The sequence below is a fragment of the Rhodococcus sp. IEGM 1409 genome, assembly GCF_030056735.1.
Lineage (GTDB): Bacteria > Actinomycetota > Actinomycetes > Mycobacteriales > Mycobacteriaceae > Rhodococcus_F.
The window spans coordinates 1-56908 of sequence record NZ_JASHKN010000004.1 but is presented as its reverse complement, the minus strand read 5'-3'; the positions used below and the strand labels follow the sequence as shown (position 1 = coordinate 56908).

55 protein-coding genes are annotated in these 56908 nt (G+C 63.1%); 30 read left to right on the top strand and 25 right to left on the bottom strand.

Going from position 1 to position 56908, the window contains the following annotated elements:
* Window positions 1-199 precede the first annotated feature (199 nt).
* Window positions 200-1642 carry a sugar porter family MFS transporter gene (locus tag QM716_RS12995; RefSeq protein ID WP_283304523.1) on the top strand — a complete coding sequence of 481 codons (1443 nt, stop codon included), beginning with the start codon at window positions 200-202 and terminating at the stop codon, window positions 1640-1642.
* 89 nt (window positions 1643-1731) lie between these two features.
* Here the strand turns inward: QM716_RS12995 and dxs are convergent, their stop codons facing one another.
* Window positions 1732-3678, bottom strand: coding sequence for a 1-deoxy-D-xylulose-5-phosphate synthase (gene dxs, locus QM716_RS12990; RefSeq protein ID WP_283304522.1), 1947 nt, complete (start codon window positions 3676-3678; stop codon window positions 1732-1734).
* A gap of 252 nt (window positions 3679-3930) precedes the next feature.
* On the opposite strand from dxs, the gene glsA reads away from it, so the two are divergent.
* Window positions 3931-5757 (top strand): glutaminase A, encoded by a 1827-nt coding sequence (glsA, locus tag QM716_RS12985; RefSeq protein ID WP_283304521.1) that lies wholly within the window; start codon window positions 3931-3933, stop codon window positions 5755-5757.
* A gap of 9 nt (window positions 5758-5766) precedes the next feature.
* A complete protein-coding gene (locus tag QM716_RS12980; RefSeq protein WP_283304520.1) occupies window positions 5767-6432 on the top strand; it encodes an SIMPL domain-containing protein in 666 nt (221 codons plus the stop codon).
* Between the two features lie 50 nt (window positions 6433-6482).
* Here the strand turns inward: QM716_RS12980 and QM716_RS12975 are convergent, their stop codons facing one another.
* The 4 genes from QM716_RS12975 to QM716_RS12960 form a co-directional block, all read right to left on the bottom strand.
* Entirely contained in the window at window positions 6483-8117 is a 1635-nt protein-coding gene (locus QM716_RS12975; RefSeq protein ID WP_283304519.1) for an MDR family MFS transporter, read from the bottom strand.
* 5 nt (window positions 8118-8122) lie between these two features.
* A complete protein-coding gene (locus QM716_RS12970) occupies window positions 8123-8611 on the bottom strand; it encodes a MarR family winged helix-turn-helix transcriptional regulator (RefSeq protein WP_283304518.1) in 489 nt (162 codons plus the stop codon).
* A gap of 154 nt (window positions 8612-8765) precedes the next feature.
* Window positions 8766-10034: a class I SAM-dependent RNA methyltransferase gene (locus tag QM716_RS12965; RefSeq protein WP_283304517.1), complete on the bottom strand. Its 1269-nt coding sequence runs from the start codon at window positions 10032-10034 to the stop codon at window positions 8766-8768.
* A 48-nt stretch (window positions 10035-10082) separates the two neighbouring features.
* The gene (locus QM716_RS12960) at window positions 10083-12077 is read right to left on the bottom strand and encodes an APC family permease (RefSeq protein ID WP_283304516.1); all 1995 of its coding nucleotides are present in this window, start codon (window positions 12075-12077) and stop codon (window positions 10083-10085) included.
* Window positions 12078-12248: 171 nt separating this feature from the next.
* Here QM716_RS12960 and QM716_RS12955 point away from each other — a divergent pair, with 171 nt between their 5' ends.
* The 3 genes from QM716_RS12955 to QM716_RS12945 all read left to right on the top strand — a co-directional run bounded on the left by QM716_RS12955 (window position 12249) and on the right by QM716_RS12945 (window position 13990).
* Window positions 12249-12914 carry a potassium channel family protein gene (locus QM716_RS12955; RefSeq protein ID WP_283304515.1) on the top strand — a complete coding sequence of 222 codons (666 nt, stop codon included), beginning with the start codon at window positions 12249-12251 and terminating at the stop codon, window positions 12912-12914.
* Between the two features lie 86 nt (window positions 12915-13000).
* The gene (locus QM716_RS12950) at window positions 13001-13663 is read left to right on the top strand and encodes a potassium channel family protein (protein ID WP_003942632.1); all 663 of its coding nucleotides are present in this window, start codon (window positions 13001-13003) and stop codon (window positions 13661-13663) included.
* A gap of 33 nt (window positions 13664-13696) precedes the next feature.
* The gene (locus tag QM716_RS12945; protein ID WP_283304514.1) at window positions 13697-13990 is read left to right on the top strand and encodes a GNAT family N-acetyltransferase; all 294 of its coding nucleotides are present in this window, start codon (window positions 13697-13699) and stop codon (window positions 13988-13990) included.
* On the opposite strand, the gene QM716_RS12940 is transcribed toward QM716_RS12945, so the two are convergent.
* Together QM716_RS12940 and QM716_RS12935 are read right to left on the bottom strand one after the other, a co-directional pair.
* Window positions 13983-14696 carry a DUF3159 domain-containing protein gene (locus QM716_RS12940; protein WP_283304513.1) on the bottom strand — a complete coding sequence of 238 codons (714 nt, stop codon included), beginning with the start codon at window positions 14694-14696 and terminating at the stop codon, window positions 13983-13985. The genes QM716_RS12945 and QM716_RS12940 overlap by 8 nt on opposite strands.
* 52 nt (window positions 14697-14748) lie before the next feature.
* Window positions 14749-15123, bottom strand: coding sequence for an OB-fold nucleic acid binding domain-containing protein (locus QM716_RS12935; protein WP_003942613.1), 375 nt, complete (start codon window positions 15121-15123; stop codon window positions 14749-14751).
* 138 nt (window positions 15124-15261) lie between these two features.
* Between QM716_RS12935 and QM716_RS12930 the strand changes: the two genes are divergently transcribed.
* Window positions 15262-15987 carry an alpha/beta fold hydrolase gene (locus QM716_RS12930; protein ID WP_283304512.1) on the top strand — a complete coding sequence of 242 codons (726 nt, stop codon included), beginning with the start codon at window positions 15262-15264 and terminating at the stop codon, window positions 15985-15987.
* A 22-nt stretch (window positions 15988-16009) separates the two neighbouring features.
* On the opposite strand, the gene QM716_RS12925 is transcribed toward QM716_RS12930, so the two are convergent.
* Entirely contained in the window at window positions 16010-16840 is an 831-nt protein-coding gene (locus QM716_RS12925; protein WP_283304511.1) for a DUF3710 domain-containing protein, read from the bottom strand.
* A 3-nt stretch (window positions 16841-16843) separates the two neighbouring features.
* Entirely contained in the window at window positions 16844-17338 is a 495-nt protein-coding gene (gene dut / locus QM716_RS12920) for a dUTP diphosphatase (protein WP_283304510.1), read from the bottom strand.
* A gap of 41 nt (window positions 17339-17379) precedes the next feature.
* On the opposite strand from dut, the gene QM716_RS12915 reads away from it, so the two are divergent.
* Window positions 17380-17877: a DUF3093 domain-containing protein gene (locus QM716_RS12915; protein WP_283304509.1), complete on the top strand. Its 498-nt coding sequence runs from the start codon at window positions 17380-17382 to the stop codon at window positions 17875-17877.
* Between the two features lie 80 nt (window positions 17878-17957).
* Here QM716_RS12915 and QM716_RS12910 read toward each other — a convergent pair whose 3' ends face one another.
* Window positions 17958-18260 (bottom strand): DUF4193 domain-containing protein, encoded by a 303-nt coding sequence (locus tag QM716_RS12910; RefSeq protein WP_003942593.1) that lies wholly within the window; start codon window positions 18258-18260, stop codon window positions 17958-17960.
* Between the two features lie 533 nt (window positions 18261-18793).
* Here QM716_RS12910 and cei point away from each other — a divergent pair.
* Entirely contained in the window at window positions 18794-19477 is a 684-nt protein-coding gene (gene cei, locus QM716_RS12905) for an envelope integrity protein Cei (protein ID WP_283304508.1), read from the top strand.
* Window positions 19478-19483: 6 nt separating this feature from the next.
* Here cei and QM716_RS12900 read toward each other — a convergent pair whose 3' ends face one another.
* Window positions 19484-20362, bottom strand: a complete 879-nt coding sequence (locus QM716_RS12900; protein ID WP_283304507.1) for an inositol monophosphatase family protein — start codon at window positions 20360-20362, stop codon at window positions 19484-19486.
* A gap of 170 nt (window positions 20363-20532) precedes the next feature.
* Between QM716_RS12900 and ppgK the strand changes: the two genes are divergently transcribed.
* Together ppgK and QM716_RS12890 are read left to right on the top strand one after the other, a co-directional pair.
* Window positions 20533-21300, top strand: a complete 768-nt coding sequence (gene ppgK / locus QM716_RS12895; RefSeq protein WP_283304506.1) for a polyphosphate--glucose phosphotransferase — start codon at window positions 20533-20535, stop codon at window positions 21298-21300.
* A 178-nt stretch (window positions 21301-21478) separates the two neighbouring features.
* Window positions 21479-22837, top strand: coding sequence for an RNA polymerase sigma factor (locus QM716_RS12890; protein WP_283304505.1), 1359 nt, complete (start codon window positions 21479-21481; stop codon window positions 22835-22837).
* A gap of 66 nt (window positions 22838-22903) precedes the next feature.
* Here the strand turns inward: QM716_RS12890 and QM716_RS12885 are convergent, their stop codons facing one another.
* The 4 genes from QM716_RS12885 to QM716_RS12870 form a co-directional block, all read right to left on the bottom strand.
* Complete coding sequence (locus QM716_RS12885) at window positions 22904-23713, bottom strand: tyrosine-protein phosphatase (protein ID WP_283304504.1); 810 nt, start codon at window positions 23711-23713, stop codon at window positions 22904-22906.
* A gap of 21 nt (window positions 23714-23734) precedes the next feature.
* Window positions 23735-24907, bottom strand: a complete 1173-nt coding sequence (locus QM716_RS12880; RefSeq protein WP_283304503.1) for a cation:proton antiporter — start codon at window positions 24905-24907, stop codon at window positions 23735-23737.
* 7 nt (window positions 24908-24914) lie between these two features.
* Window positions 24915-25397 carry a cation:proton antiporter regulatory subunit gene (locus QM716_RS12875; RefSeq protein ID WP_021344116.1) on the bottom strand — a complete coding sequence of 161 codons (483 nt, stop codon included), beginning with the start codon at window positions 25395-25397 and terminating at the stop codon, window positions 24915-24917.
* A gap of 86 nt (window positions 25398-25483) precedes the next feature.
* Window positions 25484-25861 carry a DUF952 domain-containing protein gene (locus tag QM716_RS12870; protein WP_283304502.1) on the bottom strand — a complete coding sequence of 126 codons (378 nt, stop codon included), beginning with the start codon at window positions 25859-25861 and terminating at the stop codon, window positions 25484-25486.
* A 234-nt stretch (window positions 25862-26095) separates the two neighbouring features.
* Here QM716_RS12870 and QM716_RS12865 point away from each other — a divergent pair, with 234 nt between their 5' ends.
* Window positions 26096-26287 carry a DUF7455 domain-containing protein gene (locus QM716_RS12865; protein WP_230817185.1) on the top strand — a complete coding sequence of 64 codons (192 nt, stop codon included), beginning with the start codon at window positions 26096-26098 and terminating at the stop codon, window positions 26285-26287.
* A gap of 109 nt (window positions 26288-26396) precedes the next feature.
* Here the strand turns inward: QM716_RS12865 and QM716_RS12860 are convergent, their stop codons facing one another.
* Window positions 26397-28175, bottom strand: coding sequence for a DEAD/DEAH box helicase (locus QM716_RS12860; protein ID WP_230817184.1), 1779 nt, complete (start codon window positions 28173-28175; stop codon window positions 26397-26399).
* A 256-nt stretch (window positions 28176-28431) separates the two neighbouring features.
* Between QM716_RS12860 and QM716_RS12855 the strand changes: the two genes are divergently transcribed.
* The gene (locus tag QM716_RS12855; RefSeq protein ID WP_283304501.1) at window positions 28432-29694 is read left to right on the top strand and encodes a YihY/virulence factor BrkB family protein; all 1263 of its coding nucleotides are present in this window, start codon (window positions 28432-28434) and stop codon (window positions 29692-29694) included.
* Here the strand turns inward: QM716_RS12855 and QM716_RS12850 are convergent.
* Window positions 29667-29903 carry a DUF3039 domain-containing protein gene (locus QM716_RS12850; protein WP_138868197.1) on the bottom strand — a complete coding sequence of 79 codons (237 nt, stop codon included), beginning with the start codon at window positions 29901-29903 and terminating at the stop codon, window positions 29667-29669. The genes QM716_RS12855 and QM716_RS12850 overlap by 28 nt on opposite strands.
* 83 nt (window positions 29904-29986) lie before the next feature.
* Between QM716_RS12850 and QM716_RS12845 the strand changes: the two genes are divergently transcribed.
* The 3 genes from QM716_RS12845 to QM716_RS12835 all read left to right on the top strand — a co-directional run bounded on the left by QM716_RS12845 (window position 29987) and on the right by QM716_RS12835 (window position 33003).
* Window positions 29987-30346, top strand: a complete 360-nt coding sequence (locus QM716_RS12845) for a DUF3099 domain-containing protein (RefSeq protein WP_019748237.1) — start codon at window positions 29987-29989, stop codon at window positions 30344-30346.
* Window positions 30347-30372: 26 nt separating this feature from the next.
* A complete protein-coding gene (locus QM716_RS12840) occupies window positions 30373-31872 on the top strand; it encodes a DUF7782 domain-containing protein (RefSeq protein WP_283304500.1) in 1500 nt (499 codons plus the stop codon).
* Window positions 31873-32031: 159 nt separating this feature from the next.
* Entirely contained in the window at window positions 32032-33003 is a 972-nt protein-coding gene (locus QM716_RS12835; protein ID WP_283304499.1) for a sigma-70 family RNA polymerase sigma factor, read from the top strand.
* Between the two features lie 157 nt (window positions 33004-33160).
* Here QM716_RS12835 and QM716_RS12830 read toward each other — a convergent pair whose 3' ends face one another.
* Window positions 33161-35872 carry a bifunctional acetate--CoA ligase family protein/GNAT family N-acetyltransferase gene (locus QM716_RS12830; protein WP_283304498.1) on the bottom strand — a complete coding sequence of 904 codons (2712 nt, stop codon included), beginning with the start codon at window positions 35870-35872 and terminating at the stop codon, window positions 33161-33163.
* Complete coding sequence (locus QM716_RS12825; RefSeq protein ID WP_283304497.1) at window positions 35865-37136, bottom strand: acetoin utilization protein AcuC; 1272 nt, start codon at window positions 37134-37136, stop codon at window positions 35865-35867. Before QM716_RS12825 ends, QM716_RS12830 begins: the two co-directional genes overlap by 8 nt.
* Before the next feature lie 175 nt (window positions 37137-37311).
* Between QM716_RS12825 and QM716_RS12820 the strand changes: the two genes are divergently transcribed.
* Window positions 37312-37998, top strand: a complete 687-nt coding sequence (locus tag QM716_RS12820; protein ID WP_283304496.1) for an iron-dependent transcriptional repressor DtxR — start codon at window positions 37312-37314, stop codon at window positions 37996-37998.
* Window positions 37999-38006: 8 nt separating this feature from the next.
* Entirely contained in the window at window positions 38007-38996 is a 990-nt protein-coding gene (gene galE / locus QM716_RS12815; protein WP_283304495.1) for a UDP-glucose 4-epimerase GalE, read from the top strand.
* On the opposite strand, the gene QM716_RS12810 is transcribed toward galE, so the two are convergent.
* Window positions 38993-40123 carry a DUF4192 domain-containing protein gene (locus QM716_RS12810; RefSeq protein WP_283304494.1) on the bottom strand — a complete coding sequence of 377 codons (1131 nt, stop codon included), beginning with the start codon at window positions 40121-40123 and terminating at the stop codon, window positions 38993-38995. The two genes, galE and QM716_RS12810, sit on opposite strands and share 4 nt — an antisense overlap.
* A 155-nt stretch (window positions 40124-40278) precedes the next feature.
* Window positions 40279-41028 (bottom strand): sensor domain-containing protein, encoded by a 750-nt coding sequence (locus tag QM716_RS12805; RefSeq protein WP_283304493.1) that lies wholly within the window; start codon window positions 41026-41028, stop codon window positions 40279-40281.
* A 360-nt stretch (window positions 41029-41388) separates the two neighbouring features.
* On the opposite strand from QM716_RS12805, the gene QM716_RS12800 reads away from it, so the two are divergent.
* The 3 genes from QM716_RS12800 to QM716_RS12790 all read left to right on the top strand — a co-directional run bounded on the left by QM716_RS12800 (window position 41389) and on the right by QM716_RS12790 (window position 46098).
* The gene (locus QM716_RS12800; RefSeq protein WP_283304492.1) at window positions 41389-42348 is read left to right on the top strand and encodes a proteasome assembly chaperone family protein; all 960 of its coding nucleotides are present in this window, start codon (window positions 41389-41391) and stop codon (window positions 42346-42348) included.
* A gap of 181 nt (window positions 42349-42529) precedes the next feature.
* A complete protein-coding gene (locus QM716_RS12795; RefSeq protein WP_283304491.1) occupies window positions 42530-43567 on the top strand; it encodes an alpha/beta fold hydrolase in 1038 nt (345 codons plus the stop codon).
* A gap of 26 nt (window positions 43568-43593) precedes the next feature.
* Window positions 43594-46098 carry a DEAD/DEAH box helicase gene (locus QM716_RS12790; protein WP_283304490.1) on the top strand — a complete coding sequence of 835 codons (2505 nt, stop codon included), beginning with the start codon at window positions 43594-43596 and terminating at the stop codon, window positions 46096-46098.
* 52 nt (window positions 46099-46150) lie between these two features.
* On the opposite strand, the gene QM716_RS12785 is transcribed toward QM716_RS12790, so the two are convergent.
* Complete coding sequence (locus QM716_RS12785; protein WP_283304489.1) at window positions 46151-46558, bottom strand: DUF5997 family protein; 408 nt, start codon at window positions 46556-46558, stop codon at window positions 46151-46153.
* A 56-nt stretch (window positions 46559-46614) separates the two neighbouring features.
* On the opposite strand from QM716_RS12785, the gene QM716_RS12780 reads away from it, so the two are divergent.
* The 5 genes from QM716_RS12780 (at window position 46615) to QM716_RS12760 (ending at window position 52526) form a co-directional block, all read left to right on the top strand.
* Window positions 46615-47463, top strand: a complete 849-nt coding sequence (locus QM716_RS12780; RefSeq protein ID WP_283304488.1) for a LysR substrate-binding domain-containing protein — start codon at window positions 46615-46617, stop codon at window positions 47461-47463.
* 120 nt (window positions 47464-47583) lie between these two features.
* Entirely contained in the window at window positions 47584-47892 is a 309-nt protein-coding gene (locus tag QM716_RS12775) for a hypothetical protein (RefSeq protein WP_283304487.1), read from the top strand.
* Window positions 47889-50240, top strand: a complete 2352-nt coding sequence (locus QM716_RS12770) for a TPR repeat domain-containing protein (protein WP_283304486.1) — start codon at window positions 47889-47891, stop codon at window positions 50238-50240. Before QM716_RS12775 ends, QM716_RS12770 begins: the two co-directional genes overlap by 4 nt.
* A 163-nt stretch (window positions 50241-50403) precedes the next feature.
* Complete coding sequence (locus tag QM716_RS12765) at window positions 50404-51048, top strand: hypothetical protein (protein WP_283304485.1); 645 nt, start codon at window positions 50404-50406, stop codon at window positions 51046-51048.
* A gap of 77 nt (window positions 51049-51125) precedes the next feature.
* Complete coding sequence (locus tag QM716_RS12760; RefSeq protein WP_283304484.1) at window positions 51126-52526, top strand: FAD-binding oxidoreductase; 1401 nt, start codon at window positions 51126-51128, stop codon at window positions 52524-52526.
* A gap of 28 nt (window positions 52527-52554) precedes the next feature.
* Here QM716_RS12760 and QM716_RS12755 read toward each other — a convergent pair whose 3' ends face one another.
* Window positions 52555-53475, bottom strand: a complete 921-nt coding sequence (locus QM716_RS12755) for a hydrogen peroxide-inducible genes activator (RefSeq protein ID WP_283304483.1) — start codon at window positions 53473-53475, stop codon at window positions 52555-52557.
* Window positions 53476-53704: 229 nt separating this feature from the next.
* Between QM716_RS12755 and QM716_RS12750 the strand changes: the two genes are divergently transcribed.
* The 3 genes from QM716_RS12750 (at window position 53705) to QM716_RS12740 (ending at window position 55594) form a co-directional block, all read left to right on the top strand.
* Window positions 53705-54292, top strand: coding sequence for a peroxiredoxin (locus QM716_RS12750; RefSeq protein WP_003942119.1), 588 nt, complete (start codon window positions 53705-53707; stop codon window positions 54290-54292).
* A 2-nt stretch (window positions 54293-54294) separates the two neighbouring features.
* A complete protein-coding gene (gene ahpD, locus QM716_RS12745) occupies window positions 54295-54834 on the top strand; it encodes an alkylhydroperoxidase, AhpD family (protein WP_283304482.1) in 540 nt (179 codons plus the stop codon).
* Between the two features lie 79 nt (window positions 54835-54913).
* Complete coding sequence (locus QM716_RS12740) at window positions 54914-55594, top strand: PhzF family phenazine biosynthesis protein (protein WP_283304481.1); 681 nt, start codon at window positions 54914-54916, stop codon at window positions 55592-55594.
* On the opposite strand, the gene QM716_RS12735 is transcribed toward QM716_RS12740, so the two are convergent.
* On the bottom strand, window positions 55580-56278 hold the full coding sequence (locus QM716_RS12735) for a hypothetical protein (protein ID WP_283304480.1): 699 nt from the start codon (window positions 56276-56278) through the stop codon (window positions 55580-55582). The genes QM716_RS12740 and QM716_RS12735 overlap by 15 nt on opposite strands.
* 17 nt (window positions 56279-56295) lie before the next feature.
* On the opposite strand from QM716_RS12735, the gene QM716_RS12730 reads away from it, so the two are divergent.
* On the top strand, window positions 56296-56562 hold the full coding sequence (locus QM716_RS12730; RefSeq protein ID WP_283304479.1) for a hypothetical protein: 267 nt from the start codon (window positions 56296-56298) through the stop codon (window positions 56560-56562).
* A gap of 2 nt (window positions 56563-56564) precedes the next feature.
* Here the strand turns inward: QM716_RS12730 and QM716_RS12725 are convergent.
* Window positions 56565-56908: aminotransferase class III-fold pyridoxal phosphate-dependent enzyme (locus QM716_RS12725; RefSeq protein ID WP_283304478.1), on the bottom strand; the 344-nt coding region annotated here is incomplete at its 5' end.

Genomic DNA, 56908 nt, shown 5'->3' with positions numbered 1-56908 from the left:
CATCGATCTTATTGTTTGCGTGATCACTGTAATCAATACTCTAGCTCTGCGACCGGTTGATTCGACCTCGGAAAGGACTCAGCTGGATAACGGCGCGTGAGTCCCCGCCAAATCTGCCCCGGTGGGCGTAGCGTGCAGAGTGCTCGCGGATGGATCGACGCATCGGGGTGTCGACCGTAGGGCCTTTGAGGGGGCAGGAATGGCATTCAGCGGAACCGCCGCCGGCGGTGGATCCGGCGCTACTCGCGCCGACGTCGGACATGCAGTGCTCTTCGCCGGCGCCGCCGCGCTCGGCGGTTTTCTGTTCGGATACGACACCGCCGTCATCAACGGGGCAGTCGGTGCGATCCGAGACAAGTACGACATCGGCGCCTCGGGCACCGGGCTCACGGTGTCACTGACTCTGCTCGGCGCAGCGCTCGGCGCCTGGATCGCAGGCACACTCGCAGATCGCCTCGGCCGCATCCGCGTCATGCAGATAGCCGCGGTGTTGTTCATCATCGGCGCCGTCGGTTCCGCAATTCCGTTCAGCGTCTACGACCTCACCTTCTGGCGAGTGGTCGGCGGCCTGGCAGTGGGCTTCGCGTCCGTCATCGCCCCGGCGTACATCGCGGAGATCTCCCCCGCCGCGATACGCGGTCGCCTCGGTTCGATGTACCAGCTGGCGATCGTTCTCGGAATCGCTGTATCGCAGTTGGTCAACTACGCACTCCAAGCCGCGGCCGGTGGCGATCGCAATCAGATCGCGGGTCTCGAAGCCTGGCAGTGGATGCTGATGCTCGAGGCCGTTCCCGCAGTCCTCTACCTGATCATGACAACCACGATTCCGGAGTCCCCACGATTCCTGGTAGCGCAGGGCAAGGACGATCGTGCGCGCAAGATCATCTCCGATCTCGAAGGCGGAGATCACGACGCCGTCACCGTGCGCATGAACGAGATCCGCGATTCACTCAGCGAGAAACAAGCCAAAACCACGGTGCGTCAGCTCTTCTCGAAGCGGCTCGGTGTATCCCATCTGGTCTGGGTCGGCATCGCGCTCGCCGCACTGCAGCAGCTGGTCGGCATCAACGTGATCTTCTACTACTCGAGCACCCTGTGGCAGGCAGTTGGTTTCGGAGCCGATCGCTCGCTGCTCATCAGCGTCGTGAGCGCCTTGGTCAACATCGTCGGTACGTTTGTCGCCATCGCCGTCATCGATCGCGTCGGACGAAAGCCGCTGCTCCTTGTCGGCTCTGTCGGCATGGCCATCTCGCTGGGCACCGCAGCGTTCTGTTTCCATTCGGCAACAGTGACGAAGAACGAGATCGGTGAATCCGTGGCGACGCTTTCCGGCGCCAACGCCACGATCGCACTCGTCGGCGCCAACGCGTTCGTCTTCTTCTTCGCTTTGTCCTGGGGTCCCGTGGTTTGGGTACTGATCTCCGAGATGTTCCCGAACCGGGTACGCGCCGCTGCAGTCGGAATCGCCACCGCCACCAACTGGGTCGCGAACTTCCTGGTGTCCTGGACGTTCCCGGCACTCGCCGATTGGAATCTGTCGTACACCTACGCCGGATACGCAGTCATGGCGCTACTGTCGCTGTTCGTCGTCCTGAGGTTCGTGAAGGAAACCCGGGGCAGCACACTCGAATCCGTCCAGTAACGCGTTCTCACGGTTTCGCACCGAAAAGCGGTGGCCCTCGGATCAATCCGAGGACCACCGCTTTTCGAGATTTGTCGGGAGACGAACTGTCAGCCTTGTGCGACTTCACCCTGAGCCGAAGCCGAAGACGCGTCCTCCTGGACGTGGACGCCGACGCTGCCCATTCCTGCCACCCAGCCGGTGATCTTGCGGGAGAGGTCCTGGGCCGTGAGCCCAAGCTCCTTGTGGATGGCCTCCCGGCTGGCATGATCGAGGAACTGCTGGGGAACGCCCATGTCGCGGCAGGAAGTGTGAACTCCGGCGGCACGCATCGCTGCGGAGACCGTCGAACCGATACCGCCGTGTAGGCCGCCGTCCTCAATGGTGACAACGAGCGCATACTTGTCCGCCATCTTCACCAGCGAATCCGCGACCGGCAGAACCCAACGCGGATCAACGACGGCAACTGAGATGCCCTGCTTGTCGAGTCGATCGGCGATCTCGAGCGCCAAGGATGCAAACGGACCCACCGCGACGAGCAGCACGTCGCCCCGCTCGCCCTCGCTGACCTTGAGAACGTCAACCATTCCGTCGAGTCGCTTTACTGCCGGAATAGCTTCCGGTACAGCGCCCTTCGGGAAGCGTACGACAGTTGGGCCGTCGTCGACGAGGAGTGCCTCGTCCAGTTCTTCACGCAGTGTGTCGGCGTCACGCGGTGCCGCGACGCGAATCCCAGGGATGATTCCGAGCAGCGAAAGATCCCAGACGCCGTTGTGGCTGGCGCCGTCCACTCCGGTGACACCGGCGCGGTCGAGCACGATTGTCACCGGTTGCTTGAGCAGTGCGACGTCCATCAACAACTGGTCGAAAGCTCGATTGAGGAAGGTCGAGTAGATAGCGACCACGGGGTGCAGTCCGCCCAATGCAAGGCCTGCCGCCGAGGTCATCGCGTGCTGCTCGGCGATACCGACGTCGAACATGCGGTCGGGGAACTTCTCACCGAATGCCGCGAGCCCGGTGGGGCCGGCCATGGCCGCGGTGATGGCGACGATGTCCTCACGACGCGAAGCCTGCTGGATCAGTGCGGCCGAGAAGACCGACGTCCAGTCCGGCGCTGACGACTTGGTGCCGCGACCGGTGACGGGATCGATGACGCCGGTGGCATGCATCTGATCGGCCACGTCGTTTTCCGCGTGTGCGTAACCGTTGCCCTTGCGGGTGACGGCGTGAACGATGACCGGTCCGCCGTAGGCCTTCGCCCGGCGCAACGCCGATTCCATGGCAGCTTCGTCGTGGCCGTCGACCGGTCCGAGGTACTTGATACCGAGATCGGTGAACATCACCTGAGGACTGACCGCGTCCTTGAGACCGGCCTTCATCCCATGCAGAACTGAGTATGCAGTGCGCCCGACCCAGGGAAGTCTCTTGACCATGCGTCGGCCGCTGTCGAGGGCGCGCTCGTAACTCGGTGCGGTGCGCAGTGCCGAGAGATGGTCGGCAAGGCCGCCGATGGTCGGTGCGTACGAGCGACCGTTGTCGTTGACGACGATCACCACCGAACGATCTTTGCCGGCTGCGATGTTGTTGAGCGCTTCCCAACACATTCCGCCGGTCAGGGCGCCGTCACCGACGACGGCAACAACGTGGCGATTCTGACCCGTCAGCGCGAACGCCTTCGCGAGGCCGTCGGCATAGGACAACGCAGCGGAAGCATGAGAGGACTCGACCCAGTCGTGTTCACTCTCGGCGCGGCACGGATACCCCGAGAGTCCGCCCTGCTTGCGCAGCGTGTCGAACTGATCCTGACGACCGGTGAGGATCTTGTGTACATAGGCCTGATGGCCCGTGTCGAAAATGATCGCATCCTGCGGCGAGTCGAAAATTCGGTGCAATGCGAGGGTCAACTCCACGACGCCCAAGTTGGGCCCGAGGTGACCACCCGACGCAGCGACCTTCAGCACGAGGAACTCACGAATCTCGTCGGCCAACTCCGTCATCTCGGCGTGGCTCAACTGACGTAGATCGTCAGGACCCTGAATGCGGGCAAGAACACCCAACGAGATCGCTCCCTCCGTGCTTCACAGCTGCACCGGTGCGCGCCGCGGCTGTCTTCGCGACAGTGCTGCCAGTCTACGGAGCGTTCCGGCGAACCGACACGCGGACTCGGCCCGATTCCGGTGTGACTTCGCGTAACAGCGAAATCTCGCGGATCGCTCGTGATCGCAATCACAGACAAATGGGATCGGTCGCAATCGACTCGGCGACTCTCGTTCCACAAAACGACCGCCATGTCAGCTTAAGGTCGACGTATGGGAACTGTGGTCGACGACCTGATAGCGCGAGTATTCGACGAAGTCCGATCACTCGACGAGGGCGAGTTGGCCGACTACATCCCCGAACTCGCGGCGGTCGCCCCCGATTCGTTCGGAATCTGCATCGCCACCGTCGACGGCTACGTGTACGAGATCGGTGACTCGCGAATCCCGTTCACCATTCAGTCGATCTCGAAACCGTTCACCTACGCCCTGGCGCTCGCCGATCGCGGGAGCGAGATTGTTGCCGCAAAGATCGACGTCGAACCGTCCGGCGAGCCGTTCAACGAAATCAGCCTCGACCCGCTCACCGAACGTCCGCGAAACCCCATGATCAATGCCGGAGCGATCACCGCCGCGTCACTGGTCGCCGGCCCGAACCCCGAAGCCCGCTTCGAGCGCATTCGCTCCGCGTACTCGCGATATGCAGGCCGTGAGCTGGCCTTCAACGAGTCGGTGTACACCTCGGAAGCCCGTACCGGCCACCGCAACCGCGCCATCGGCCACATGCTGCGATCTTTCGACGTCATCACCGGCAATCCCGACGAGGCGGTCGACCTGTACTTCCGTCAGTGTTCGATCGACGTGACCTGCCGCGATCTGAGTCTGATGGCTGCGACGATCGCGAACAACGGCGTGAACCCCGTCACCCACGAGCGTGCGCTGGCTCCCGCAGGCGTCGAACAGGTCCTCAGCGTCATGGCTACCTGCGGAATGTACGACGGCGCCGGCAAGTGGCTGGTAGAGGTCGGGTTGCCGGCCAAGAGCGGCGTCGGCGGCGGAGTCCTGGCCGTTCTGCCGGGCCAGATCGGCATCGCGGTGTACTCCCCCAGGCTCGACGTTCATGGAAACAGTGTTCGCGGAGTTGCTGCTGCCCGGGCTCTGTCGAAGGAACTCGAACTGCACTTCCTCCACGTGACGCGGGCGTCACGCTCCTCGATCCGGGCCAGGTACAGCGTCATCGAAGCGCCCTCGCGAGTACGACGCACCCCCACCGAACAGGCTGTGCTCGACGACGTCGGCAAGCGCAGTCGGGTCTACGAACTTCACGGTGACCTCCTCTTCACCGGCGCTGAATCGGCGGTACGCGAAATCGGCTCGGTGGACGAGGGCCTCGAAGTTGTTGTGATCGACGTGCGCCGCGTCGACGACGCCAGCGACGTCGCGGTGCGCATGATCACTGCGCTGCAAGAGCAACTGGCCGAACAAGGCTGCGCAGTGGCGGTCGTCGATCCGCAAGGTCTACTGGGACAGCGAAGTTCGAGCATCGACCCCGCCAGAAGAAGTGGCCGGGTTTTCGCGGACCTCGATTCCGCCATGCAGTGGTGCGAAGACACGTTGCTTGCGGTGCACTGTGAGGCCGATCGGCAGGCGTCGACGATCTCGATCGAGGATCATCCCGTTCTCGATGCTCTGTCCGCGGCACAGATCGAGGGATTCTCGGCAGAATTGGAGACACGAACCTATGCCCGCGGCGAGAAGATCGCCCGCCGAGGTAATTCGGCCTCGGGGTTCTATCTGATTCTCAGCGGCCAGGTCAGCACCATGTTCACCGACGCTCACGGAGTCGAGCACCGCATCACGACGCTTTCCGCCGGAATGACGTTCGGCGAGATGACGATGTTCCTCGACACCCCCTTCCTCAACGACATTCGCGCCGATTCGACGGTCACCGTGGCCGTCCTGACACCGGAGCGATATGCAGAACTGACCGCGCAGGCACCCGAGTTGAAACTTGCTCTTCTCGAACGACTTGCGGCGGGAGCCTACGAGCAATTGGACCTGATGTTGCGGAGTGTCATCTCCGCCGGACGAATCGGATAGGACGTACACATGCCGGCCACCGCCCTCACCTCGGAGCCGTCCACTGTCACGGTGACCGGAACCGCCACTGCAACAGCTGTTCCCGACATCGTGCGGCTGACGATCGGAGTATCGGTGACACAGACAGCCGTTTCCGACGCATTCGATGCCGTCGCCCGCCTGTCCACTGCTCTGACCGAGACCCTGCACGCGCGCGGTGTGCGCGGAGCGGACCTCACCACCGCCGGACTGAGCGTCCATCCGCAAATCCATTGGAGTGACGGAGGCCGGCAGGAGACAACAGGTTTCACCGCATCGACAACTTTTCGAGTCGTACTGCGTGAACTGGAACCGGAAGCGGCGAATTCCCCCTCCGTCGTCATCGCGGCGTGTGTATCCGCGGGCGGCGATGCCATCCGCCTCGACGGACTGGAGTTCGATCTCGACGACCGCAGCGATCTGGCGACAAAGGCACGCGAGTTGGCATGGACGACAGCCGAATCGAAGGCGAGACAGTTCGCAGACCTGGCAGACAAAGATCTGGTCGAAGTCCTCGAGGTGCTCGAGGACTTCGACCAGATCGTGCCGATGCGCGGACGTGTCGCGGCGATGAAAGCGGATTCGGCCCCGATAGCCGTCGAACGCGGAGAGATCGAGGAATCGATCTCGGTCCGCGTTCGATGGGCTATGGCGTGACAGAGGTTTCAGAAGACGCGGCCTGAAAATAGATCAGCCGGGCACGAGGATCAGCGAGTGAGGTTTTTCTCCTCGCGCTCTTCCTCGAACTTCTGCTCTGCGTCGGGGGTCGCGATGTCGATCGTGGTGCGTAGCGGACGGTTCGGGATGAAGATGACCGAAACGAGCGTGACCACCGCGACGACGGCTGCGACCAGGAAGATCCGTCCTGTTGCGTCGCCGTAGGCGAACCGAACGATCTGCGAGACGAAGTCAGGCATGTTGCTGAGGTCCAGGCCGTCCTGCAGGCTCTTTCCGGCTACCGCCTGCTGCTCGGGCGGCAAGGTGGAAACCGAATCGACTGTCAGTGTCTTGACGCGGGTCGCAAGAATCGAACCGAGCACCGAAACACCGATCGCGCCGCCGAAGGTACGGAAGAACGCCACGATACTGCTGGCCGCGCCGATGTTCTCGACGCTGACCGTGTTCTGCACCGCAAGCACGATGTTCTGCATCAACATGCCGGTTCCCAGACCGACGATGGCGATGAACACTCCGATTGTCCAGAGGCTGGTGGCGTGGTCGATCGTCGACAGCAGACCGAAACCGACCAGCAGGAGAACAGCGCCGGCGACGATGAAGGGCTTCCACTGACCGAACTTGGTGATCAGCTGTCCCGAGCCGACGGACGCGACGAGCATGCCTGCCACCATCGGGATGGTGAGCAATCCGGCTTCGGTGGGATCGAATCCACGTGCGGTCTGGAAGTACTGCGTCAGGAAGGTCGTTGCACCGAAGAGGCCGACACCAACGGCAATCGAGGCGATGATCGCGAGAGCAGTGGTGCGCTCGGTGATGATCTTGATCGGCAGAATCGGGTCCTTGACCTTGGATTCGACGAACATCGTCAGGCCGAGCAGGGCCAGACCACCGACGACGAAGTAAGCCGACTCCTTCGAGATCCAGGCGTAGTAGTCGTCCTGGCCGGCAAACGAAACCCAGATCAGCAGGACGCTGACACCGGCGGTGAGCAGGGTGGCGCCCATCCAGTCGATGGAAACGTTGTCCTTCTTCACGGTCTCGACGTGCAGGGTGCGCTGAAGCAGGAACAGTGCGATGACTGCCAACGGAACACACACGTAGAAGCACCAGCGCCAGCCGGCAGTGTCCACGAGGACGCCGCCGAGGATCGGTCCGCCGGACATCGAGACGGCCATGGCCGCACCCATGTATCCGGAGTAACGACCGCGATCACGCGGCGGGATGATCGTGCCGATGATGGCTACGACGAGAGCGGTCAGGCCGCCCATCCCGATGCCCTGGATGACACGAGCACCGAGCAGCAACGGAACGTTGTGTGCCGCGCCGGCGATGACCGAGCCGATCACGAAGATGACGATCGCGCTCTGGACCAGGACCTTCTTGTTGTAGAGGTCGGCCAGCTTGCCCCAGATCGGCGTCGACGCCGCAGTGGCGAGCAGCGCCGTGGTGATGATCCAGGCATACTGCGTCTGCGTTCCGTGCAGTTCGCCGATGATCGTGGGAAGCGCGGTCGAAACGATGGTGCTACTGAGCAGCGCGGTGAACAGCGCTGCGATGAGTCCGGTGAGTGCTTCGAGAATTTCGCGGTGAGTCATCGCGCCCGCTTCGCGGGGCGATCCGTCACCTCCGGTACTTGCCCGGGTTTCTCCAACTGTTGCTGCCATATGCCTTATCTCCCAATACTTTCTACGCCCATGTGCGGAGCTGCCGGTGCGACCTGCCGATTCGATGCGCCGAACGTCTCGTTGAGACGTCGAAGCGATGTCACTGCGGCCATGGCCTCTTCCTGGCTCCAGTCTTCGAGCATGTTGCGCAAACGCGCCGCACGCCGCTGCGTGGTTTTCCGTAAAACGTCGTGTCCCTCTTCCGATACTCGGATGCGGAACGCCCGTTTGTCAGCCGGATCGGGATTTCTCTCGACATATCCCGCGTCGACCAGATCCGACATTTGCCGGCTGAGCGACGATTGACTGACACACAGATCGACGGCCAATTCGTTCTGTCGGCACTCCCCGCGCACTGCCAGCATGAACAACACGCTGACCAGCGCTGGCGGCAGCAGGCTGTCTGCACCAGTGGTGACCGCGGCTCGCAGCGATCTCCCGAACATGAAGATCGTGTCGACGAGCGCCTGGGCCGTCTCCGGCTGTACCGACATTGCCTACCCCTGAATTCGAGTGGCCCGAATGAGCCGTGACTTGAAAACGGAAAACTACTTGCAGAACGAAACTATACGATTAGTTGCGTAATGCAAGCAACTGTTGTGAACGCGAGAAGCGTCACACCGGATAAGGGAAAGATTTCGGCACGCCTCAGCGTTCAAGCAGCGCGATGCACTCCATGTGGTGAGTCTGCGGGAAGGCGTCGAACGCCCGAAGTCCGCCGACTGCGAAGCCCTGCTCCAGGTAGAGACCGATATCGCGACCGAACGACGCCGGGTCGCACCCGATGTGGACGATCCGTTCGGCGCCCGTTGCGGCGAGCGCTTCCACGACTGGACGGCCCGCCCCTGCCCGTGGCGGATCCAGCACGATGACGGCAGGCGAACGCTCCAGATCCGCGAGAACGTTCTCGACCCGGGCACTGTGGAAGCGGACCTGACCGAGATCCGAGAGCGCCGCCCGCCCATCAGCAACTGCGCGCGCCGAAGATTCCACGGACTCCACGACCCCGGACGGCCCGACAAGGTCAGCGAGCACAGCTGCGAAGACGCCGACGCCGCCGTAGAGATCCCAGGCCGTGTCGTCGGCAGCGGCTCCGGCCCAGTCACCGACCACCTGTGAGTACGCGGCCGCAGCGCCGCGATGAGCCTGCCAGAAACCGGTCGCTGACATTGCCCATTCGCGATTGCCGACGCGCTCGATCACTGTGTCCGACCCGATTGCGACGCGGGTCTTTCGTGGACCGCCGCTTGCCGCTCGGCGCGCCATCGCGCCGCGACGGCCCGGAGTCCGTCGACCCGTCTTGGACACCGCGGGTGCGGCAATTTCCACGACGTGCCGCTCACCGGCAGCGTCGAGAACGACTTGCAGCTCACTGCCCGGCTGCCATTGCGGGCCGCCCAGACCGTCGTATGCGCTCTGATCGATCTGGGGGCACTGCAGATCGGTGACGATCCGGTTGCTGCGGTACGCGTGGTATCCCGCGACACCGTGCCCGTCCACCGCCAGCCGGACTCGCGTGCGCCAGCCCGTTCCGTCTCCGGTTCCGGGCAGCTCCTCCACCTCGACGTCCGATTCGACGCGAGCGAGTCGCAGAAGCTGTTCCCGCACGACCGAGGTCTTCATCTCACGTTGGACGCTCAGGTCCGCGTGCGAGTAGTCGCAGCAACCTGCCCCGCCCGGCCCGGAGATAGGGCACGTCGGATCGATGCGATGCGGAGATGCGTCGAGAACGGAGATCGCGTCGGCGCGGCAGAAGGATCCACCTTTGTCCTCGGTCACCCGGACGAGCGCCCGCTCCCCCGGCAAACCGTGACGGACGAAGACGACGCGCCCCTCGTGCCGGGCGACGACGAACCCGCCGTGACCGGGGTTGCCCAGATCGACCTCGAAGCTCTGCCCGGTCCAATTCTCACTCAACGAACTACGCCTGCCATTTCGGTGTTGCCGATCATTTCTCGCCGCTGATCATTTCTCGCCGGTGTCGTACCCACGACGCGTCGCACCTGCGGTCTTCTCGACGTCGAGCGGCTTCGCCTTTGCCGACGAACTCAGCTGCCACGGAACGCTCGTCACCATCACGCCGGGCTGGAAGAGCAGCCGGCTCTTGAGACGAAGTGCGCTCTGGTTGTGCAGGATCTGCTCCCACCAGTGTCCGACGACGTACTCGGGGATGAACACGGTGACGACGTCACGCGGAGCATCGCGTCGTACACGCTTGACGTAGTCGAGAACCGGCTTGGTGATTTCGCGGTAGGGCGACTCGATCACCTTGAGCGGAACCGTCACGTCGCTCTTCTCCCACTCACGCACGAGTGCACGCGTGTCGGGCTCGTCCACGTTGACCGTGATGGCTTCGAGGGTGTCCGGTCGCGTGGCTCGCGCATACGCGAGAGCTCGCATGGTCGGCATGTGCAGCTTCGAGACGAGCACGATCGAGTGCGTGCGACTGGGCAGCACGCCGTCCCACTCCTGCTCCTCGAGCTCGGCTGCAACGCTGTCGTAGTGCTTGCGGATCATCTTCATCACGATGAAGATCGCGACCATCGCGACGATGGCGATCCACGCGCCGGCAGCGAACTTGGTGATCAGAACGATGATCAAGACGGTGGCGGTCATGGCCAGACCGATCGAATTGATCACTCGCGAGCGCTGCATGCGGGCCCGCTGTGACTTGTCGGTCTCGGACTTCAAATGCCGAGTCCAGTGCTTGATCATGCCTGTCTGACTGAGCACGAACGAGACGAAGACGCCGACGATGTACAGCTGGATGAGCTTGGTGACCTCGGCGCCGAACACCACGACGAATGCGATTGCAGCACCGGACAGAAAGAGGATTCCGTTGCTGAATGCCAGTCGGTCGCCGCGCGTGTGCAGCTGACGCGGTAGGTACCGGTCTTGCGCCAGGATCGACCCGAGTACCGGGAATCCGTTGAAGGCGGTGTTCGCGGCCAGAACCAAGATCAGTGCCGTGACGATCGCCATGAAGAAGAATCCGATCGGGAAACCACTGAACACGGCTTCGGCGATCTGCGCGATCAGGGTCTTCTGGTGGTATCCCTCCGGCGCTCCGACCAGCTGTTCCTCCGGATTGTGCGCATAGACGATGCCGATCTTCTGAGCCAGGATGATGATGCCCATCAGCAAGACGATGGCGATCGACCCGAGCAGCAGCAAGGTAGTGGCAGCGTTGCGCGATTTCGGCTTCTGGAACGCCGGTACGCCGTTGCTGATGGCCTCGACGCCGGTCAGTGCGGCACAACCCGAGGAAAATGCGCGGGCGATCAGGAACGCGAAGGCAATTCCGTACAGATGCGAGTCCTCGGCGTTCAGAGTGAACGACGACGATTCCGCGTGCACATCCTCACCGAGGACGTAAATCCGGAAGAATCCCCACCCGAGCATGAGGAACATACCGACGATGAACGCGTAGGTCGGAATTGCGAACGCGGTGCCGGATTCACGGATACCGCGAAGGTTGACCGCCGTCAGCAACACGATCGCCGCGACCGCGAACAACACCTTGTGCTGCGCGACGAACGGCAAAGCCGAGCCGATATTGGACGCCGCCGACGAAATCGACACCGCGACGGTCAGCACGTAGTCGACCATCAGCGCGCTACCGACGGTCAGACCGGCGGTCGGGCCCAGGTTGACCGTTGCGACCTCGTAGTCGCCGCCACCGGACGGATAAGCGTGCACGTTCTGGCGGTAACTCGCCACCACCACAGCCATGACGATGGCTACGGACAATCCGATCCAGGGCGTGTATGCGTATGCGGAAATACCCGCGACGGAGAGAACCAGGAAGATTTCTTCGGGGGCATAGGCGACGGACGACATCGCATCGGAGGCGAAGACCGGTAGCGCAATTCGCTTGGGTAGCAGCGTGTGCCCGAGTTTGTCGCTTCGGAACGGCCGACCGAGCAGGAGCCGCTTGGTAGCGGTCGAGAGCTTAGACACGTGCAAAGCGTAAGCCGTCGCACCCGATTCGGAGTCATCAGCGCCCCAACTTCCCCTTTTGTCGTGACAACCGGCACGCAGGCGACCGTTGTACTTGCTCTTCCCGTGAGGGGCTGTACCGTTCGATTCGGCGTGCAATCGCGCCACGAGGGTCCATGAACGGAGTAGGGCGTGTATGTCGTCATCATGGGGTGCGGTCGGGTGGGTTCGTCCCTCGCCGCATCTCTGACCAGGATCGGACATGAGGTCGCCGTCATCGACCGCGATCAGAGTGCGTTTCTGCGTCTCGATCTCGACTTCCCGGGAACCAAGGTTCTGGGAATGGGGTTCGACCGTGACGTGCTGGTCCGGGCCGGCATCGAGCGCGCCGACGCCTTTGCCGCGGTGTCCTCGGGAGACAATTCCAACATCATCGCAGCACGCGTCGCACGCGAGACTTTCGGCGTCGAACGCGTCGTCGCACGCATTTACGATGCCAAGCGTGCCGCCGTCTACGAGCGGCTCGGCATTCCCACCGTCGCCACCGTGCCGTGGTCGACGGATCGTTTCCTGCACACGCTGACCAAGGAAAGTCAGACAGCGAAGTGGCGCGATCCTTCGGGCACTGTTGCCATCACCGAACTTGCCCTGCACGAGGATTGGGCGGGCAAGCCGATCGCACTCCTCGAAGGCGCGACCAGTTCCAGAGTCGCCTTCATCATCCGCTTCGGGACCGGCATTCTCCCTGACCGCAAGACCGTCATCCAGGCCGACGATCAGGTCTACATCGCCGCCGTGTCGGGAACCGTCGCCGAGGCGATCGCACTGGCCGGCAACCCGCCGCCGAGTGACGACTGAGGGAGGCTGCAGATGACTGATCCGAACGCCGTCTCTCACAACAAACCTGCGACTGTGTTGCACTACACCGTGATTGGAAGTTCTCGATGAAGGTCGCCATCGCCGGAGCCGGCGCCGTAGGCCGCTCCATTGCGCGAGAGCTGATTCGAAGCTCACACGACGTCATGCTGATCGAACGCAAACTCGATCACATCGAACCGGAGTCGGTGCCCGAGGCGAAGTGGGTACACGCGGACGCCTGCGAGCTCAGCCGACTCGAGGACGCGTCGATGGAGTCGTACGAGGTCGTGATTGCCGCGACCGGAGACGACAAGGCAAACCTGGTTCTCAGTCTGCTCGCGAAAACCGAGTTCGGTGTTCGCCGAGTAGTCGCCCGCGTCAACGATCCCCGCAACGAATGGCTCTTCGACGAGTCGTGGGGCGTCGACGTCGCCGTCTCGACACCGCGGATGCTCGCTTCGCTCGTCGAAGAGGCCGTCTCCGTCGGTGACCTGGTCAAACTGATGACACTGCGGCAGGGACAGGCCAACCTCGTCGAGATCACGTTGCCCGACAACACACCGCTCGCCGGTAAAGCCGTCAAAAAACTCGAACTACCGCGAGACTGCGCACTGGTCACCATCTTGCGAGGCGGCCGCGTGATCGTTCCGCAGATGGACGATCCCATCGAAGGCGGGGACGAACTGCTCTTCGTTGCGGCCGTCGACGCCGAGGATCAGTTGCGCGTTGCACTCCGCCTGGAGAATTGACCGACGAACACACTGACGACGAAAGGGAATCACATGGCACAAGCACCCGAAAACACCGTAGTCACCGACAATCCAGGCCAGAGCCGTTACGAGATCCATGCCGACGGCGACCTTGCCGGGATCGAGGACTACACCACCTCAGGTGACGTCGTCTCGTTCAACCACACCGAGATCTACCCGGCCTTCGAAGGTTTCGGGTTGGCCGGGGTTCTCGTCCGCCAGGCTCTGGACGACGTACGAGCACGCGGCCTCAAGGTTCACCCGGTCTGCCCGTACGTCGTGAAGTTCCTCGACAAGCACCCTGAGTACCAGGACCTGATCAGCTGAGATCGCGATCTTCGCGCGGCTTCGTCAGATTCACCGAGCCCACCTCTTCGGACCCCGTGTCCGTTGCGGTGGGCTCACTGCTTTCAGGCCCTACAACCGGTTCCGGCTCGACGATCCGATCGGCCTTACGCACGGCCCAGATCGTGACCAGCAGGACCAGACCCGTCAGTGGCCACCCCATGCCGATACGGGCGACAGCGAGCCATCCGGTGTGGTCGGTGTCGTAGAGCTGTGACTGAACGAGATAGCGCGCACCGAAGACCAGCGCCCATGCTGCCGTCGCGATGTCGTAGAGGCGGACGGCAGAGCGGTGCTTGCGCCAGAGATTGCCGTGCCCGTTGAGGTAGCCCCAGATGATACCGACGAGGGGCCAGCGGACGAGGATGGAAATCAGGAAGACCGCACCGTAGGCGAGGCTCGTGTAGATACCGAAGAGGAAATATCCTTTGGCGTCGCCGGTGCGATAGGCAATGAACGCGGAAACTCCGACTCCGAGAAACCCGGAAATGGCGGGTTGGAGGGAATCCTTCCGGAAGAGGCGCCAGGCCGCGATCGCGACGGCGACGCCCAATGCGGCCCAGATTGCCGCAGTGAGGTTCCAGATGCTGTTGACCGGGACAAAAATCAGAATCGGCAAAGACGAATAGATCAGACCACTCAGGCCGCCGAGTTGGTCGATTACCGATCGCTGTTGTGTTTCAGTCACCTGTCGAGGGTGCCACAGTCACCGAGTCGCACGGTAAATGCGGGAAACGCGCCTATTCGCCGCGCAGTTCGTAGTAAGGGTTGAAGATCGCCTTGCGACCGTCACGCTCGCCCACACGACCGCGGATCAGCAAGGTCTTACCGGTCTCGATTCCCGGGATCCGGCGACGCCCGATCCAGACGAGATTGATCACCTCGGTGCCGTCGAAGAACTCGGCCTCGATGCTGGCATTTCCCGACTTGGGACACGCGTCGACGCTACGGAGTCGGCCCACCATCGTGACCTCTTCACCGCGACGACAATCGCAGGCCTTCTGACCTCCGGAAGCCTTGTTGGACTCGGCCATTTCCTGGGCATCCAACTGGTCGACGTCCTCAGTCAGACGCTGGGTCAGTCGACGAAAATATCCTGCGGCGGCGGGTGCCATTGCGCGCTCCTGCGAACATGTGTGACGCAAGGGTTTCGCGTCACGTGAAGGGCTGTGTGATCGCCACTGTAGACCCATTACGAGCGTGTAACCACACCGGTCAGTCCGCGCCTCGGGGGCACCGGGCAAGATCAAGAGATGCAGATCTCAGAATCGGAGACCGTGGCCGTCGTTCTCCCAGGTACAGGCTCTGACGCCCACTTCGCGGACCGGGCATTCCGGGCGCCGCTGGCGTCTCTGGATGTGCGCATCGTCGCAATTGAACCGGACCCTCGGCGTGTCGTGGACGGGTATCTGGACGCGATGGACAGAGCCGCGGACACGCACGGCCGAATCATCGTCGGAGGCGTCTCGATCGGGGCGGCCGTGGCGCTCCAGTGGGCCGCCGCCAACCCCGATCGAACAGTGAGTGTGTTGGCAGCGCTTCCGGCCTGGATCGGGCCGGCGGACGACGCACCCGCAGCGGCGAGCGCGAGGTTCACCGCAGGGCAACTACGCTCCGAAGGTTTGGAGGCGGTGATCGCAGCGATGCTTGCGTCGAGTCCGGCGTGGCTCGGAGCCGAACTCGAGCGCTCCTGGCGCTCGCAGTGGCCCGATCTCCCGGCAGCGCTCGACGAGGCGGCGTCGTACCACTCCCTCAGCGAGAGCGCGTTACGGGAGATAGGCGTTCCGGTCGGCATCGCTTCGGCAGTGGACGACCCGGTTCATCCCGCGGCGGTGGCGCAGGCCTTGGCGGATGCACTCCCCCGCGGCGCAGTCGCCACGACGACGCTGGACTTGATCGGGCGCGATCCCGCTGTTCTCGGGTCCACCTGCATCAAAGCGCTCGCGGCGGTCGATTCCGAGACCACCGCGAGCGCCTGACAGGAACTCTGAAAAGACTCTGTTACTGCCCCAATTGCTGCATGGCAGAACCGGATTCGCCGCTACGCGGCGGCGGAGTCGGCCGTGCCGGAGGTGCGGGCGGAGCTGACTGCGGCTGCTGGACTGCGACCTGTTGCTGCTGCGCTGCCGCCAACTGCTGCTGCTCGTGTGCGGCCGCCAACTGCTCGGCGAGTACCTGCGGGAGCACGACGGGCAGCGGTGTCCGCACCGGGTGCGGCTCCGATCCTCGGTTGACGACGGTGTCGCGCAAGATGTCCCGTGCGATTGCCACCAAAGGGGCGTTCGCGGCGGTGGATCCACTCGGACCCGCGACCACGCAGCGCACCATCCACCGCGGACCGTCGACGCCGATGAACCGCAGGTCCATGTTGGCCGTCACGGCAGCCAGTTCACGGCCCCACGGACCGTTCTCGACGCTCACCGCAGAATTGTCGTCGCGAAGCGACTGCGCGAGCTCGGCAACGACCTCACGCCACTGACCGGGCGATTTCGGGGCGGCGTAGGCGGCAACGGTGATGCGGCCGTGCTCGGTGACCAGGTGTACCGCCTGGGGCGAACCGTTGGGCGCCATCTCGACCTGCAACTGTCCGCCGGTGGGCATCGGCACCAGAACGGATCCGAGATCAAGACGCTGACCGTCGTGGCCTGCCGTCGGATCGTCGGAATCGATCTCCGAGATGTCGTAGGGGCCCTCGGACTCGTCACCGAACTCGTCACCGGCGACATCGAGATCGTCTTCGACCTCGTCGATCTCTACCGACTCGTCGTTCTCGTCACCGAAGAATCTGGTGGGTTCCTCGTCGACGTCTGTCTTCTTCTTGCGTCCGAACATGATTCAGACTCCCTCTCCGACTACCGCGCCAGGCGCATCGGTATCGAGTATCGCGTGACCGCCGCTGGAACCGTAGCCTCCAGTCCCTCTGGTCGTGTCGTCCAGCGACTCGACTTCCTCGAAAATCGGGAGTTCGACTCGTTGAACCACGAGCTGAGCGATTCGGTCACCGCGGCGGATGTCGATGGCTATGGCCGGATCGAGATTGATCAAGCAGACCTTGAGCTCGCCCCGGTATCCCGCGTCCACGGTTCCGGGCGCATTCACGATCGACAGTCCCGATTTGGCGGCGAGTCCGGAACGCGGATGGATCAACCCGACGGTGCCCACCGGCAGAGCGATCGCAATCCCCGTTCCGACCAGTGTTCGGTGGCCGGGTTCGATCGTGACGTCGCTGGTGGAGCACAGATCCACACCCGCATCTCCGGGATGCGCACGCTGTGGAACCGGCAGGTCTGGATCCAGTCGCTTCAAGGCGATGGAGAGATGGTCGCTCACGTGGGCCAAGACTACTCGTAGCGACGGACTATCCTTGACAGGTGCCCGAAACATCTCGACCTGACGTCGCCACCACAACGCCCCCGTCCACGACGCTGTACTCCGAGCGCCTGTGGGTGCCGATCTGGTGGTGGATCGCCGGACTGGCCGTAGCCGGACTCCTCGCGGCCGAGGTTCACATGGGCCGCCCAGGGCTTCTCTCGTACCTGGCGTACGTCGTGCTGCTCCCCATCCCCATCTGGGCGGCGTTCTGGCTCAGCCGGATGCGTGTCGAGGTGGTGGAGACAGCAGGGGCGAAAGAACTGCACGTGGGTAGAGCCCACCTGCCGGTCGAACTGATTTCACGGGCGGCAGCAGTGCCGGCATCCGCGAAGAGTGCGGCGATGGGGCGCCAACTCGATCCGTCGGCGTTCGTCCAACATCGCCCATGGGTCAAGACAATGGTGTTGATCGTGCTCGACGACCCGGAGGATCCCACGCCGTACTGGTTGGTCAGCACACGTCGTCCCGCTGATCTGCTGGCTGCGCTGGATCGCTGACCAGCACGGTCACAGCAAAGCAGTACTCCCCGACCCTTGGTCGACCCTCGAGCTGACGGGTCGACCACCGGGAAGGGAGATCAGGCAGCGCAGTCCATGCATACGAGCTGCCCGTTGGCATCACTGGCCAGGCGGCTGCGGTGATGGACCAGGAAGCAGCTCGAACACGTGAACTCGTCTGCCTGCTTCGGAACCACTCGAACCGAGAGTTCCTCGCCGGAAAGGTCGGCACCCGGCAGCTCGAAGGACTCCGCGGTGTCCGTCTCGTCGATGTCGACGACGGCTGACTGCGCTTCGTTGCGTCGCGCCTTCAGCTCTTCGAGCGAGTCCTCCGAAACCTCGTCGGACTCTGTACGCCTCGGTGCGTCGTAGTCAGTTGCCATCTCGTCTACCCCATCCTCTTCGTGTATCCCGGTCCCGTGTGCGCCGAGAATCCGGTAGATCCTTGATGCGCATGGAAACCGCCGTGGCATCCAGATCATTCCCTGTCGCTGCATAACGCTGCAGGACTGGAATTAGTGCCCGGAAGTTCCTTCCGAGAACGTGATCTGCGCCTCATTTGGTTGTCATTTCGGCGTCCTGCCGATGCCCAGTTGAACGACCTGGGCCGCCAGACAGTAGCCGACGCGAGCACGAAAGTAGTAACCGAATCGGAAATTTCCGAAAAATGACTACGAATTGTCACCAAGGCAAGAGCAAGCTGTGACCTATCGCCGATGTTTTCGGGCCGAATCCGGGTAGAAACAGGCCGGTAGTCGGCCAACTGCCGTTTGGTGATCAAGCGCGGCTCGACGCGTCGAGCCGCGCTTCGGCTGTGTCGCCACACAAGCCCTCTAAGGTAAGCACCGAACGTCATGCCGGCGCCGCTCGGCCCGATGGCGAAGTACAGGTTTCGTCAAGAAAGTCGAGGGATACCGTGGTTTCTCTGATCACCGAAGGCAGCTCTACCGATGACCAGGGACGTCCGTTCCGCCGTCGGCGCGCGTGGCCGGTGATCGCCGTGTTCGCAATACTCGCATTGATCGGCAGTGTCTTGTGGGTCCGCATCCTGAGCGCCGAGGCAGAAGTCAGTGACACCGTGGCCTGCAATCTTCCGCAGCCTTCCTCCGATCCTTCGGCAGCGGCGCCACTACCGCTGGGAACCGTCGTCGACCGGTCGAAGCTGCTCGACGTCGATCCCGCTCCCCTGGCCGCAGCCAAGGTTCGCGTGTTCAACGCCAATGGTGAACACGGGCAGGCCGCCCAGGTGGCAGCGCAACTGAGCGAGTTCGGCTTCGCCAGCGCGCCGGACGTCCAGGTCGGAAACGACCCCGTCTACGTCGACCAGAACATGGAGTGCCAGGGTCAGATCCGCTTCGGACAGAACGGTCTCGCCGCCGCCAGTTCCGTGTGGCTGGTCGCCCCCTGCGCCGAACTGGTCCAGGACGGCCGCGACGACGACACCGTCGACTTGGCTCTCGGCACCTACAACAAGGGCGCCCTGACGCCCAACAGCGACGCCACGGCGATCCTGCACGCCCTGGCCGAGCAGCCCGCGAACGCCGAAGTCGCCCCGATGGACATCGCACTGCTCAAAGCAGCCCGCACCGCGCGCTGCTGATCGACCTCAGCTCGGAATCGGCTGATCCGCGCCACTCGAGCTGAGCATCTGCGCGAACTGATCCGCAATCGCCGGAGCCACGGCGTAGACGACATTGCCGTCGGCCGAAGTGGAATTGGGCGACGGGACGTTGATCACGGCCCCCGCTTCGGAAGCGATCAGGGAGCCCGCTGCCCAGTCCCACGGACTCAGTCCGTGCTCGAAGTGAGCATCGACACGGCCGGTGGCAACCATGCACAGATCCAACGCAGCCGAACCGATGCGTCGGATGTCGCGGACCTGCGGCAGGATCTGCCCGATCAATGTGCCCTGCACCTTCCGGCGATCCGCTCCGTATCCGAAGCCGGTGGCCAACAGCGCCATTGACAGTTCGGTCACCGCGTTGGCCTGCAGTTCGCTGACGACGCCGTCGGCCGTGGTCATGCTTGCGCCGCCGCCCCGATGCGCGGCGTACGTGGTTTCCAGCGACACGTCGACGACAGCCCCGGCTACCGAGACTCCGCCGATCTGTACGGCCACCGAGATGGCGAACGCGGGGATTCCGTAGAGAAAATTCACCGTGCCGTCGATGGGGTCGACAACCCATCGAACTCCCGCGGAATCGTCGGTGTCTCCCCCGCCTTCCTCACCCAAGATCGAATCTGCAGGCCGCAATTCGGCCAGAAGGTCGCGAATCACCTGTTCGGTTTCGGTATCGACCACCGTGACGGGATCGGTGGGCGTGCTCTTCGCAGCAACCGAACCACCCTCGGCGGCACCGGAACCCACCAGGCCGAAAACCTCGGGCCGACGCACGCGGACGTGTTCGGCCGCGCGTTCGGCGACGGCTACGGCAACTGCCCGCAATTGTGCGGGGTCCAGCGAATCGGCGGAAAAGTCGGGCATCGTTCTTTCTGAAGGGCGCACCGGACCATCGCAACACATCTCCACCGAGGCGCACCACTCGAACGCCTCGACTCGGACAGGATCGAGAGCACGCGCCCGGGTACCCGTTCGGGTTAGTGTTTGCAGCGGTAGATCGTGACCTCGAATTCGACACTCAGGAGCGCAGGACGATGACAACCACAGGTTTCGGGATCGATGTCGGCGGCAGCGGCGTCAAGGGCGGCACCATCGACCTGAGCACCGGGGAAATGATCGGTGACCGCATCAAGATTCTGACCCCGCAGCCTTCCACTCCCGACGCGATCGCGGGCACCGTCGCCGAAATCGTCGAGCAGGCCAAGTGGACCGGTCCGGTCGGCATCACCTTGCCAGCGGTTGTGACCGCCGGCGTCGCGCGCAGTGCCGCGAACATCGACAAGTCGTGGATCGACACAGACGCGGCCGCACTCTTCAGCAAGGCCCTGGGCGGGCGCGAGGTCACCGTCCTCAACGATGCCGACGCTGCCGGAATCGCCGAGGACTCGTTCGGAGCGGGCAAGGATACCTCCGGCGTCGTGATCTTGTTGACCTTCGGTACCGGAATCGGATCGGCCGTGCTGCACAACGGAGTTCTGTTGCCCAACACGGAGTTCGGTCACCTCGAAGTCGACGGCAAGGAGGCCGAGCATCGAGCGGCGTCGTCGGTGAAGGAAAAGAAGGACTGGAGCTACAAGGAGTGGGCCGTCGAGGTCTCGCGAGTTCTGACCACCTTCGAGAACCTGCTCTGGCCCGATCTCTTCATCGCCGGCGGCGGTATCAGCCGCAAGCACGAGAAGTGGATTCCGCATCTGACCAACCGCACGAAGGTCGTCCCTGCCACCCTTCTCAACACTGCGGGAATTGCCGGAGCGGCGCTCGCGTCGGTCGGACTGACCAGGCCGGCACCCGTCGCCGGATGAGAAAACCCGCACGTGAAAAGCGGAAAATCTACCTGTTACGGCCCGCCGTGACGTAAGAGTTTCCTGAGAGTCGTTACAATGGTGAAGTCCGGCTGCGCGCCGGCCAACAACCATTGACCTCTCCGCCGGATTACCACTCTGGCGTGACGCCGCACGACACCGTCACGAAAGGGCGTACGTGGCAGCCACCGATACACGTCAGACTGCTGATTCTCCATCAGAGTCAGAGCCACAATCTCCAGCCGTGGAGGCGGCCACCGTCACCGCTCCGGCAGCCAAGAAGGCTCCGGCGAAAAAGGCCCCCGCCAAGAAGGCAGCAGCAAAGAAGGCTCCGGCCAAGAAAGCTCCCGCCAAGAAGGCAGCAGCAAAGAAGGCCAGCCCCAAGAAGGCCGGCGATCCTGACGCCGAAGACGGCGATGTCGAGTTGGAAGACATCGACATCACGGACGGCGACCTTGCCGAGGTCGAGCCCGATGTCGTCGAGGTCGTAGCAGTCGGCGAAGACGAAGAGACCGCTGCAGAGCCGTCCGACAAGGACAAGGCTTCCGGCGACTTCGTCTGGGACGAAGAAGAGTCCGAGGCCCTTCGTCAGGCACGCAAGGACGCCGAACTGACGGCGTCCGCCGACTCGGTTCGCGCCTACCTCAAGCAGATCGGCAAGGTCGCACTCCTCAACGCCGAAGAGGAAGTCGAACTGGCCAAGCGCATCGAGGCCGGCCTCTACGCCGTCCAGATCATGCAGGATCTTGCTGACAAGGGCGAGAAGCTGCCTGCGGCTCAGCGACGCGACATGAGCTGGATCTGCCGCGACGGAAACCGCGCCAAGAACCACCTTCTCGAAGCCAACCTCCGACTCGTCGTCTCGCTCGCAAAGCGATACACGGGCCGCGGCATGGCATTCCTGGACCTCATCCAGGAAGGAAACCTGGGCCTGATCCGTGCAGTCGAGAAGTTCGACTACACCAAGGGTTACAAGTTCTCGACCTACGCCACGTGGTGGATCCGTCAGGCCATTACCCGCGCCATGGCCGACCAGGCCCGCACCATCCGTATCCCGGTGCACATGGTCGAGGTCATCAACAAGCTCGGCCGTATCCAGCGTGAGCTGCTCCAGGACCTGGGCCGCGAGCCCACGCCCGAGGAGCTCGCCAAGGAAATGGACATCACGCCGGAGAAGGTGCTGGAAATCCAGCAGTACGCGCGTGAGCCCATCTCGCTCGACCAGACCATCGGCGACGAGGGCGACAGCCAACTCGGTGACTTCATCGAAGACTCCGAAGCTGTTGTCGCAGTCGACGCCGTCTCGTTCACCTTGCTGCAGGATCAGCTGCAGTCGGTCCTCGAGACGCTGTCCGAGCGCGAAGCCGGCGTGGTTCGCCTGCGCTTCGGCCTCACCGACGGTCAGCCGAGGACTTTAGACGAAATCGGACAGGTCTACGGCGTCACGCGTGAGCGTATCCGCCAGATCGAATCGAAGACGATGTCGAAGCTGCGCCACCCGTCGCGTTCGCAGGTTCTGCGCGACTACCTCGACTAGTCACACCAGTCAAAAAAAGAGCCGTTCTCCGGGTTTCCGGAGAGCGGCTCTTTTGCGCACACCGCGTCAGACCAAGAGTGTGTCCGCGAGGCGCGCGATATCGCCCTCGCTCAACTGCAGGCCCTCCCGGACGTAGTTGTCGAAGTTGCCGTACACCCGATCCACCGTGGCGAAAGACGTGTCCAGCCAAGACTGTTCGACGCCGTCGATGAACGCACTCCCCGTACGAGGTCCGCTGAGATACTGGTTGCTGAGCATGTAGTCGGCGTTCACGTCCGCGCGGCTCACGCCGAGGAGTGTCAGGAGTACCGCGGTCATCCAGCCGGTCCGGTCCTTGCCCGCCGAGCAGTGGTAGAGGACTGCACCGTCGATGTTCGCGACGTTCGCGAGCGCGTCGTGGAATGCGCGGCTCGCCCCCGGATCGGTCACCATCAACGCGTACATAGTGGGCATGTCCACCAGAGCCGGGAGGTTGGCCGGATTGGTTCCGATGACGTCGAACCAGTTGCTTCGTGCCCCGTTCGGAATGCGGTCCTGCGCGAGCGTGCGTTCGACGACGGTGCGGAAGTCGTCCACCGATTTCACTCCGCGTTCGCTCAACGACGACAGATCCGACGGTGTCAGCTTGTCGAGGGCGTTCGAGCGAAACACCTTCCCCCACCGAACCGTGTGCCCGTCCTCGGTGAGGTAGCCGCCGATGTCACGCGCGTTCGACGCTCCCTCTAGGTGCAGCGATCGGTCCGCGGTAGCCTGCGCTGCTGCGGGTCCGGCCTGTTCGAGTGCGGGAATTCCACCGGCGAGCGCCGGGACCGGAGCACACGCGAGGATCGCCGCGCACAGGAGTGTCGCGGCCGGGCGGGCAATTCTGTTCGACATCCGGACAGAATAGGACCGCAATCAGGACTTCGTACGAACCTTGATGTACAACGAGGCAACCGGTTCGATAACTCTTGCCGCCACCGGACCGATCACCGCCATCAGGAGTACGTAAGCCGTTGCCAATGCCGCCAATTCGGCGTCGACCGCACCGGCGGACACTGCGAGCCCGGCGATGATGATGGAGAACTCTCCGCGGGCGATCAGAGCAGCACCGGCGCGCGCTTGGCCCATTCGCGCGACACCCTGACGTCTGGCTGCCCATGCGCCGGTGATCAGCTTCGTGATCGCGGTGACGACGGCCAGGATCGCGGCCCACCCGAGGACCGGTGGAATGGAACTGGGATCGGTGTTGAGACCGAAGACCACGAAGAACATCGCGGCAAACAGATCTCGAAGTGGCTCGAGTACGCGGCTGGCGTTGTGCGCGGTCGAACCCGAGATCGCGATTCCGAGGAGGAAGGCACCCACAGCGGCAGACACCTGCATCGCCGAGCTGATGCCGGCAACCAACAGCGCGGCACCGAGCAGCTTGAGCAGCAGCGTCTCACTGTCCGGGCTGTCGAGGAGCGCAGAAACGTACCGTCCGTACCGCAGGGCCACAACCAGAACCACGGTGATGACCAACAACGAGATGCCGACCGCTTCGAGCCCACCCAGGAAGCTGACGCCGGCGAGCATTGCGGTCAGAATCGGCAAGTACAGCGCCATCGCCAGATCTTCGAAAACCAGAATCGACAGGACGACTGGCGTTTCGCGGTTACCGAGGCGCCCCAGGTCGCTGAGCACCTTGGCGATGATGCCCGACGACGAGATGTAGGTGACGCCGGCCATGACCGTCGCCCCCACAACACCCCAGCCGAGAATCAAGCCGACGACCGCTCCGGGAGTCGCGTTGAGGACGATGTCGACGATGCCCGCTACTCGTGAGCGTTTGAGACCGGTCACGAGCTCGGCCGCTGTGTATTCGAGCCCCAACAGCAACAAGAGCAGGACGATCCCGATCTCACTGGCCAGATGGGAGAACTCGCCGATGTCTCCGAGCTGGATGAAACCGCCCTGCCCGAAGCACAGGCCGCCGATCAGATAGAACGGGATCGGCGACATCCCGACGCGAGCAGCCAGCCGTCCGAGCAGTCCGAGCGCGAAGAAGACCGCGCCGAGTTCGATCAGTGCAAGGGTGGTTGTGTCCACGCGCCAGTCAGCCGTTGGCCAAGATTTTTGCCGCTGCAGCCAAACCGTCCGGCGTTCCGACTGCTACGAGAAGATCTCCCCCGGTGAAGGTGAAGTCGGGGTTCGGGGACGGGCTCACCTGTCCTGCGCGCATGACGGCGACGATGGAGACTCCGGTACGAGTGCGCATGCCGGTGTCCCCGAGGGTCTGCCCGTCGTAGCGCGAACCGTCCTTGATGTAGAGCTGTTTGGTTCGAATTCCCGGAAGGTCGCGGTGCTCTTCTTCGAGCTGGGCAACGAGCTGTGGGGCACCCAGGAGATTGCTGAGCGCTGCCGCTTCCTCGGTGGTCAGAGGCAGCGAGGCAGCACACGCGTCAGGGTCGTCTGCCTTGGACACGATGAGATCGGTATGACCGTCCCGATGGGTGACGACACCCACGCGACGACCGGAAGACAGAACAAAATCCTTGCGCGTCCCGATCCCCGGCAGTGGGGTGACTTCTACGTTCATATACCAACGGTAGCGCCGATCGGCGACCTGCATCGCGTGAGGGCCGCAATCCGCTGGGCGCCGTTCGCGGTGGGCGTACCGGCGACCTACCGAACCGGCGGAAACACGCCGTTGTCGTCCGGAAAGTACTCGACGACAGCGCTGACGGCAGCGACCGGAATCGGGGCGTACAGATGCGGGAATCGCATCGATTCCGGGTCCGAGGGAACACCGGGTTCGTACTTCACCTGACCGCTGAGCAAGGCCGGATCGATCGTGAGAAGGACTATGTCGTCGCGGCCGGCAAAGATCCGATTCGCCGGAAGATGTACTTGCGCCGGAGTCGACATGTGGACAAATCCCTCGGCCTCGAATCCGTCGGGGATGCGTTCACCGATCTGTTGTGCCCGCGCCCATTCCTCGCGCGTGCACATGTGGAGCAACTCAACGCTCTCGTCGATACGTGGTTCGCGTCCCGGGTTCATCAGCCCAGAATATCGGGCTGACGTCGGCGATTCGAATCAGCTGTCAGCGAACAATCTTCACCGAAGAATGCCTGCCCAGCGCATTTCCAGTGAGACACAACACTAAGAAACGGCTTCGGGAACAACCCGTAAACCCCAAACGTCTGTAAGAGTGGATCTACCGCGCCATTCCGACGCGGCGGACCAGGCCCCAGGCACGCGGCCCGAATGCCGCAAAGCCAGTACGGAGGAGTCATGCCCGGAACACTGACCAGCCCACAGTTGACCGCTGCCGACCGGTGCGACCGGTGCGGTGCCGGAGCACGCGTACGCGCCGTGCTTCCCACCGGCGGCGAGCTTCTCTTCTGCGGACACCACGCAACCGAACACGCGGATCGACTTCGCGAGATGAATGCCGTCGTCTCCGACAGCGAACCCGCAATCTGACCTGTCAGCCGGGGGTGGCCTCTTCACGAGGCGCGCCATGAACGCCAGAACGGGCGATCACAATCACTGTGATCGCCCGTTCTGCCGTTCCGGGGCCGGTTATCAGCTGCTACCAGCTGCGTAGGATCGCGATGCGCTCGGTCAGCTGATCGACGGTCGCGATGGCCGTCGGCGGGCCGCCGCACACCCGGCGCAGTTCCGCGTGAATGATGCCGTGCGGCTTACCGGTGCGGTGAACGTTCATCGCCACCAACCCGTTCAACTCCTTGCGGAGCGCACCGAGTTGATCTGCCGTCGCTGCTCGATCGGATACGACAGCCGCTGTAGGTTGCGGGGCGGCGGCCTTGGCCGAGTTGGCCTCGACCTGCGTCTGCTGACGCTGACGCAGCAGCGCCCGCATCTGATCGGCGTCGAGGAGGCCGGGGAGTCCGAGGTAGTCGGCTTCCTCGTCACTTCCGGCGAATGTCGCGGTACCGAAGGATGATCCGTCGTAGATCACCTGGTCCAGCTCGGCGTCGGCGCCCAGGGACGTGAACGCCTTCTCCTCCTCGCCCAGTTCGTCCTTCTGCTTGTTCGCATCGGCGAGCAGGTCGTCTTCGAGGCCGTCCTTCTCACGATGCGGCTTCCCGAGTACGTGGTCACGCTGAGCCTCGAGCTGTGCGGCAAGGTCGAGGAGCACCGGCACCGAAGGCAGGAAGACGCTGGCAGTCTCGCCCTTGCGACGCGAACGCACGAAGCGCCCGATCGCCTGAGCGAAGTACAGCGGGGTCGACGCGCTGGTCGCGTACACACCGACCGCCAGACGGGGAACGTCGACGCCCTCGGACACCATCCGGACCGCGACCATCCATTTCTGGTCGCTTGCACCGAATTCGGCGATTCGCTTGGACGCGGTGGGGTCGTCGGACAGCACGACGGCCGGCTGTTCGCCGGTGATCGCGGCGAGCGCCTTCGCATACTCGCGGGCCACTGTCTGGTCGGTCGCGATGACAAGTCCGCCGGCATCGGGCATACCGGTACTGCGCAGCTGCGCCAAACGGGTGTCTGCTGCGTGCAGCACGGCAGGAATCCAGTCCCCGGCAGGGTCCAAGGCCGTCCGCCAGGCCCGAGTCGTCTGCTCGGCGCTCAGCGGCTCGCCGAGCCGGGCGGTGAATTCCTCGCCCGCGTTGTTGCGCCACCGCGCCTCGCCCGAGTATGCGAGAAACACGACGGGTCGAACCACACCGTCCTTGAGCGCATCCGAATATCCGTAGGAGTGATCGGCTTTCGAGCGGAGCAGACCTTCCTTGTCCGGCTCGTATTCGACAAAAGGAATGGCACTGTCGTCACTGCGGAACGGAGTTCCGGTCAGCGCGAGCCGCCTGGTCGCATCGCCGAAAGCCTCACGAATGGCGTCGCCCCAGCTTTTGGCGTCACCGCCGTGGTGGATCTCGTCGAGGATGACCAGCGTCTTGCGGCCCTCGGTGCGCACACGGTGCTTCGACGGGTGCGAAGCAACCTGGGCGTAGGTCAGCACGACTCCGTGATAGTCACTCGAGGTCTGGCCGGTCGAGTTGGAGAACCGGGAGTCCAAAGCCAGGCCGGAGCGCTGAGCGGACTCGGCCCACTGATGCTTGAGGTGTTCGGTCGGAGCCACGACGGTGATCTGGTCGACGGTCCGGTCACGGAGCAATTCCGAAGCTACCCGCAGAGCGAAGGTGGTCTTACCTGCTCCTGGCGTTGCGACCGCCAGAAAGTCACGGGGACTACTGGAAAGGTATTTGGTCAGTGCACGGCGCTGCCATGCACGAAGGGAACCGGTAGGGGCGCCAGGCTGCGTTCCCGCGGATTGGGCTCCGGCGGGTTCGGTCGAATTGCCGAATTCGGCTGCCACGGTCTCAGACGTCATAGGCCGCGCCTCCACTGGAATCGCACTGTTGTCTCGCGCTCCTCGAATTTTCATCAATGTCCGGCGACGAGCCTAGCCGCCGCCACCGACGAAAGCCGCACTCGAAGCGCGTACTCATGGCCGTTCTCACTCCGGCCGGCGAGGTTTCACTGCTCTCGCATCCTGCCGACCTGCACGCGAATTGTCTCAGAAATGTGCGACACGTCGGCGCCATGGTTGGGCAACCGGGTGTGTCGTCAGGGATGCTGGAGACATCATGAGTGAAGCGCGAGGCGAGAAGTCGAGCGGAAGTGATCTGCACCACCGCAGATGGCATCCGCTACGCCGCACCGGGCAGTTGATCGGTCGCACGCTGAGCAAGGCCTGGGACGATTCCATCTTCGGAAAGGCGGCTACGGCCGCGTTCTGGCAAACGCTGTCACTCGCTCCCCTGCTGCTCGGCCTTCTCGGAATGATCGGCTACATCGGTGGATGGTTCGGACCCAACACCGTCGAGATCATCGAATCCAAGATCGTCACCTTCAGCGGAACGATCTTCAGCGAAAGCGTCGTCGACCAGATCATCCGTCCGACCGTCACGGACGTCCTGCAGCGCGGACGACCGGAAATCATCTCGGTCGGCTTCCTGCTCTCCCTGTGGGCGGGATCGTCGGCGATCAGTACGTTCGTCGACTCGATCGTGGAAGCACACGGTCAGCAGGATGCACGCAATCCCATCTGGCAGCGCATCTTCGCCCTGCTGCTCTACGTGATGTTCCTGGTGATGGCGGTGTTCATCCTGCCGCTGGTAGCTCTCGGACCGACGCTCGTCGGGCGAGCACTGCCCGCCTCCTGGTACGAAGTCGGATCGAATCTGGTCGACACCTTCTACTACCCCGCTGTCGGCCTGCTGGTGATCATCGGCCTCACGACGCTCTACAAGGTCGCTCTGCCGAAGTCACTGCCGTGGCATCGACTCCTCGCGGGCGCGCTGGTTGCCGGTGTGTTCTTCATGGCCGCCAGCACCGGGTTGCGCTGGTACCTGGGTTTCGTCACCAGTACCGGCTACACGTACGGCGCGTTGGCAACGCCGATCGCATTTCTGCTCTTCACGTTCTTCCTAGGTTTTGCCGTCGTCCTCGGCGCCGAGTTCAACGCGACGGTTCAGGAGTTCTGGCCGGCTCGTGCCACTCGGATGGAGCAGATGCGAGAGTGGCTTGCGGCTCAGAACACCGACGACGAGAGCGGTCCGGTCACCAACCTGACCTGGCACCTCGCCACCAGCCCGATCCGCATCTCGGCGGACAAAGCGGATCCGGCCACGGTTCCCTCGTACGGGCGGCCGCGCAGCAGACAAACCGAGAGCAATCAAGCGGAGTCACGTCAGAACTCCTGCGTCGACCAGGATCCCTGCGTTACCCCGGAGACAGACGCGAAGAGCCCGGCGTCCGACAGCGTCGAGGCTGTCGATCCGCCGAGCTCCGGAAGTACTCCCGCTCGCATGACCCGAGGTCACTCGCCCTTACGGAGTCCTTCGTAAATCTTCTTGCAGTCCGGGCACACCGGTGATCCGGGCTTGGCGGACTTCGTCACGGGAAACACCTCGCCGCACAGCGCGACGACATGGGTGCCCATGACGGCGCTCTCGGCGATCTTGTTCTTCTTCACGTAGTGGAAGAATTTCGGGGTGTCGTCGTCGGTCGTTTCGTCGGTGGAGACGTCGGGACGTTCCTTGGTTTGAGTGCTCACCCCTCCAATAATGCCGTCTCCGTCACAGCGGTGCGACCCACGGGTCGTGTGCAATTGTCGGCCGAGAGTGGAACAGTGGAGTCATGGCACGAAATGGCGCGTTCGGCAGGTCCGACGAGGCCGGGACTCCCGACAATCCCGTACTGATCACCGAAGCGCAGAAGTCCGTCGAAGAGCAGCACAAAGCCCGAGTGCGCAAGTACATGATCATCATGTCCTTCCGGTTCCCGGCGTTGATCCTCGCGGCGATCGCGTACGGCATCTGGGCCAACGCCTGGATCTCGATGCTCATCATCGGTGCATCCATTCCGCTTCCCTGGATCGCCGTCCTGATCGCCAACGACCGACCACCGCGCACCAAGGACGAGCCGAGTCGATACGACGGGCGAAAGAAGACCGCAGGCGAGATCGAATCCGCAACGCACCACACCATCGAAGGCTGACAAGTTCCGCCTGCGAGAATGACCGGGTGAGAAGCGAAACGCTCCTGTCCATCACCCCTGCGCTGCGTGAGGCTCTGCTTCGCACTCGATTCGACACCGGAACCATGCTCGACGCATTGGGGCCCGAGGTTCACGCCGCTCTCGGCCGTAGTGAGCCGGTACCTGTCCGCCGCGCCAGCCTCGGACACGGGGACCTGGGCGTTCTCATCAGACTGTTCCTTCTCGCCGATGACTGCCCCGCGGCCGATGTTGCTGCGGCGCTGGCTCCGTTGACGGTAGCGCAGTGCGTCGACGCCGGTCTGCTCGAAGGTGAGAACTTCGACAGTGAGAACCCGCTGGTGCGGGCCGCGGTCGATCTTCGCCCCATCGACGTCGGCGACGGCGATCGTTGGGTGATCTCGGATCTCGACGGCGGAATCCGCCCGAAGAAGGCCACGGCCGATCACGTGCTCGGTGTCGGCCATGCATCGCTGTCCTTGTTGCAGGCCACGCCCACCGCGAGGGTCGGCAGTGTGCTCGACTTCGGCACGGGATGCGGCATCCAAGCCCTGCACGCGAACACGTATGCCGATTCGGTGACGGCAACAGACATCAATCAACGCGCGGTCGATCTCACGGCCGCGACCATGGCGCTCAACGGACTCGACGTCGAACTGCTTCAAGGGTCCTGGTTCGAACCTGTCGAGGGTCGAACCTTCGACCAGGTGGTTGCCAATCCCCCGTTTGTCGTCGGCGAGGCACGCGTCCATCACACGTACCGCGATTCCGGACTCGATCTCGACGGTGCGAGCGAATTGATGATCTCGCGCTCGATCGACTACCTGAACCCCGGCGGCACGGCAGCACTGTTGGCTTCGTGGGTGCACATCGAAGGGCAGGACTGGCGTTCGCGGATCGCGTCGTGGCTGCCGGCGCACGGCGTCGATGCCTGGGTCGTGCAGCGCGACGTGGCGGATCCGGCTCTGTATGTCGGAACGTGGCTCAAGGACGGCGGGCAGGATCCACGGGACCCGGAAACGGCGTCCAGGGCGAACGCCTGGCTTGACCACCTCGAAGAAGCCGACGTCGAAGGCGTCGGATTCGGGTTCGTCTTCCTCCGGCGTACCGACTTCCCGACCGATCTGATGGCCGAGGACCTCATGCACGGCTTCTCGGACCCGCTCGGGGCCGAGTCGTCGGCGTACTTCGATCGCCTTGCCTGGTTGCGTGAACACGACGTCCTCGAGGAACGATTCGTCCTCGATCCGGACACGGCTCTCGAACGCGTCTATCTCCCCGGTGACGAGGGCTGGCAGCAAGTAGTCACGCGCGTACACCGCGGCAACGGACCGCATTGGCAACACGAGATCGACGAACTCGGTGCTGCACTGCTCGCTGGGCTCCGAGCGGACGGATTGGTGGTCGACGAACTGGTAGAACTTCTCGCCGCTGCGAACGGCGAAGACCCCGACCAACTACGTGAGGCCGTCGTCACACTGCTGGTTTCGCTGGTCCGTCACGGGTTGGTGCTTCCCGTCACAAATTGAGTTCCCGGCGAGTTGCAGATTTTTGTGTTCTCAGCAACTTCTCAGGACGACTGGGAAATAACTGCAGGTCACGGCGATTTGGCGGAAATCGGCACGGGAACTTTCCCGGAACTCTCACACGTTGAACTGTGTGAGAGACCGCCGATAGGGAGGCAAGTCATGACAAGCCCCAGCACCACTACTCGCATTCGTCCGAGCGCCGCAGATCTGGACGCCCAGAGCCCGGCCGCAGACCTGGTCCGCGTCTACCTGAACGGGATCGGTCGTACCGCACTGCTGACAGCAGCAGACGAGGTCGAACTGGCGAAGCGAATCGAAGCGGGGCTGTACGCCAGCCACGTACTTGCCACGGGAAAGCGCCTGACAGTCGTCAAGAAGAGGAATCTCGCAACGATCGTTCGCGAGGGACAGTCGGCGCGTAGCCACCTCCTGGAAGCGAACCTGCGACTCGTCGTGTCGCTGGCCAAGCGCTACACCGGCCGCGGTATGCCGCTCCTCGATCTCATTCAAGAAGGCAACCTCGGACTCATCCGTGCGATGGAGAAGTTCGACTACGCCAAGGGCTTCAAGTTCTCGACGTACGCCACCTGGTGGATCCGTCAGGCGATCACCCGCGGAATGGCTGATCAGAGCCGCACCATCCGGCTCCCAGTCCACCTCGTGGAGCAGGTCAACAAGCTCGCCCGCATCAAGCGCGAACTGCACCAGCAGCTCGGGCGCGAAGCGACCGACGACGAGTTGGCCGAAGAGTCGGGCATCCCGGCGCACAAGATCGCCGACCTGCTCGACCACAGCCGCGACCCGGTAAGCCTGGACATGCCTGTCGGCAACGACGAAGAAGCGCCCTTGGGCGATTTCATCGAAGATTCCGAGGCGACCTCGGCTGAGAACGCCGTCATCGCCGGTCTGCTCCACAGCGATGTGCGCAGCGTGCTCGGGACGCTCGACGAGCGCGAACAGCAGGTCATCCGACTCCGCTACGGTCTCGACGACGGCCAGCCCCGCACCCTCGATCAGATCGGCAAGCTCTTCGGTCTCTCGCGCGAGCGGGTTCGTCAGATCGAGCGTGAGGTCATGGGCAAGCTCCGTGTCGGTGATCGCGCCGAGAAACTGCGGTCATACGCCAGCTGATCAACGCTGCCGTGTGATCAAACACAGCACGTGCGTCGGCGCGCCACACCACTCGCGTTGACGCACCGCACAAAGCACCGGCCACCGCTGTTTCCCTCCCCCTCGGGAAATGTGCGGTGGCCGGTGTTGTTCGCTGCGCCTATCGCAACCGCTGTATCTATCGCAACCGCCTGGGCCCCAGGTCGATTGCGCTCGGTTCAGGTCCGATTCGGACGCGTGAATCGGTGATCTCCGCTCCCGTGGCCGAAGCGAGTACCGGCTCGCAGGCCAGTTCGCGGACTTCCGGAAGGTCGTCGGCCAGCGCCGAGATGCGCTGAACCAGATCCACCAACGCACCCTTGTTGACCGGAACGGCGTTGCGATATCCGGACAGAAGCGGTGCCGCCTTGGGTGCGTCGATCAATTCCGTTGCAGCGTCCTCGGTGAGTGGCAGCACGCGATAGGCACGGTCACCGAGGAGATCCGAGATCACACCGGCAAGCCCGAACGAGATCAGCGAACCGAACGACGGGTCGTCCTGGACACCGACTACACATCCGATGCCCTTGGTCGCCATTTTCTGCACGTGCAGCAGCGGTTCACCGGACGCGGCCGCAAGGTCGCGGTATGCGAGACGCACCGATTCCGGTCCACTCAGATCCAGCCTGACGCCGCCCAGATCCGGGCGATGACGCCACATTTCGCCGGTTGCCTTGACCGCGACCGGATAACCGACCGCCTCCGCCGCCTCCACTGCTTCGTCTTCGCTCAGGACCGAACGGAATTCGACGACGGCGACGCCGTAGCACTCGAGTAGAGCTGCCGCTTCCACGTCCGAAAGCCAACGGCCAGGAGAGTTTTCAAGCCAATCGGCCACCATCTTCTGGGCTCGTTCGGAGTCGATACCTACGGGGCGGACAACCTTCGACGCAGGCTTGCTGCGCCACTCCGCGTAACGCCAAGCCCTCGCCAACGCCAACGCGGCACGTTCTGGACCCGGGTAGGACGGCACCGAACCGCGGGTCGGGTTGCCGACTTCGTCGCGGACCGCAAGGACGTCCGGCACACCCTCGGCTGCGAGGAACGTCGTGAGAATCGGCTTGTCCGAGCCTGCCACCGCGTCTTTGAGTGCTTTCGCGAACGGCTCGACCGGTATGGCAACGGGGGGAACGAAGACGGCGATGACGGCATCGACGTCGAACGACGCCAACGCATCGCGTACGGCAGCGGCGAACAGTTCCGGGCTCGCCTGTGCACCAAGATCAACCGGGTCGCTGACCTGCAAACCTTCACTGCGGGCAGCGTCCGCAGCAAGGACACCGAGCGCGGTCGAGTTGCCGATGACGGCAAGCCGTGGACCGGCCGGCAACGGCTGATACCCGAAGAGCAGTGCACAGTCGAACAATTGAGAGATAGAGCCGACCTGGATGACGCCCGCCTGTTCGAAGAGGGCGCGGACGATCGAATCGTCGATCTCGACTCCGGTGGCGGCAAGCACCGGTGGAACCGCGTGCCTACCACTCTTGACCGCGACGATCGGCTTCTTCCGCGCAACTCGACGAGCGATGCGGGAGAACTTTCGGGGGTTGCCGAAGCTCTCCAGGTAGAGAAGAACTACTTCGGTGGACTGGTCGGAATCCCAGTACTGCAGAAGGTCGTTGCCCGAGACATCCGCACGGTTACCGGCAGAAACGAAAGCGGACAATCCGATTCGGCTGCGCGCGGCCTCGTCGAGAATGGCGATACCGAGCGCGCCGGACTGACAGAAGAAGCCCACGTTGCCTGCCACCGGTAAGACCGGCGCCAGAGTCGCATTCAACGAAATCGCCGGGTCGTTGTTCGCCACTCCCAGAGCATTCGGACCGATGAGGCGCATTCCGTGTGCACGGGCCGCGTGGACCAGTTTGCGTTCGGACGAGCGCCCGTCCGGACCACTCTCACTGAAACCGGACGAGACGACCACCAGCGCTTTGACGCCCTTGTCGAGGCAGTCGTCGAGTACCGAATTGATCGATTCCGCAGGAACCGCCACGACAGCCAGGTCGACGTCGTCGGGGATGTCACGAACAGTCGGGTACGCCCGCACCCCGTGCACCGAACGATGCTCGGCATTGACGGGGTAGACCGGTCCGGTGAATCCGCCGCGCAGCAGGTTGGTCAACACCGCGTTTCCTACCTTGGCAGGGTCCGCCGATGCGCCGATCACGGCCACCGATCGTGGGCTGAGCACGTTACCCATGCTGCGCGCTTCAGCTGCCCGCTCCCGCGAATTGCGCACCGAAACAAGCGCTTCCGTCGGGTCGATCGCAAATTCGAGTCGCAGCACGCCACCGTCGAACGAGCGACTCACCTGGTACCCCGCCTCACGGAACACCGTCACCATGTTGCGGTTCTCGGAGAGGACTTCGGCGACGAACATCGTCAGACCGTTCTCGGCCGCTGCTGCTGCCAGGTATTCGAGCAGGATCGGTCCTAGGCCGCGCCCCTGGTGTGCGTCGGCGACGACAAAGGCGACCTCGGCCGACTTGCCGTCCCCTACGTCGAGGAGTCGCTCGTATCGGCCCACCGCGATGATCTCGTCGCCGAGCATCATCACGAACGCGACGCGATTGTGGTGGTCGACGGTCGTGAAATTCTTGACGTCGCGCGCCGACATCGTGGGGTACGGGCCGAAGTACCGCAGGTACCGCGTGCGCTCGGAGAGTTTGCCGTGGAATTCGACTAGCTTGTCCGCATCCTCGGGGACGATGGGTCGCAGCGCCACAGCACCCCCGTCGGAGGCGAGGACGTCGACTACCCACGAATGCGGATAGGTGTGGGCGGGATCGGTCGCGGGAGCGTCACCGCTCGTTCCGGCGCCGGCTGCTTCGGTATCGGACTGTTCAGTCACGAGGATCCTCCGGGTCGAGTCCGAGTAGCGGGAACGAAGCGCGGCGTGTCGCGATGATCGCCGAGTCGATGCGGGTGAGCGCACGGTCCACCGAGGCGACACCTGTCTCCGGTGTACCACCCGGACCGTCCCACGGCGCGTAGGCGACATCGCCGCCGTCACCCATGGTCGGCGGGAGGTCGACGCTCGGCGCACGCAGTTTCGTCGATTCCTTCCAGTCTTCGGGGACGGCTGTGTCGACGTCGATCTCGCGATCGAGCGCTGCCGCGATCAGGTGGGTCCAGGCCCTCGGCACGACGCGAACCAGTCCGTATCCCCCGCCGCCGACCGCGAGCCATCGTCCCTCGGAGTAGCGGTCGGCGAGGTCACGCATCGCCAGGAACGCGGCGCGCTGACCGTCGACGGTGAGGGCGAGGTCCGCGAGCGGGTCCTCGCGGTGCGAATCCACTCCGCACTGACTGATGATGATCTGCGGACGGAAGGCTGCAATGGCACCCGGGACGACGGCGTGAAAAGCGCGCAGCCACAACGCGTCGACGGTTCCGGGAAGCACCGGGATGTTCACCGCTGTACCTTCGGCCGCGCCGTCGCCGACCTCGCTCGACCATCCGGTGTTCGGCCACAACGTTGCCGGATGCTGATGCAGCGATACCGTGAGCACCCGCGGGTCCCCGAGGAACGCATGCTGCACACCGTCACCGTGGTGCGCGTCGACGTCGATGTAGGCGATACGGTCGTAACCGTTGTCAAGCAGCCACGAAATCGCCACAGCTGCATCGTTGTAGACGCAGAATCCCGAAGCCCAATCCGCCATCGCATGGTGCATGCCGCCGCCGATGCTGACCGCGCGTCGCGTACGTCCCGAAGCGATTTCCTGCGCTGCTGCCAGCGAGCCGCCGGCGAGGATCGCACTTGCTTCGTGCATGTGCGGGAAGACCGGGTTGTCCTCGGTACCCAGCCCGTGGGGAACATCTTGGCCGCTCACACCGTTGTTCGCAGAGTTACCCGCGTCTTTGACCGCTGCAAGATATGCCGGTGTGTGGATTCGGAGGAGGTCGGCATCGGACGCGGCGCTCGGTTCGAGAAACTCGATGCCCTCGAGAAGTCCGAGGCTTCGAGAGAGCGCCATCGTGAGATCCAGACGGGTGGGATTCATCGGGTGATCGGCGCTCCACCGATAGCTCAGGTACTCCGGACTCCACACCACGACTCGATTCGCTCGAGACGCCGCGGGGTCCCCGTCAGATCTGATCGACGCGGTCATGGGATCACGCTACTTCCTTCTCGTTTCGTGCCGCACACCACACTCGTGGCTGCAACGGAGACCGAGATCGAGTGACTCGAATCTATTTCGGACATGCGCTGGACTCGCCGCGATCGAGGCGGCACCGGAACCACGAACTGAACGGTAGAATGATCAACTGACGAAGGGGTTGAGTGTGAAGGATCTAGTCGACACCACGGAGATGTATCTCCGGACGATCTACGACTTGGAAGAAGAGGGCGTAGTCCCACTCCGGGCGCGGATCGCCGAACGGCTCGAACAGAGCGGACCCACCGTCAGCCAGACGGTTGCGCGCATGGAGCGCGACGGCTTGCTGATGGTCGCCGGCGATCGACATCTGGAACTCACCGACAAGGGTCGCGATCTCGCGATCTCTGTCATGCGTAAGCACCGGTTGGCAGAGCGCCTGCTGGTGGACGTCATCGGTCTCAAATGGGAAGACGTACATGCCGAGGCATGCCGTTGGGAGCACGTGATGAGCGAGGAGGTCGAGCGTCGGCTCGTCGTCGTTCTGAACAACCCCACGACGTCGCCCTACGGCAACCCGATTCCGGGGTTGGACCAGTTGGGACTCGACGGCCCGGTTGCCGCCACCGAGACATTGGTGCGCCTGACCGATATTCCGCACGGCGCACAGACAGCTGTCGTCGTTCGGCGACTCGCCGAGCACGTGCAGTCCGATCCCGAGGTGATCGCGCAGCTGCGTGACGCCGGCGTCGTTCCCGACGCCAGGGTGACGGTCGAAACCCGTCCAGGCTCGGTGACCATCATCGTGCCGGGTCACAGCGGATTCGACCTGTCCGAGGAAATGGCTCACGCCGTTCAAGTCAAGCAGGTCTGAGGAAGTAGATGAAACTCCTGGTCACCGGCGGCGCCGGTTACGTCGGCAGTGTGTGCAGCACTGTGTTGCTCGAGCGTGGACACGAAGTTGTCGTCATCGACGACCTCTCCACCGGAAATGCCGACGCGGTGCCTGCCGGTGCCGAATTCATCGAAGGGGACGTGGGGACCCTGGCCGCCGAGGTCCTCGGTAGCGCGGGTTCCCCGGTTTTCGACGGCGTACTTCACTTCGCGGCGCAGTCGCTGGTGGGCGAATCGGTGCTGCACCCCGAAAAGTACTGGCGCGGAAACGTCGTCACGACCATCGAGTTGCTCGAGGCGATCCGTATCTCCGGCACTCCGCGGCTCGTGTTCTCCTCCACCGCCGCAACGTACGGCGAGCCGGAGCAGTCCCCGATCGTGGAGACTGCTCCGACCCGCCCCACCAATCCGTACGGTGCGACCAAGCTCGCGATCGATCATGCGATCACCTCCTACTCGATCGCCCACGGCCTCGGCGCGACCAGCCTGCGCTACTTCAACGTCGCCGGTGCGTACAAGTCCGCCGGCGAGAACCGGGTGATCGAAACCCACCTGATTCCGCTCGTCCTGCAGGTCGCCCTCGAACAGCGAGACAAGATCTCGGTCTTCGGAACCGACTGGCCCACTCCGGACGGCACTGCGGTACGCGACTACATCCATGTGCTGGACCTCGCCGAAGCGCATCTCCTGGCTCTCGAATCCTCGGTTCCCGGCGAGCACCGCATCTACAACCTCGGAAGTGGTGCCGGCTTCAGCGTGCGTGAGGTGATCGCTGCATGTGCGCGGGTCACTGGCCTGCCGATCAACGTCGAAGACGCGTCACGACGCCTGGGTGATCCGGCCGTATTGATCGCATCGAGCGACAAGGCGATTGCCGAGTTGGGTTGGATGCCCACGCGTACCGATCTCGACGTCATCGTCGCCGATGCATGGCAGTTCCTCCAGGATCTGGGCGACCGCTCGCACGCAGCTCGCTAGCTTCCACTCGGCAGTGCCGGCGGCAAGCCGGCGATTCCGAGCGATTCCCCGATGGACAATCCGACGGCCGCAAGGTCGCGGATCCCGTCGGGGCGCACGCCGGATTGAAGGGATAAATCCAGCAATCCGGCCAAGGTGTGTTCCGAATCGGCCGAAAGTGCGACCGACAGTGCAACACCTGCCAGAGGTCCGTCTCCGCGAACGTATGCAAAGAACCCGAGAAGTGTTGCCGGCCAAGCTCGTTCGGGAGAAGGCACTTCATGAGTGAGTACGAGCCACAATTGCTCAGCGACTGCCGCAACTGACGTGATCGCCAGACCCAACACCACGTCACGCACGTGAACATCCGTCAAAGCGACGACCAGATCTGCGCATTCCTGCGGGCCGGGGTAACAGCCTGCCTCCACACGGCGGACATGTTCCAACACCAGATCGACCCGGCGCTGGACTGCGGCATCACCGCCTGATCCCCCGCCGTACGCACCAGATTCTCTTCCGCTCGCGATCAGTCGCGCAATCGTCTCGTGATTGCGACTGGCACCGTGTACCCAGTGCACCAGTTCCTCACGCGAACTGCGAATGACCCTCCCGCCCAACACCTGTGCCGCCGCGACCGGCGAGGATGCCGGGTCAGGCAAGGTGCCGCGATGAATCGAACGCATGACGCTCGCCCATGCCTGACCGGATTCTATTGCGGCCGTGCATAATACGTCGGCCAGCTCGACACAGGTTCCGCCGAGCATGTCTTCGAATACCTCGGCCAGCTCGATGGTTTGGTCGACAAGAGTTTCACCGGCCGAACAAACGGTGATCACCACGAGGACGACTGCACGCGCACCCTCCCCGTCACACACGGCGGCGAACTGGCGCAGCGCAGCACTCATCTGCCTCGCAGGCTTCCCCCCGGCGCTGGGAAAGTAGTCGTGTCGCATCACCGGGCCGAGCGTCGACGCGGAGCTGCCCATCAGAGACAGCGCAACAACCGAGTTGGACGGATGAAATCCCAGGAGTGCGGGTATTGCCGCAATCAATTCCCCTGGATCGGAAACGCGTTCGACGCATCCGAGGATGGCGGCCAGGTCGTCGTCGGAGAATTCGAATTCTCCCGGAAGAGGTGATGTTGTCATGCACAGACCGTCGCTGATCGCCCCGACCCAGCCGTCTACTCGACCAGGGAAAACAGCGGCATCGAAATTATCTGTGGATTACCGCATTTATTGGGGACGACGTGTCTGGCTGCACCGGGAAGAACCGCTTCTTGTCGGACCCGTGTGCTGCGGAATCACTTACCCGCCCTGACCTTCTGTACCGCTGCCGTGAATGCTTCATCCAGCGGTGCTGTCGACGGTGTCGCAGAACCGAACGTCATCAGTGTTGTCGCGACCCGTACGTCGCCGACCTGCGCGATCAACGTCAGCATCGTCTGATCGCCGGCTGCCGCTTTGGGGGAAACGACAGTGCGGCGCAGCGACATCGTCTTGTCGGCATCGATCGGCGAGGGCGGAAGAATTTCCGTCGTCACTGTTGTGGTGACGCCGTTCGCGGTAACAGTCATGGACGGGCACTGCCGAGTTTGCGCTTCCAACTCGTCCAGGGGTGCGTCGACCTTCGTGAGTTCAACCGAAATCGTTGCCCTGGTCGCGTTGTCGGTCCCGACCGCCATCACGGTCCCGTTCGGGCCGTAGTCCTGTTCCGGTGGCTCACATTCGGATGGATCGACGGTGGCACCGCGCGGAACGCCGACAAGATCCGGCGCTGCCATCGGAACGGCCTGCGGCGGCAGCACGACGGCATCGAACGGTGTGGGAAATTCGGCCGGAGTGAGAAGCAACTCCGACAGCGATGCCGCTGTTTTCGGAGAAGAAGATTTGGGGGCCGATGTCTTGGGCGCGGCCGTCGTGCTCGGCGCCGCGGAGCCACTGTCGGTCGCACCGGCAGTTGCGGGAGCGGAGTCCGGGACGGGTGCGCCTTGAACCGACCCGGAGCAGCCCGCGAGCAGAGCGGCCGCGGCCACAAACGAACATGCTGCCACTCGCCCGGACGATCGTGGACACACTCGCATGTAAGCCTCCGCACTCGACCTCGACCGATCCCGACCATCGACTGGTCATTTCGGACAAATCGGCCGCGCCGACCTTGTGTTCCACTCTGCCATGTCCGAAGCCGCCCACCGGACATCTGCCGAACGCCCAGACTAAGTGTCGAAAGATACCGCTCGCCTTCGCTCTCGGCGAACACCCGCCCCTCCCGATCGGGAATGATCGGTCACCGACTCGGTGTTCTTACTCATGAACGTCTGATCCAGTGCTGTCGGGCTTCCGACTCCGATGCTGTCGAGCGTGCGCCGATAGTGGACACTTGAGATCAAGACCGAAGAGCGAAGGGGACTGCGATGGACGAACAGTCGAGGATGTACGAGCTGGAATTCCCGGCGCCCCAATTGGCGGCCGCCGACGGCCAGGGACCGATCCTCATTCACGGCCTCGAGGGTTACTCCGACGCCGGCCATGCCGTGAAATTGGCAACGACCCATCTGCGGGAAAGCCTGGAAACCGAACTTGTCGCGTCGTTTGCTGTCGACGAGCTGATCGACTACCGCTCGCGTCGACCGACAATGACTTTCAAGGCCGATCACTTCTCCGATTACGACGCACCGGCCCTCAATCTGTACGCACTGCGCGATACGACCGGCACGCCGTTCCTGCTGCTCGCCGGCATGGAACCGGACCTCAAGTGGGAGCGCTTCACCACAGCCGTTCGCTTGCTGTCCGAACAGCTCGGGGTGCGTCGAACTATCGGCCTCAATGCCATTCCGATGGCAATTCCGCACACCCGGCCGCTTGGCGTGACAGCACATTCGACCAACAAGGACCTCATCCAGGACCATCAGCGCTGGTCCGGTGAACTGCAGGTTCCCGGGAGTGCGTCGTCACTGCTCGAGCTTCGTATGTCTCAGCACGGCCACGAGGCGATGGGCTTCTCGGTTCACGTGCCCCACTACCTCGCGCAGACCGACTACCCGGGCGCCGCAGAGACTTTGCTCGAAAATGTTTCCGAGGTTTCGGATCTGGAACTTCCGCTGGCAGCTTTGGGCGAAGCCGCGGCACGCGTTCGAGAACAGGTTAACGAGCACATAGCCGGAAACGAAGAAGTTCAGACTGTAGTCCACGCTTTGGAGCGGCAATACGACACTTTTGTCGCCGCTCAGGAACAACAGTCGTCACTTCTGGCCGGCGAAGCCGAGCTACCCAGCGGCGACGAGATCGGCGCAGAGTTCGAAAAGTTCCTGGCTGAACAGGCCGGAAACGACGACTTCGGCTCAGCTGGAGACGCCGATCGAGGCGACAACTGACCAAAATGTGACGGGCGGTGCGCATAATTCGACATTGTGCGCATTCCGCAACCCCTCCGTTACCTGGGCTGTTGTTCAGGACACATCCGTCGGATAGCCTCGAACTCTGTGAGATATTCGTTGACGGCTCAACAACTGGAGCAGACAGTCAACGTGATCTCACGCTGAGCCAGGAGGCGACATGAGCAGACCACGGAACCGTCAGCTCCGACCGGTCCCCGACGAGGAACCGCGGATGATGTTCCGGACCATTCACGGCTACCGACGCGCATTTCGGGTAGCCGGAGAGGGCCCGGCAGTACTGCTCCTGCACGGAATCGGCGACAACTCGTCGACGTGGACCGAGATCATTCCCCACCTCGCCAAGAAGTACACCGTCATCGCACCTGACCTGTTAGGTCACGGCCGCTCCGACAAGCCGCGCGCTGACTATTCGGTGGCCGCGTACGCCAACGGCATGCGTGATCTTCTTTCGACGCTCGGTATCGAGCACGTCACCGTCATCGGGCATTCGCTCGGTGGTGGCGTCGCGATGCAGTTCTCCTACCAGTTCCCGCACATGGTCGATCGCCTAGTGCTGGTCTCGGCCGGTGGTGTCACCAAGGACGTCCACCCGCTGCTGCGACTCATGTCCGTTCCCGTGGTCAACGAGGTCGTCAAACTGCTCCGGATTCCCGGCGCGATGCCGCTCGTCCGGATGGCCGGAAACCTTGCCGGTGTCGTCCACGGTTCGAATCTGCGCCCTGGCACCATGCTGCACGACACGCCGGACCTGATTCGAGTGCTCGCTGATCTCCCCGACCCCACTGCCTACGAGGCCTATCTTCGTACCCTGCGGGCGGTCGTGGACTGGCGCGGGCAGGTCGTCACGATGCTCGACCGCTGTTATCTGACCGAGAATCTGCCGGTTCAACTGATCTGGGGAGACGACGACTCCGTCATTCCGGTCTCCCACGCTCACCTCGCACACGCGGCGATGCCGAACTCACGTCTCGAAATCTTCCGCGGCTCCGGACACTTCCCGTTCCGCGACGATCCGATGCGTTTCCTGCAGATCGTCGAAGACTTCCTTTCCACCACCGCGCCGCTCGTCTTCGACGAGGCCCGCTGGCGTCACATGCTGATCTCCGGCGTCGGCGAGAACACCATCACCGGAACGTCGTCCACCCGCATGGCAGTGCTCGACGCCATGGGCTCGGACGAGCGAAGCGCAACCTGATCCGCGGTTGCGGCTAGCCTGTACGAGTGCTGCTGACGGAACTTCTCCCCGACAACGCGGATCCTGATTCCGTTTTCGATGCCTTCTCTTCGTGGACCCTCGAACGAGGATTGACGCTCTATCCTGCCCAGGAAGAGGCCGTCATGGAGTTGGTCTCGGGTGCAAACGTGATCCTTGCGACGCCGACCGGGTCCGGCAAGTCGATGGTGGCGATCGGCGCGCATTTCTACGCGATGTCGCTCGGCAAGCGTACGTATTACACGGCGCCGATCAAGGCGCTGGTGAGTGAAAAATTCTTTGCGCTCTGTGAGGTCTTCGGTGCCGAGAACGTCGGCATGATGACCGGCGACGCTGCCGTGAACTCGTCGGCGCCGATCATTTGTGCAACGGCCGAGATCGTCGCGAATCTTGCACTGCGAGAGGGCCCGAACTCCGATATCGGCCAGGTGGTGATGGACGAGTTCCATTTCTACTCCGAACCCGATCGCGGTTGGGCGTGGCAGGTTCCGCTCATCGAGTTGCCCGACGCCCAGTTCCTGTTGATGTCGGCAACTCTCGGCGAGGTCGACTTCTTCTCCGAGGATCTGACGCGCCGTACCGGAAAACCCACCACCGTCGTCTCCGGCACGGAACGCCCCGTGCCGCTGATGTTCTCGTATGCGACCACGCCGGTGGGTGAAACCATCGAAGATCTGGTAACCACCAACCAGTCCCCCGTCTATATCGTGCATTTCACGCAGGCCGCCGCGCTCGAACGCGCTCAGGCACTGACGAGCGTCAATTTCTGTTCCAAGGAAGAAAAGGAAGCGATCGCCGAGGCGCTGGGAGGTTTCCGCTTCACCACCGGGTTCGGAAAGACTCTCTCCCGCCTTGTCCGGCACGGCATCGGCGTTCACCATGCCGGCATGTTGCCCAAGTATCGGCGGCTCATCGAAGTTCTCGCGCAGGACGGACTTCTCAAGGTCATCTGCGGTACCGACACCCTCGGCGTCGGCATCAACGTCCCGATCCGCACGGTCCTGCTCACCGGTCTCGCCAAGTACGACGGCGTCCGCACCCGTCATCTGAAAGCCCGCGAGTTCCATCAGATCGCCGGCCGCGCGGGTCGTGCAGGCTACGACACGATGGGCACAGTCGTCGTCCAGGCACCGGAACACGAGGTGGAGAATCTGCGGGCCGTCGCCAAGGCCGGCGACGATCCGAAGAAGATCAAGAAGATTCAACGCAAGAAGGCTCCCGAAGGATTTGTGTCCTGGAGCGAGGCGACGTTCGACCGCTTGGTCGCGGCATCGCCCGAGTCGTTGGTCTCGCGATTCTCGGTCAGCAACTCGATGCTGCTCAATGTCATTGCCCGACCGGGTAACTGCTTCGACGCGATGCGACATTTGCTGGAGGACAACCACGAATCACGTCCGGCGCAACGCAAGCACATCCTCAAAGCGATCTCGCTGTATCGCGGATTGCTCAGCGCCGGCATCGTGGAACGCCTCGACGAACCCGACGAGTACGGCCGGATGGCCCGCTTGACGATGGACTTGCAGCGTGATTTCGCGCTCAACCAGCCGCTCTCACCGTTCGCCTTGGCGGCATTCGAACTTCTCGACGTCGAATCCGACAGTTACGCACTCGATGTCGTCTCGATCATCGAGTCGACGCTCGACGATCCGCGTCAGGTTCTGATGGCGCAGCAGCATTTCGCCCGCGGCGAAGCCGTGGCACAGATGAAGGCCGACGGCATCGAGTACGAGGAGCGAATGGAACTCCTCGAAGAGGTGACCTGGCCGAAACCGTTGTCGGACTTACTGTTCCCGGCTTTCGAGATGTACCGCGGTGGTCATCCGTGGATCACGGAATTCGCGCTCTCCCCCAAATCGGTGGTTCGCGACATGGTCGAGCGAGCAATGACGTTCGCGGAATTGATCAGCCACTACGGGCTCACCCGCTCCGAAGGTCTCGTCCTGCGCTACCTGGCCGACGCCTACCGCGCGCTTCGGCAGACCGTCCCGACGGAAGCTCGCACCGAGGAACTGGAAGACATCATCGAGTGGTTGGGTGAGCTGATCCGTCAGGTCGACTCGAGCCTGCTCGACGAGTGGGAGTCACTGACCGATCCCGGGGCCGAGGCAGACGACGTCCAGGTCGCGTTCGGAGCCGACATCCCGCGTCCGATCTCGGCGAATGCTCGCGCATTTCGCGTCATGGTGCGCAATGCGATGTTCCGACGCATCGACCTCGCGTCGCGTCGGCAGTGGAACGAGCTGGAAAACCTCGAGGACGGTATCGACGCCGCCGAGTGGGAAGAGCAACTACTTCCGTACTTCGAGGAGTACGCAACTATCGGAACCGGGCCGTCGGCGCGCGGGCCGGCGCTCTTCCAGGTCACTGAAGAAGGCGAGTTCTGGCGGGTGCGTCAGGTCCTCGAGGATCCCGAGGGTGATCACGGCTGGGCACTGCTCGCCGTTGTCGACATCCCGGAATCGGATGCTGCGGGCGAAATTGTGTTCGACGAGCTCAGCGTCGTAGAAGGCTAGCGCCTGTGCGCCTTTTTGGTAGTCGGCGCTACCAAAAAGGCGCACAGGGGCGTTAGCCCCTCTTTGCTTTTCGCGGCTGGTTACGACGCGCTGCGTGCTTTTCCTTGATCCGAACGTTCTCGGCCCGCACGTCGGCCTGAACAGCGCGTTCCTTCTCGAGCCACTCGGGCTTCCCTTCGAGGAGAGCGGCGATCTGATCTGTGGTGAGTGCTTCTTCGACGCCACCGCGAGCGAGGCCGGCGATCGAAATGCCCAGCTTGGCGGCGATGACCGGGCGCGGGTGCGGTCCGGTGCGTCGCAGCTCCAGCAGCCACTCCGGCGGATCGCTCTGCAGAGCGGTCAGCTCGTCACGAGTCACGTCGCCTTCCTGGAACTGCGCAGGTGTTGCTTCCAGGTACACACCCAGCTTCTTGGCAGCCGTCGTCGGCTTCATCGTCTGGGGAGTTTTGTTCGACGTCATGCAACAAGAGTAACCAGCCGATACGGGTGCTTTTACCAAGGCGGTAGCCTTGCCTGGTGACAGACGCGGATAGTCAGGCAATTTTTCGACTCGCGTACGCCCCGGGGGTGACGCCCACCAAGTGGGTCCGGGTGTGGCACGAGCGACTCCCCGAGGTGCGTCTGGAGCTTGTTCAGTTCCCGGTTCTCGAACTCGAAGCTGCGCTTCGCGCAGGTGAAGCAGATGCAGGTTTGGTTCGCCTGCCGATCGACCGGACCGGTGTCAGCGCTATCTCGCTGTACGCGGAAACCTCAGTCGTGGTGGTACCGAAAGACCACGTATTCACCGCTGTCGAACAGATCTCCGTCGACGACTTGGCCGACGAGATAGTGCTCGATCCGCTCGACGACAGACTCGACTGGCCGACACGTCCCGGAAAGGCCGCCGCCGAAAGACCCGCGAGCATCGCCGATGCCATCGAATTGGTAGCCGCCGGCGTCGGCGTTGTCGTTGTTCCCCATTCGCTGGCGCGGTTCCACCATCGCAAGGACCTGACCTTCCGTCCGGTGGACGGTGCTCCCGAGGCTCCTGTGGCTTTGGCATGGTTGGAGTCCAAGACCACAGATCTTGTGGAGGAACTGATCGGCATCGTGCGTGGGCGCACGGCAAAGAGTTCCCGCGGCCGGAACGGTGAGCCGGCCGAAAAGATCAAGGGCTCCGTCAAGGCAAAGATCGCGGCCCGCGAGCGTCGCGCAGAAGCTGCGAAGAACGGTCAGAAAGCAAAGGGCGCCGGCACCGCAAAGAACATTTCCGGCCGCAACGCGGGTTCCGGCAAAGCCAAGGCCGGTGGCAAATCGGGTAGCGGCAAGTCCGGCGGGACCAAGAGTTCGGGTGGCCGGTTCTCCGGAAAGCAGAAGGGCCGCTAGGGCTTTCACACAACCGTCTCGACCGCGAGGACGTCGACGCACCCGTCCATGTCAGGGCTTCGGAAATGCTCTATCCTCGATTCACTGTGATCTCGCAGATGAATTCGGGGGGATTCGTTCATGGGTGTGGAAACTTTCACGGCTGATCCAGCCGAATTGGCAAGCGCTGCGGCAGGGCTGACGGCACCTGCCGCGGACGTCACCGGATTCTCGTCATCGGAGGTCGGTACCGCCGCATCAGCCGGAGCCGCCGGGTCGGCGTTCGCTGCAGCCATAGCCGACAACGTCGTCACTGTCGACGGACTCGGCCGCGCGATCGGAGCGGGGATCACCGTTACCCGCACGACTCTGGAAAACTCCGCACGAGAGTTCGCCCGGGTCGACATCGCCAACGGTGCGCGGATCGAGGATTCGGGAGACGTGCGATGACACTGTCGATCTCGCAGATCCGATCCTGGAATCTGGACGCCCTCGACAACTACGCCGGCACCCTGGGCCGCGGACATGACGTATTCGCCAGCAACGTCGACATCGCGCACCGCATCATGGACACCGCAACCAGCGATTGGAGCGGCACAGCGGCGACTGCAGCGTGGGATTCGGCAACGCAGCAGCATGCCTTCGGGCGAGACGCCGTCGCGATAGTCGGGGACGCCGGGCGCTGCGTCGCAGCGCAGTCGGCAAATCTGCGGTACGCCCGCGAAACACTGGTCAGCCGCGTCGACGAAGCGAGCGCCGACGGTTTCACCGTCTCTGACGACGGTTCCGTCACCGCGACGCCCGCAACTCTGGCGAGCACAGATCCGCGGGAGGTGGAAGCCCGCCTCGAATACCACTCGTGGCGTGTCGGCGCGGCACTCACCGACGTCAACGAGACCGACGCGGACGCCGCCAGAATCCTCACGGAGATCACCGCCGCAGGCACCTCGCTCATCGACCGCAAGGCCGATTTCGGGATCCCCGATGCAGCGTCGACCACTCCTTCACATCACGTTCGGTTCGATGGTCAGGGAGCCCACGACTCCGACATTCTCGCGCAGTCCCCGGGCGCAACACCCGAGAGCGAGGCGGCCAAGCAACGGTTTATCGCCGCGACGACTTTCACTCCGGAACAACAAGCGCAACTTGCTGCGGGCGGGACCGTGGTCGTCGACCCGGAACAACTCGCCTACCTACGTGAGTTCTACGCCGATACCGACCTCGACGAGCTGAAGGATATCGGTGCAGGAGCCGAAGGATTCCGCACGGTCAACTTCCCCGATGCGAATGTCCCCGCCGACGCGCGAATCCCCAGCGCCCTCGCCTCGGGCATGTTCACCGTCTCCAATCCCAACGTCACCGACGGCAACGGCAACGTCGGCAGCCTCGACAACCTTCCGCCAGACGTCCGCAAAATCTTCAGCGACCCCGCGTACAGCTCGCAACTCCAACCCGGCGGGTACTCCACCACCGTGAACGTCAACCATTTCGACGATTCGAATGCCCTCACGGACATACTTCGAAATGCCGATCCGGCGACACAAACCGGCAGCGCTCTGAGTTCTGCACTGCTCGATCGCAGCGCAGATCTCGCCCCTCTCCAATCGCAAACCTCATCGAGTGCACCGATGCGATTGGTCTTCGACGACGACGGCCAGCCCGTCAGCAACGATGAGCTCGACTCCAGTCTCACCAAAGCCCTCGAAGTCGCCACTCGGGACATACCCTCGAACGCCGACTTCCTCACCACCCCCGCTCATAAGGACGACGTGGTGAATCTGTTCACCCGCGAATGGAACGATGACGGTCGAGCCGTCAGCGGCCTCACCGATTGGATCGGACCCGACGCCACCAACTCCAACCCAGCTCTTGCGGAACGTGCCGGCGCCTCTGCCCTTGCACTCGCCCACAATCTCGCCGACAACAAAGGTGCCTACCTCGACATCGCCGGCCTGGACAACAGATCCATCGGAGAAATGAATCCCGCGTTGACGCAATCGATCGGTTCCGCGGTGACCCCGTACATCGGGAATCTCGTCGGATTGGCACCCGATCAGACCGGTACTCTCGGTTTCGAAAATCTCGATGCTTACGACGACAGATTCGCCAATGCAAAATCGGTGATCGCGATCATCGACAGCGACCCCCACGCCGCCGCAAGTTTCAATGCGAACATGCTCGGAGCCGCGGGCCAACTCCAAGGGACCTTCGTCGAAACCAGCATGAGCGGAGACATCGCCGCGGGTTCTTCGCAATATGCAATATATGCGGGACGCGTCCAGGCACTGATGGACGGAGCTCTCGAGGAAGAAGCCCTCAACCGAACCGGTGACGCTGCGGCGGCGCAACAGGACATCGTCAGCAGACGTGGGAAAACATACGACGAACTCGGTTGGCTGATTTCCGGCGGTGCCGCCATGATCCCAGGCTTCGGACCACCGACCAGCGTTGCAGTCAGCATGCTGGGAGTCGAACTGAAAGATCACGTACTCGGCGCCCCGGTCGAAGTTCCTCCAGAACAACTCAACTTCACAGACCAGAGTTCGGCTTCGACAACCCTTCTCGATTACCGACTGGTTCAGTCACTCGACAACGCTCACGGAAGAGAAAACTTCGAGCAACTGAACAGCTTTCGAGTCAATGGCAATCCGAGCGAATCCCTCAGACCAGTCGAGCTGGAGACCCTGGGTCTAAACGGCAAATTCGACAGCACGCTGCAGGACTATATGACGTTTCGTGGATTCAATCGCGATACGTTCATGACCAACATGAGAGACGGACTCGACGATGTCGGATAGATTTCCTGCGTTGACAAGGCGAAACCACCGCGCTGCAACCGCTCTTGCACTGGTAGTCAGCCTGGGATTATGTATCGCGGGTTGCTCGGCACCTAACTTAACCGAAAACATCACCGCCACAACCACGCCCGCAGCGTCAAACGTCTACGTACTACCGAGTTACATGACCGACTATCACAACCAATGGCTCGCAGACCCCGGCATCGACCTCTTCAGCGAGGAGGCCACCATAATCCGAGCATTCATAGAATCCGACTACATCGTCGATAGTAGTGGCGATCGCAGCGACGCTTACCACGGGTTCTCGCGAATCACTGCGAACACTCGTGGAACGGTCTCGAGCGATCGCCGCTACGGAGAAGCCGCAGACACACCACCACGCGTCTACCGAGGTACCAGCATCAACCGGATCTTGAGTATTCAATCAATTCCCGCCGGATACCCCGGCGATTCCACCGTCGTCGCTTACGCCTGCTCCGACGCCTACGACACCGATTACGACGGCCGCAAACCGGATTCGTCGCGACTCCCGAGCAGTAGTTACGAGATCTGGATGCATAACACCGCTTCTTCGGCTACCCCCTACCCTCGATTCGAAGGGACGCGCAATGCACCGGAAGGTGACGTCTTCGGCGGCTGGATCGTCGACAAATTCACCAGCTCCACCAGCGACCGTGGGCAACAGGAGACTTGCTCCGACTGGTTCAAATCGCGTCACGACGGGAATCGGCTCCGGATGAGCACCGACTTCACCCCACCCCTCGTTCTGCCCAACTACCCCGGCTGGCCAGAAGATGTGGCCCGGTAGGGGCCAGGGCACGGGTGCCGCGCCCAAATCTGACCAAGTCAGGGGCCCGGCAGCGCTGCTAGACGCATGATGGAGTGATGACGGTTGAAAATTCGCACGGCATGGACGAACTTGTAGCGGCACTCCCCGAGGGAGCCGTCCTGCTGGATCCGGACCTGACCGCGGGCTACCGCCAGGACTGGGCCGCCGACCCGGCCGCAGGCCACCCCGCTGCCGTGGTTCGCGCAACGTGCACTGAAGACATCCAGACCGTGATGCGATGGGCAACCGCCCACCGCGTTCCGGTGGTTCCCAGAGGCGCGGGCTCGGGCCTGTCCGGTGGATCCAGCGCCGTCGACGGTTGCATCGTGGTCAGCACCGAGCGAATGCGAAAGATCACGATCGACCCGGTCGCCCGGGTGGCGGTTACTCAGCCCGGCTTGATGAATGCCGAGGTCAAGAAAGCCGCCGCAGAGCACGGACTCTGGTACCCACCCGACCCGTCATCCTTCGAAATCTGTTCCATCGGCGGCAATGCAGCTACCAACGCCGGCGGACTCTGCTGCGTCAAGTACGGAGTTACCACCGACTACGTTCTCGGACTGCGGGTCGTGCTGGCAGACGGGACAGCGGTCAGTCTCGGTGGCCCACTTCTCAAGGACGTCGCCGGACTCTCACTCACCAAACTGTTCGTGGGCAGTGAGGGCACTCTCGGCATCATCACCGAAATCACCCTGCGCTTGATTCCGGCACAGCCGCCCGCCTCAACTGTCGTGGCCTCGTTCGACTCGGTTCAGGAAGCTGCCGACGCGGTCTTGGCGATCACCAGCAACATGCGTCCGGCGATGCTCGAGTTCATGGATCACGCCAGTATCAATGCTGTCGAGGATTCGGTACGCATGGGTCTGAACCGCAAGGCTCACGCACTGCTTCTCGCGCAGTCCGACGCACCCGGCGCGGCAGGCGTGCTGGAAATCGAGACGATCGTTCAGGCATGCGAAAACAACGGAGCCACCGAGGTATTCGCCACCGACGACCAAGCCGAAGGTGACGCGTTTGCTGCGGCTCGGCGGGCGGTTTTCCCCGCAGTGCTCGCGATGGGGAGTCTGCTTCTAGAAGACGTGGGTGTTCCCATGCGCGCACTCCCCCAGTTGGTAACCGGCGTCGAAGCCATCGCAGAGGACCTCGACGTCCTGATCTGCACGGTCGCGCACGCCGGGGACGGAAACACACACCCGCTCATCGTGTTCGACCCCGCAGACCCGGACATGGCCGAACGCGCACAGATCGCTTTCGGACGAGTGATGGATCTCGCCATTGCCCTCGGTGGCACGATCACCGGCGAACACGGGGTCGGCCGGCTCAAGCGCGACTGGCTGCCGTCGCAGTTGGGTGAAGACGTCATGGCCCTCAATCGCAAGGTCAAGGATGCCCTCGACCCGCTGGGAATTCTCAATCCCGGAGCTGTCATTGCCGCGAAAGAACCCTCCTTCGACTAGCTTTCACGTCGACGTCGAACGCGCTACGTCATCGAGGAGCGGTCGGGCTGACCGAACGGACCAGCTCAGCCAGCTGACGGAATCCTTCTGCTCGGCCACTCGAAGAGCGGAACACGACGCCGATCGTGCGACCTGGAGCCGGCGACGCGAAGCGCGCCGTCGACAAATTCCCGCGTCGAACCTCCACTGCAACAGCAGATTCCGGGACCAAAGTCACCCCGAGTCCCCCGGCCACGCACTGCACGACCGTTGCGAGGGAGGTCGCCCGCGTGTCGCCGGCAAGCGGATGAGCGTCTACGGAACGGCACAGATCCATCGTCTGATCACGCAGGCAGTGGCCGTCGTCGAGCAAGAGCAAAGGCAGCGCGTCGAGCACGTCCGCCGTGAGATCGACGCGTCCGGCCAAGGAATGATCGTTCGGCACGACCATCACAAAATCCTCTTCGTATACAGGAACTTCCACCAGGCCAGGTGTTCCGGCAGGTAACGCCAACACCGCGACGTCGAGCGCTCCCGATCGCAGTGCATCGAGTAAGCGCGCCGTTTGATCCTCGACTATCTGCGGCGCCAACGACGGCAGCTTCTCGCGCAGCACCGGCAACAACTCCGGAAGAATGTAGGGCGCAACGGTCGGGATCAACCCGATGCGTAGCGATCCGGTCAGAGAGTCGCCGGAGCCGGCGGCGCTCGCGACAAATCCGTCGGCGGCCTCGAGAATCTGCTTGGCCTGACCGAGTAGGCGCTGTCCGTCCGCGGTCACGAGCACGCGCCGAGTACTGCGCTCGATCAGTTTGACTCCCAGCCCCGCCTCGAGAGCCGCCAGCGCCTGCGACAGTGTGGGTTGGCTCACACCGGAACGTGCTGCGGCAGTACCGAAGTGCCGATACTCGGCGACCGATACAAAGGCACGCAGCTGCGACAAGGAAGGTTGATAAGTCTGATCAGACATGCCTATCAGTGTAGTGCCACCCATCACCTTTACCTTTTGAACCGTTTGATGCAGAATGGACTCATACCAAAAAGCGCCGGTCACAACCTCGACATTGCAGTCGAAACCGTCCGACCCGCTGACGGTGACAAACCCTCTCGATCCAGCACGTTCGGCCGTCACATTCCGAACAGCCAGATCGTGTGCGCAAGAAATTCCTGTTCACGAGACACGTAGGAGAATGAGACACATGGCTCTGCTCACAATCGGCGACCAGTTCCCCGCTTACAACCTCACGGCTGTCATCGGCGGCGACCTGTCCAAGGTCGATGCCCAGCAGCCCGATGACTACTTCACCACCGTCACCAGTGACGACTACGCAGGCAAGTGGCGCATCGTCTTCTTCTGGCCCAAGGACTTCACCTTCGTCTGCCCCACCGAGATTGCTGCGTTCGGCAAGCTCAACGAAGAGTTCGCAGACCGTGACGCTCAGGTTCTCGGCGCTTCCGTCGACAACGAGTTCGTGCACTTCCAGTGGCGTGCACAGCACGAAGAGCTCAAGACCCTCCCCTTCCCGATGCTCTCGGACCTCAAGCGCGAGCTTGCCGAGGCCACCGGCGTCCTCAACGCCGACGGCGTTGCAGACCGCGCAACGTTCATCGTCGACCCCAACAACGAGATCCAGTTCGTCTCCGTCACAGCCGGTTCCGTCGGCCGTAACGTCGACGAGGTTCTCCGCGTCCTCGACGCTCTCCAGAGCGACGAGCTGTGCGCATGCAACTGGAAGAAGGGCGACCCGACCATCAACGCCGGCGAGCTCCTGACTGCGAGCGTCTGAGTATGAGCGTCGAGAACCTCAAGAACTCGCTTCCCGAGTACGCGAAGGACCTCAAGCTCAACCTGAGTTCCATTGCGCGCACGACGGTCCTGAACGAGCAGCAGTTGTGGGGAACACTCCTCGCAACGGCCGCAGCCACCAAGTCTGCGTCCACGCTCAAGGAGATTGCATCCGAGGCCGCCGACAACCTGTCTGCAGAGGCGTACGACGCCGCTCTCGGCGCAGCGTCGATAATGGGCATGAACAACGTCTTCTACCGCACCAAGGGCTACCTCGACGGTAAGTACGACGACCTTCGTGCCGGCCTGCGGATGAACATCATCGGCAACCCGGGCGTCGACAAGGCCGACTTCGAATTGTGGTCGCTGGCAGTGTCCGCGATCAACGGCTGCAACCACTGCCTCGAAGCTCACGAGAACACCCTCCGCCAGGAAGGTGTCGACCGCGAGGTCATCTTCGAAGCGATCCGCGCCGGTTCCATCGTCGCGGGCGTCGCGCAGGCTGTCGAAGCCAACGAAATCCTCTCTGCCGCACAGGTCTGATCCTCGTACCTGACTGCAGTTCGACGAGCCCTCCCCACTATGACGGTGGGGAGGGCTTTTCGCGCGCTAGGGTGGACCGATGGGTATCGAGGTGAGTGTGGTCCGGGTCTTCACGGACGAGAACGGCAAGCACGGTAATCCGCTGGGAATCGTCGACGCATCCTCGGTTGCAGAATCGGATCGACAAGCCGTTGCGAAGGAACTCGACTACAGCGAGACCATTTTCATCGACGTTCCGGAAGACGGCGCCTCGCGTGCTCGGGCTCAGATCTTCACTCCGGCAGCAGAACTCCCCTTCGCCGGGCACCCCACCGTCGGTGCGACGTGGTGGCTGGGCGAGCAGGGCCGCCGCGTGACCTCCCTCGACGTTCCGGCCGGCAGTGTCGACGTCCGCCAATCCGGCGCTCTCACGTGGGTACGCGCCCGTGCCGAATGGGCACCGGAATTCGCGATCTACCCGATGGACACGGTCGACGACGTCATCGGCGCCGATCCGTCCGACTACGAGGCGGATCATTCGTATCTGTGGGCATGGCAGGACAAGCTCGAAGCTGCGATTCGCGCACGCATGTTCGCGCCGGTGATGGGAATCGCCGAGGACGAGGCAACCGGATCGGCAGCTTTGCGCATCACGGACCGACTGAGGAAATCACTCCTCATCACCCAGGGACGCGGATCGGTACTGCACACCACTTTCTCCCCGGAGGGGTGGCTCGAAGTCGGCGGCCGCGTGGTTGCCGAGCCGTCACGAACCTTGTGAGTACCCAACCGGATTACGTCCGGCTTCGAGATCGCATGCGGTGAGCGACACCGAGATCTCGTCGCCGAGAGCAACTCCGGGTGCAAGCGGCAGTTGATCGCCGCTCCAGAACTTGCCCGGATCGAACCAGTTGATACGACGATTTCCGACAAGCAGACCCATCGCCTCATAGGTCTTGGCAACCACTTCGGCGCAATAGGCGCTCTCGACGGCCACTGCGGACACGTCGGACTTCTTGCGCAGCTTCGGGATTCGGCCTCCGAACCAGCGTGAGGCGAGCTTCGCCGTCGACGGGAACGGCGTGCCGTCCAGTCGCGCGATCGTCTTGAGCAGAGCATCTTCCTGCTCACGGGTGATCTCGTGGTCGAGCTGGCGCAACCATCCACGCTGCCCGTACTTGGCACCCCACACCTGAACCGCCGACCTCAGATCATGCAGTTGGACACCACGCTGGAAGCGTCCGGTCCACATGTCCTGCAGCGAGTGACCGAGTTCCGCATGCCACATCAGCGGCGGGAGGTCGTCGATCACCACCGACATCCCCACGTGATTGACCGGGCTGTTGGTCAACGTCTGGATAGCCCGGTCGGCCGTCGACTCTCCGCGGAAGATCCAGATGTCCCCCGTGCGGGTCGCCGCAGCGGCCTCGTCGAGACTCACCTGCGAAAGCAATCGTCGGTCCATGCCTCTAGCGTAGAGGGATGAAACTCACGACTCCTCTGCGCGCCTCGCACGTATGGAAACTGGTCGGCCTCGCTGGTGCCATGGGCATTGCTGCCACCGGGGTCCTCGTTGCGCGTGGCGAACGCCAGCGTCGGGCCTACTCTCCGGACGAGATTCGCTCGGTGCTACACGAGCGGTACACCCAGGCGTACGCAAAGCAGTCGGAGCAAGAGATTCTGGAACTGGAACCTGCGCCCAACGCAGTGCGGCGCCGAATCGAGAAACTCTTTCGGCGCCGCAACTGACATCAGCCGAGGGCTGCGAGGATCCCCGCTGCCATCTCCGCGACCTGATCATCGGTCATCACAAACGTCGGCGAAATCTGCATCGCACCCTGACCCGCAGCGCGACCCGAAATACCGTGCTCACGAAGCGTCTTCACAAACGGCAACGCCTCCGCCGGATCAGCCAACTGAACCGCAGCGACCGCACCGAGCCCACTGCGAACCTCCGCCACCCGCGGATGCTCGGACAACGGCTGCAGATGCGTATGCAACGACGCCTCCAGACGCTTCGACTCCGCGAGCAGATTTTCGCGCTCGAGAATGTCGAGGTTCGCCATCGCCGCCGCCGCGGCACCGGCATGCCCGC

What these genes read in the sequence shown, in the direction of transcription:
- QM716_RS12995 (WP_283304523.1), top strand. Translation starts at nt 200, where the DNA reads ATGGCATTCAGCGGAACCGCCGCCGGCGGTGGATCCGGCGCTACTCGC.
- glsA (WP_283304521.1), top strand. Translation starts at nt 3,931, where the DNA reads ATGGGAACTGTGGTCGACGACCTGATAGCGCGAGTATTCGACGAAGTC.
- QM716_RS12980 (WP_283304520.1), top strand. Translation starts at nt 5,767, where the DNA reads ATGCCGGCCACCGCCCTCACCTCGGAGCCGTCCACTGTCACGGTGACC.
- QM716_RS12975 (WP_283304519.1), bottom strand. Translation starts at nt 8,117, where the DNA reads ATGGCAGCAACAGTTGGAGAAACCCGGGCAAGTACCGGAGGTGACGGA.
- QM716_RS12970 (WP_283304518.1), bottom strand. Translation starts at nt 8,611, where the DNA reads ATGTCGGTACAGCCGGAGACGGCCCAGGCGCTCGTCGACACGATCTTC.
- QM716_RS12950 (WP_003942632.1), top strand. Translation starts at nt 13,001, where the DNA reads ATGAAGGTCGCCATCGCCGGAGCCGGCGCCGTAGGCCGCTCCATTGCG.
- QM716_RS12945 (WP_283304514.1), top strand. Translation starts at nt 13,697, where the DNA reads ATGGCACAAGCACCCGAAAACACCGTAGTCACCGACAATCCAGGCCAG.
- QM716_RS12935 (WP_003942613.1), bottom strand. Translation starts at nt 15,123, where the DNA reads ATGGCACCCGCCGCCGCAGGATATTTTCGTCGACTGACCCAGCGTCTG.
- QM716_RS12930 (WP_283304512.1), top strand. Translation starts at nt 15,262, where the DNA reads ATGCAGATCTCAGAATCGGAGACCGTGGCCGTCGTTCTCCCAGGTACA.
- QM716_RS12925 (WP_283304511.1), bottom strand. Translation starts at nt 16,840, where the DNA reads ATGTTCGGACGCAAGAAGAAGACAGACGTCGACGAGGAACCCACCAGA.
- QM716_RS12910 (WP_003942593.1), bottom strand. Translation starts at nt 18,260, where the DNA reads ATGGCAACTGACTACGACGCACCGAGGCGTACAGAGTCCGACGAGGTT.
- QM716_RS12900 (WP_283304507.1), bottom strand. Translation starts at nt 20,362, where the DNA reads ATGCCCGACTTTTCCGCCGATTCGCTGGACCCCGCACAATTGCGGGCA.
- ppgK (WP_283304506.1), top strand. Translation starts at nt 20,533, where the DNA reads ATGACAACCACAGGTTTCGGGATCGATGTCGGCGGCAGCGGCGTCAAG.
- QM716_RS12885 (WP_283304504.1), bottom strand. Translation starts at nt 23,713, where the DNA reads ATGTCGAACAGAATTGCCCGCCCGGCCGCGACACTCCTGTGCGCGGCG.
- QM716_RS12875 (WP_021344116.1), bottom strand. Translation starts at nt 25,397, where the DNA reads ATGAACGTAGAAGTCACCCCACTGCCGGGGATCGGGACGCGCAAGGAT.
- QM716_RS12870 (WP_283304502.1), bottom strand. Translation starts at nt 25,861, where the DNA reads ATGAACCCGGGACGCGAACCACGTATCGACGAGAGCGTTGAGTTGCTC.
- QM716_RS12865 (WP_230817185.1), top strand. Translation starts at nt 26,096, where the DNA reads ATGCCCGGAACACTGACCAGCCCACAGTTGACCGCTGCCGACCGGTGC.
- QM716_RS12860 (WP_230817184.1), bottom strand. Translation starts at nt 28,175, where the DNA reads ATGACGTCTGAGACCGTGGCAGCCGAATTCGGCAATTCGACCGAACCC.
- QM716_RS12855 (WP_283304501.1), top strand. Translation starts at nt 28,432, where the DNA reads ATGAGTGAAGCGCGAGGCGAGAAGTCGAGCGGAAGTGATCTGCACCAC.
- QM716_RS12845 (WP_019748237.1), top strand. Translation starts at nt 29,987, where the DNA reads ATGGCACGAAATGGCGCGTTCGGCAGGTCCGACGAGGCCGGGACTCCC.
- QM716_RS12835 (WP_283304499.1), top strand. Translation starts at nt 32,032, where the DNA reads ATGACAAGCCCCAGCACCACTACTCGCATTCGTCCGAGCGCCGCAGAT.
- QM716_RS12825 (WP_283304497.1), bottom strand. Translation starts at nt 37,136, where the DNA reads ATGACCGCGTCGATCAGATCTGACGGGGACCCCGCGGCGTCTCGAGCG.
- galE (WP_283304495.1), top strand. Translation starts at nt 38,007, where the DNA reads ATGAAACTCCTGGTCACCGGCGGCGCCGGTTACGTCGGCAGTGTGTGC.
- QM716_RS12810 (WP_283304494.1), bottom strand. Translation starts at nt 40,123, where the DNA reads ATGACAACATCACCTCTTCCGGGAGAATTCGAATTCTCCGACGACGAC.
- QM716_RS12800 (WP_283304492.1), top strand. Translation starts at nt 41,389, where the DNA reads ATGGACGAACAGTCGAGGATGTACGAGCTGGAATTCCCGGCGCCCCAA.
- QM716_RS12795 (WP_283304491.1), top strand. Translation starts at nt 42,530, where the DNA reads ATGAGCAGACCACGGAACCGTCAGCTCCGACCGGTCCCCGACGAGGAA.
- QM716_RS12785 (WP_283304489.1), bottom strand. Translation starts at nt 46,558, where the DNA reads ATGACGTCGAACAAAACTCCCCAGACGATGAAGCCGACGACGGCTGCC.
- QM716_RS12775 (WP_283304487.1), top strand. Translation starts at nt 47,584, where the DNA reads ATGGGTGTGGAAACTTTCACGGCTGATCCAGCCGAATTGGCAAGCGCT.
- QM716_RS12770 (WP_283304486.1), top strand. Translation starts at nt 47,889, where the DNA reads ATGACACTGTCGATCTCGCAGATCCGATCCTGGAATCTGGACGCCCTC.
- QM716_RS12765 (WP_283304485.1), top strand. Translation starts at nt 50,404, where the DNA reads ATGACCGACTATCACAACCAATGGCTCGCAGACCCCGGCATCGACCTC.
- QM716_RS12760 (WP_283304484.1), top strand. Translation starts at nt 51,126, where the DNA reads ATGACGGTTGAAAATTCGCACGGCATGGACGAACTTGTAGCGGCACTC.
- QM716_RS12755 (WP_283304483.1), bottom strand. Translation starts at nt 53,475, where the DNA reads ATGTCTGATCAGACTTATCAACCTTCCTTGTCGCAGCTGCGTGCCTTT.
- QM716_RS12750 (WP_003942119.1), top strand. Translation starts at nt 53,705, where the DNA reads ATGGCTCTGCTCACAATCGGCGACCAGTTCCCCGCTTACAACCTCACG.
- ahpD (WP_283304482.1), top strand. Translation starts at nt 54,295, where the DNA reads ATGAGCGTCGAGAACCTCAAGAACTCGCTTCCCGAGTACGCGAAGGAC.
- QM716_RS12740 (WP_283304481.1), top strand. Translation starts at nt 54,914, where the DNA reads ATGGGTATCGAGGTGAGTGTGGTCCGGGTCTTCACGGACGAGAACGGC.
- QM716_RS12735 (WP_283304480.1), bottom strand. Translation starts at nt 56,278, where the DNA reads ATGGACCGACGATTGCTTTCGCAGGTGAGTCTCGACGAGGCCGCTGCG.
- QM716_RS12730 (WP_283304479.1), top strand. Translation starts at nt 56,296, where the DNA reads ATGAAACTCACGACTCCTCTGCGCGCCTCGCACGTATGGAAACTGGTC.